We start from the raw sequence: 55,307 nt of genomic DNA, 5'->3' as shown, positions 1-55,307 counted from the left end.
TGGTGAGGTCGACGGGGGCGGCGCCTTCGGCCCGTACGTAACGGGAGAGGCGGAAGTCGTCGAACGGCGTTTCGTAGACCTCCTCGCCCGACACGGGCGACGCCTCCGGGCGCAGGATCAGGGGGTCGCCGGCCTCGAAGCGGACGACGCGGAGGAGCTCCGGGACGTCGACGTGCTTGGGGGTGAGGCCGCAGCGCAAAACGTTGTCGGAGTTGGCCATGATCTCGACGCCGAGGCCGCTGAGGTACGCGTGCGGGACGCCGGCGCCGAGGTAGAGGCCCTCGCCGGGCTGGAGCCGTACGTGGTTGAGCAGCATGGCCGCGATGACGCCGGGGTCGCCGGGGAAGTGGTGGGCGAGGGTGGCGTACGGGGCGTGGGGGCCGCCGAGGCGTTCGCAGGCGGCGGCGGCTTCGGCGACGGTGGCCGCCATCTCGGTGCGGTCGGCCGACAGCACCGCCGTGAGGACCTCGCGCAGGGCGGCGTCCGCGGGGTGGGCGTGGAGGAGGTCGACGTACGGCTTGAGGGAGTCGACGCCGAGGGCGCCGAGGAGCTCGGCGGTGTGGTCCGGGTCGCGGAAGCCGCACAGCCCCTCGAAGGAGGTGAGGGCGCAGAGCAGCTCGGGCTTGTGGTTGGCGTCCTTGTAGTTGCGGTGCGGCGCGTCGAGGGGGATTCCGGCGCGCTCTTCGGCGGCGTACCCCTCCTGGGCCTGGGGGAGGTCGGGGTGGACCTGGAGGGAGAGGGGGGCGGCGGCCGCGAGGAGCTTGAGGAGGAAGGGGAGGCGGGGGCCGAACTTGGCGACGGTGGCCTGGCCGAGCTCCCGCTCCGGGTCGGCGTCGATGAGGGCGGAGAGCGTCTGTTCGCCGGTGCTGGTGCCGGCGGTGGTACCGGTGCTCGTGCCCGTGGTGGTGCCCGTGCTGCGGGTGACGCGGGAGGGGGCGCCGGGGTGGGCGCCCATCCACACCTCGGCCTGGGGCTCGCCCGTGGGGGCGGTGCCGAGCAGTTCCGGGATGGCCGTCGTGGAGCCCCAGGCGTAGGGGCGGACGGTGTTGGAGAGGCGGTCCATGTTCTTCGCTTTTCTCGTCCGTCGCGTGGGTTGCGGTCTAGGGGGTGGGAGGGCCCGACGCCAGCGCCATGTAGACGGCCGCGAAGTCCGTCACGGCGAGCAGCTCGGCCAGGGCTTCGAGCTCGGTGCCCTCTTCCGGTTCCAGTTCGCTGACGGCCGTGTCGTGGCTGAGGGCGAGTTCGCGGGCGGCCGGGGCGGCGCTGAGGCCGCCCACGGAGTGGTCGCGCAGCAGCACGACCCGCGCGCGCAGGGCCTGTGCCTCCTCCACGCGGTCGCGGAAGAAGTCGTCGAGGTCGGCACCGGCGGCGTAGTCGCCCTCCAGGAGGACGCCGTGGGCCGGGAGCGCCTCGGGGAGCTCGGCGGCGATGGCGGGGCGACCGGCGAGCTCGGACAGTACGGAGGCGAAGCGGCGGCCGACCGGGGCGGCGGCCGGCCCCTCGGTCCAGATGAGGGGCAGCGTGTCGACGAGCTCGGTGGCGAGCGTCTTGGCGGGGTTGCTGTACGTGGCGACGGCCGGGCCGCAGCGTTCGGCGATGGTGTCGAGGCGGTCGGCGACCTTCTGGACGGCGTCCGCGGGGGCGGTGATCAGGCCGACGCGGTCGAGGAGCGCGAGGAGCGGTGTGAACAAGGCCCACAGCGCACTCGGGCTCGCCGCGTGCGTCTCCTCGGACAGCTCGTGGGGCGCGGTCGCCATCGGGACGACGAGGCCGTGCCGGCCGTCCACGGCCTCGGACAGCGGAGAGCTTCGCGGGGCGACGGCCACGACGGTGACGCCGCGGCGGTACGCCTGCTCGGCGAGGAGCGCGAGGCCGGGCTCGCTGCCGTCCGCGGTGACGATCAGGAGCAGGTCGACGGAGCCGGCCCAGCCCGGGAGCGCCCAACGCAGGGCGCCGGCGGCGGGCGCCACGCCGGTGGAGCGCAGGTGGGCGACGGGCGCGGAGGCGCCGGCGAGGGCGGCGACCAGGTCCGCGACGCCGGTGGCGGCGGTGCCGGGGCCCGCGACGAGCACGGCACGCGGGCGGCCCTCGGGCTGCAGCTCGGTGACGCCTGCCTCGGCGGCGTGGCGCGCGGCGGTACGTACCCGGGCGCCTGCTTCGGCGGCCCCGCGCAGGAAGCTGCGGCTGTCGATGCGGGCCAGAGCGTCCGGGTCGTCGAGCAGCGACTCGTCGAGCATGGGGTGGGGCCTCCGATCGCCGTGCGGTGGGTGGGGCGGGTGCCGGGCGGGATGCGGCGCCGTCAGGCGGGGCGACGCCCGGGGCGACGCCGTCAGGCGGGGCGGCGGGCCTCGTCGACCAGCAGCACCGGGATGCCGTCCCGTACGGGGTACGCCAGGCCGCAGTCCTCGCCGGTGCAGATCAGCTCGGGGGTCTCGTCCGCCGTGCGGTCGCTGAGCGGGGCGTGGCAGGCGGGGCAGGCGAGGATCTCGAGGAGGCCGGCTTCGAGCGGCATGGGGTGGGTCCCTTCGAGCGTGTCGAACGTGGTGGTCGTGGTGGTGGCCGCGGGGTGTGCGGCGGCTGTGCGGCAACGCCACGTCAGCCTACCGCCGGGGGAGCGGGGGGCGCGGGTTGGCGGGGCGGCGGGGGCGGTGTGGTGGGGCGGGGGTCTTCCCCCACCCCGCCCCTTCCCGAAACCGGGGGCAAGCCCCCGGCCCCCGGTCCGCCGCGGACGGCGGCGCTCCGCCTGCGGCCCTGCGGGCGCGGGGAGCAGGGCTTCGGCTCCGGCCCGGCCCCGGCCCCGACGCGTGCACCGGCACCACGGCGGGCGCCGCCCCGCGGCACGCAAGCTGCCGGGACCCGGCCCGGCCCGGCGGGCCTGCGGGCCTCCGGGCCGGCGGCCCTGCGGGCGTCGAGGCTCAGCGGCCCTTGCTCCGGCGTCGAGCCGAGGCCCGATCGGCGGGAAAGCCCGGGCCCGGCCCCGCCCCGCGTGCCGACGCGGCGCCGCGTCCCCGCGCGGTCCTGGTGCGGTAGGCGCACCCTGGGCCGGTACCGGCCACACTCGGAACGCCCGAGGAGGCACGGCCCGAGCCGGAGTCCCGGCCCACGGCCAGCGCGCCCCGGCGCGCCCCGGGCCGCTACCGGCCACCACGCGGAACGCCCGAGGAGGCACAGCCCAGGCCCTGGCCCCCGGCCCGCGGCCAGCGGGCCAGCGGGGCGCTACCGGCCACCACGCGGAACGCCCGAGGAGGGACAGCCCGCGCCCTGACCCCCGGCCCGGCGGCCCGCGGCCAGCGGGCCAGCGGGCCAGCGGGCCAGCGGGCCAGCGGGGCGGCGGGCAGCGGGCAGCGGGCCAGCGGGTCGGCGGGGCAGCGGGTCGGCGGGGCAGCAGCCGGAGTGTCAGACCCCCGCGCGGCGAGCCCGCGGCGCAGTCGCGGCTCCGCGGGCGGCCCCGCCGCAGTGGTCAGGCGCTGCGGATCAGGGCCAGGACCTCGTCGCGGAGCTTCGTCATCGTCGGCTCGTCCCTCGCCTCCACGTTCAGGCGGAGCAGGGGCTCCGTGTTGGAGGGGCGGAGGTTGAACCACCAGTCCGAGGAGGTCACCGTGAGGCCGTCGAGGTCGTCGAGGGTGACGTCCGGGCGGGCGGCGAAGGACTCGCGGACCGCGGCGGTGCGGGCGGCCTGGTCCGGGACCGTGGAGTTGATCTCGCCGGAGCCGGCGTAGCGGTCGTACGACGAGACCAGCGCCGACAGCGTGCCGTCCTGGCCGCCCAGGGCCGCCAGGACGTGGAGGGCGGCCAGCATGCCGGTGTCCGCGTTCCAGAAGTCGCGGAAGTAGTAGTGGGCGGAGTGCTCGCCGCCGAAGATCGCGCCGGTGCGGGCCATCTCCGCCTTGATGAAGGAGTGGCCCACCCGCGTGCGTACCGGCGTGCCGCCGTTCTCGCGGACGACCTCGGGGACGGACCACGACGTGATCAGGTTGTGGATGACCGTGCCGCCCGGGTGCTTGGCGAGCTCGCGCGCCGCCACCAGGGCCGTGATCGCCGACGGCGACACCGGCTCGCCGCGCTCGTCGACCACGAAGCACCGGTCGGCGTCGCCGTCGAAGGCGAGGCCCAGGTCGGCGCCCTCCGCGACGACGCGGGCCTGGAGGTCCACGAGGTTCGCCGGGTCGAGCGGGTTCGCCTCGTGGTTGGGGAAGGTGCCGTCCAGCTCGAAGTACATCGGTACGAGGGTGAGGGGCAGGCCCTCGAAGACCGTGGGGACCGTGTGGCCGCCCATGCCGTTGCCCGCGTCCACCACGACCTTCAGGGGGCGGATGGAGGTCAGGTCCACCAGGGACTTGAGGTGGGCGGCGTAGTCGGTGAGCGTGTCGCGCTCGGTGAGCGTGCCGGACGTCGCGGCCGCGGCCGGGGCGCCCGCCGACAGCCAGGACTCGACGAGCTCGCGGATCTCGGCGAGGCCCGTGTCCTGGCCGACCGGCGCCGCGCCCGCGCGGCACAGCTTGATGCCGTTGTACTGGGCGGGGTTGTGCGACGCCGTGAACATCGCGCCCGGCAGGTCGAGCAGCCCCGACGCGAAGTACAGCTGGTCGGTGGAGCAGAGGCCGATCAGGGTGACGTCGGCTCCCTGGGCCGCCGCGCCCCGGGCGAAGGCGCCGGACAGGCCCGGCGAGGAGGGGCGCATGTCGTGTCCGACGACGATGGCCTCGGCGGCCGTCACCCGGACGAACGCCGCGCCGAAGAGCTCGGCCAGCTCCTCGTCCCACTGATCCGGCACCACCCCGCGGACGTCGTACGCCTTCACGATCCGTGACAGATCAGCAGCAGTCACTGCCCCTACCCTCCTGCAAGCCTTCGATGAGGAGGAACAACCTACCTACGAGTCGGGGGAGCGCAGTACCCGGAGGTGGCCTCGGCGGCCGACCTCCACCGGGTCGCCCGCCCGGCCGCCCGGCTTGCCGCCGGCCTGGGCCTGGGCGGCGCGCTCCCGCTCGTGGGGGCGGGCCGCTTCCCGTACGGCGTTGGCGAGCGCTTCGAGGTCGTCACCGCTGGGGCGGGTGGGCGTGGAGCCGTCCGAGAGGCGGACGACCTCCCAGCCGCGCGGCGCGGTCAGGCGCTCGCTGTGCTCGGCGCACAGGTCGTAGCAGTGGGGCTCGGCGTAGGTGGCGAGCGGGCCGAGGACCGCGGTCGAATCGGCATAGACGTACGTCAGTGTCGCGACGGCAGGGCGGCCGCACGCGGTGCGCGAACAGCGACGTACAGGGCTCACGATGTTGGACGGTACCGCACTCTTGAGCGGGCCGCGACGACTCTCCACCACGTCACTCGCCCGTGTCGCGGTGTGACGTCCGGCACAGGGCCCTGTGCGGCGGCTCCGCTGACCTGCGCGGGAGGGGGAACGGCCCGGATCCGCGCGGCCGGGTCGGCCGACGAGAGCCGGAACGAATGTGGTCAATACCGGCCGTCATCGCGGCCGTTCCGCCGCGCCGAATCGATCTCGAGCTTGGCCGGAATGTTCAATAAGCGACAGGGGCGACGAGGGAGCTACCCTGCGTGAGTGATGGACAGTTCCGTACCACCCCGCCGCCGCGATCGACACGGCCGCGGCATGCGCGGGCCCGTCGCCCCGCCCCAGGTTCCGCTCTCCGCCACGCGCGCGGACACCTTCCGGGATCTGGTGCAGGACTCCGTCGAGCGGCTGGAGCGGCGCTGGCCCCAGCTGGCCGAGGTCGACTTCCACGTCCTGGAGGTGCCGGAGTCCCCGGAGGACTCCGTACCGCTGGGGGTCTCGCTTCCGGCCGGCCGCGACCGGCCCGCCCGGATCGTCGTCTACCGGCGGCCGGTCGAACTGCGCGCCAAGAGCCGCGACGAGCGGGCCCTGCTCGTCCACGAGGTCGTGGTCGAGCAGGTGGCCGATCTGCTCGGGCTCGCCCCGGAGTCGGTCGACCCCCGGTACGGGCAGGACTGACCGCCGCTAGTCCTCCAGGACCGACAGGTCCTGGCGGGCCGCCGGGACCTCGACCGTGCCCCGGTCGTCCGCCAGCGTCTGCACGGTGAACATCGGAACGCCGTCGTCCGGCACCGTGAGCATCCGCGCCGCGTGGACCGGGCCGCCCGACACCGTCTCGACCGTCAGGGCGTACGAGCCCTTCAGACCGGCCGGCACCGGCGGTTCGACCGGGAGCGTCGTACCGGCCTTGACCGTGTACGTCTTGGTCGTCGGCGTGCCGCCCTCGGTGCCCGCCGACGCCACCACCTTGACCTGGGCCGTCGCGGTCGGCGCGGTGAGTGAGAGGGCGGTGCCCTCGGCGCGGTTGTCGGCGACGGTCGCCCGCTGCCCGACCGGGCCGGTCGCCGGGATGAACGCGACCTCCTGCTTGTCCCCCTTGCCGCGTACGACGCGCAGCGCCGCGACCACAGGCGTCGCCCGGCCCTTCTGAGCGGGCGACAGGATCAGCGCGCCGGCCTCGCCGCGCGTGACGTCCTTGAGGTCGACGGAGGCGGTCATCCCCGACTTGACGTGCAGTTCGCGGGCGGCGGCCGGGACGATCGTGCCCGTCCCCGTCGCCAGCTGGACCTTCAGGTCGGCGTCGTCCTCGCCGGGCGCGTACGCCACCAGCCGTACGGACGTGGCGTCCGCCGGGATGCCCGGCAGCACCAGCGTGGCCGCCGGGTCGGTGGAGGCGGGCAGCCAGTCGCTGCCGGCGGTCTCGTCGGCCGAGCGCACCACCGCGCCGACCCGGCCGCTGCGGGTGGTGACGTGAACGGTGACGTCGGGGGCGGCCGGGTCCGTCGTCAGGGTGGACAGCAGCACGGGCACGCTGGACCGGGCCGGGACCGGGATGCCCTCGGCGAGCTGGGACTTCAGGGCGCCGTTCGGGCCGTACAGCTCGATGTCGGCGACGACCGCCGTGTCGTCGGGGTTGGTCAGGTGGACGTAGTCCTGGCGCTCCTTGGCGGTGGAGGCGCCGGGGAACCAGAAGTCGGTGTCCGGGGGCGTGCAGCCGACGCCGAGCAGGCCGCGCGCGCCGCCCGCCGGGACCGTGGTGGTCTGCTGGGTGGTCCAGCCGGGGGCGAGGCGGCCGGAGGCCGTACCGACCAGGGCGGGGGCGTCGCCGCCGTTCTCCTCGGCGGAGACCGGCTTGCCGGGCTGGGCGAGGGCGACCACGGGCTTGTCGGCGGCGGCGGCCGGCTTCTTCGCGCCCTTCGCGCCCTCCGCGGCCTGCTCGTCCTTCTTCTTCGGTGTCGCCGTCGTGTCGTCGGCCGCCGACGCCGTCGCCGGCTTCAGCTCCGCCCGGCCCGCCGCGTCTCCCGAAGCGGAACCCGCCGGCGTGAACGACGTGTACACCGTCTCCGCCACCTCCGAGGTGCTGGGGGCCGGGCACAGCAGGGTGGAGCGCTCCACGGGCAGCCGTGTCGGGGCCTTCGCGACCGCGGCGGGGGCTGCGCCCCCGTCGGGCTCGGTGAGCACGGCGAAGCCGGTGACGGCGGCCAGGGCGGTGACGGCCGCGAAGAGGGAGAGGGTCGTCCGGTTCACTGGTTGCCACTCCCGTCGGGACGCTGCTCGTGCTGGTGCTGGTGCTGGTGCTGGTGCTCGTTCTCGTACGCGTAGCCGTACGGCGGGTCATACGCACCGCCGTACTGGTTCTGCTGGTACGGGCCCTGCTCGTAGGTGCCCTGGCCGTACGGGTCGTACGGCTGCTGCTGCCCGTACTGCTGTTGCTGCGGGTACTGCTGCTGGTACGGGTCGTACGGCTGCTGCTGGTACGGGTCGTACTGCTGATCCGGCTGCGCGTACTGGTACGGATCCGGAGCCGGAGCCTGAACCGGATTCGTATCCGCGTCCGGTACGGGTGCGGGCACGGGCTCCGGCTCCTGAGCCGCGGCCTCCGCCGCCTCCGCTTCCGCCGCTTCCGCCGCCGCCCGCAGGCGGCGCGCCCGGCGGCCGTCGCCCGTGACGTCCTGCGCCGGGATCGCGACGGGCTCCTCGGGGAGGTCGTCGTCGACGTCACGGCGCCGCCCCGGCAGGGCCAGGATCAGGAGCACGACGGCGAGGGAGCACTGGCCCCAGATCCACGCCCGGTGGGTGAGCGGGGCCTCGTACGTCAGGTCGAGGCGGCCGCCCTCGGCGGGCAGTTCGAAGCCCTGGGCCCAACCGTCGACGGTGGTCTTCTTCAGGGCCTGGCCGTCGAGGGTGGCCTGCCAGCCGTCGTCCGCGCGGTCGGCGATCCGCAGCACGCGGCCGGAGCCGCCGGCCGGGATCTCGGTGTGCGCCTCGACCGGCCCGGAGGCGACCGGGAGCCGCTCGCCCTTGCCGGGCGGGACGATGGTGGCGCGCGCGACCTGGCGGTCGACCCGCCACAGGGCGCTGCCGTCCAGCTGGCTGAGGCGGCTCAGGCCGGGCGTGGCGTCCAGGACGCGGCTCATCTGGCGCGGTGCCCCGTCCCGTACGAGCACGTACCGGATGGCGAAGCCGCTCAGCTGGTCGGACTGGTCGGCGCCGGAGCCCGCCACGAGGTGCGCGACGACCTTGTCGAGGCGGGTGTCGCCGCCGCCGGCCTCCGTCAGCTCGGCGTCGCCGAGGCGGCCGCCGGAGCCGCGGACCAGGGTGTACGAGACCTCGCCCGGCGACGTACAGCCGAGGATCAGCGTGCGGGGCTGGTCACGCGTGTCGGATTCCTCGGCGACGAACGCCGGGACCTGCACCGGGTCGCGCCGTTCCAGGGGCCCGGCCGCGCCGCCGAGCATCCAGCCGGCCGCGGAGAGGACGGGCCCGACGGCGGCGGCGAGCGCGATCAGGACGGCGACGGGCTGGCGCCAGCCGAAGCTCTGCGCGGCGACGCGCGTGCGGCCGCCCTCGGCGCCGAGCATGCCGGCGGCGATCAGGGCGCCGCCGTACACGAGGGTCGCGGGTCCGGCCCAGCCGGAGCCGGTCGGGCCGGAGCCGTTGGACAGGACGGCAGTGACCAGGCCGACGAGTGCCGCCACCCAGGCCGTACGGACGGCGAACTGCCGCTCCGCGCGCAGCAGGGCCGCCAGCGCCGCCAGGACCAGGCCGATCAGGACGAGTCCGCCGACGGTCTTCGGGCCGCCCGGGCTGGCGCCCAGCAGGTCGAGCGCCGTCGCCGTCCCCGTACGGACGTCCATGCCGGCTTCCCGGAGGAGGGCGGTCGGGTCGGTCAGCAGCGACAGCGACCAGGGGGCCAGCGCCAGCAGCGGGGTGCCGACGGCCGCCAGGAAGCGGAGGGCGTACGCGAAGAAGTCGTCGCGTCGCAGGGCGAGCACGACGAGTCCGAGGACGACGGCGAGCGGCCACACGACGGGCGTGAAGGCCATCGTGAAGGTGAGCAGGAGGGCGTACGCCCAGGTCCCGCGCCAGCTGCCGCGCGGTGCGCCGGGGCCGCCGCCGCGCAGCCCGTGGGCGGCGACGGCGGCGCGCGCGAGCAGCGGCAGCACGACGGCGAGGACGGCGGTGCCGAGGCGTCCGGTCGCCAGGGCGCCGGTCGCGGCGGGCAGGAAGGCGTACGCGATGGCGCCCCAGGCGCGGAGCAGCCGGGACTCGACGAGCGAGCGGGAGGCGAAGTACGCGGTGATGCCGGCCAGCGGCACGGAGCAGACGAGCAGCACGGTGAGCGCGAGGCCGGTGGAGCCGAGGAACAGCCCGGAGAGCGCGGCGAGCACCGCCAGGTACGGGGGCGCGGTCTGGGTGCCGCCGGTGGAGAGCGGGTGCCAGGCGTCGGCGTACCGGCTCCACAGCTCCCCGACTCCGTCGGGGACGGGCAGCAGGGCGCCGCCCGCCAGGGAGCCGCCGCCGAACAGGCCGCGGCAGGCGACGACGGAGACGAGCAGGAGGAGTGCGAAGAGGACCGGGCCGGGCTTGCGGGCGATCTTCTTCAGGCGGGCGAACTGCTCGATCTCCAGGTAGTCGGCGTCGTCACCGCCCGGTCCGGACTCGACGACGCCGTGCCGGGAGCCGCCCGAATCGGCGTCCGCGCCGCCGAAGTTGGACATGACCTGTTCGACGGTCGCGCGGACGGTCGCGCCGGGCGGCGGGAACAGCGGCCGCAGTTCGGCCGGTTCGACGGCTCTGTTCTTCCTCCTGCGGCGGGCGGCGATGATCCGCTCGGGCCGCAGCAACGTGCCGAACAGGCCCATCACTTCGTCGACGGCCTGGCCGGGCGCCTTGCCGAGGATGTAGGCGAGGGTACGGAGGAGGGTGCCGACGACGAGCCGGAGCAGGACGTACGGGAAGGCGGCGCCGCGCGCGTTGGCGAGCAGGGTGTAGACGGCGCCCGCCTTGTCGACGCGGTGGGGGCTGGCGACGGAGCGGCCGACGCAGTCGACGGTGCGGCGCTCGCGGGCGGAGGCCTCGGCGTGGCGCAGGACGGCGTCGGGGGCGACGAGGACGCGGTGGCCGGCGGCGTGGGCGCGCCAGCACAGGTCGACGTCGTCGCGCATCAGGGGCAGGCGCCGGTCGAAGCCGCCGAGCCGCTCGAAGACGTCGCGGCGGATGAGCATGCCGGCGCTGGAGACGGACAGGACGGAGCGGACCTGGTCGTGCTGGCCCTGGTCCTGTTCGCGCCGGTCGAGGCCGGTCCAGCGACGGCCGCTGTTGGCGATGGAGACGCCCACTTCGAGCAGCTGCCTGCGGTCGTACCAGCCGCGCAGCTTGGGTCCGACGATCGCGGCGTGCTCGTCGCCGTCGGCCACGCGCAGCAGCTCGGCGAGGGCGTCGGAGTCGGGGGCGGAGTCGTCGTGGAGGAGCCACAGCCACTGGACGGGCTCGCCGTGCGGGAGCTCCGGCAGGTCGTACGCGTCGTCGCGCCAGGTCCGGCTGACCGGGTCCCAGCCGCTGGGCCGCTTCAGGTAGGGCAGGTCGTCGGGGCCGAGGACGGGGGCCGTACGGGCGGCTTCCTCCACGGCCGCGCCGAATCCAGTGCGGCGGGCGAGGTGCAGCACCCGCTCGTCGCCGATGGCCTCAGTGACCAGCCGTGCGGAGTCGTCGGCGCTGCCGGTGTCGGCGGCGATGACGTTCTGTACGGGGCGTTCCTGGCCGAGCAGCCCGGCGAGGACGTCCGGCAGCCAGCGCGCGCCGTCGTGGGAGACGAGCACGGCGGTGACGACGTGGCGCGGGAACTCCGGCCCGCCCGACGCCAAGGCGGCGGAAGCGGCGGAATCGGGGGAAAACGCGGCTGTGGTGGCGGACATCGAGGTACGGGCCCTCCGGCCGGGGGTCGCCCGCTGGGGGCGTGGGAGCGTCTCGGACGGAGGCCCACACTAATGGCTGACACGACGGCGGTCCGCCGCCTGTGGACAGAGCACGGGCGGCGGACCGTTCCTCACGTCATCGCGTCGGCCTTTTCCCCGGCCGCGCGGCATGTCGCTTCGCGTCTCGCTTGACGTCTCTCTTTGCGACTTTGCGTACGCGTGTGCGCCGCGCGGTCGTACGACGGGCCTCGCGGCCGGTCCTGCGGCGGCCGGGACCCGCGGCCGACTCGGGTGGCCGGGTCCCGCGGCCGCGCGGCCGGATCGCGGCTCGGTACGGCCCGTGCGTCGTCGCGACGTGGTCGGGATGCGGTGAGATCCGGTCGACGCCTGTCGCGTTCTGGACGCGTTCTGGTCGTGATGGTCGTGATGCGGTCGGTAGAGGCCGAGCGGCGCTCAGACAGCGGCTTTCTTCAGCCGTCGGCGCTCGCGCTCGGACAGCCCGCCCCAGATTCCGAATCTTTCGTCATTGGCGAGCGCGTACTCAAGGCATTCCGAACGGACTTCGCAGGCGAGGCACACCTTCTTCGCCTCGCGCGTGGAACCGCCCTTCTCGGGGAAGAAGGACTCCGGATCGGTCTGGGCGCACAACGCGCGCTCCTGCCAGCCGAGTTCCTCGTCCGCGTCCTCGACCAGCAGTTCCTGGAACAACTCGGTCATGTGCGCCCCTCGTCTGTCATTGCGTCCCCGCGTATGTCGCCCCGCTTTCCCGTTTTCGGGCGAACGACACGGGTGAAATTACAAGTGCGGTGCTCCGGGCCAGTCAAGCCGAGATCTGCTATTGAGCCCGGTATTCACTCGGCGGAACCAAAGCTATGCGGAAAGTGTTCAAATCAGCAAAAATGAGACACATGCCGCCTCCGCGCCCGCACCCTTGTCTTTCGGCACGTCTGCGCCCCTCATCAAGGGAGGACGTCCACGGCTTCGATCTTGTTGCGATCGAGACGATGAAGCGACCCGGATCACAGTCAGGTCACGAGACCGCGACGACGTTTGCGCGGGCGGTTGCTGCGCCATGTCTCCTGCTTCGCGGGCGCACAAACCTTTCTCCGGACGGAGTAACCGGATGAGGTGAAACATTGCACCCAAACCGGGCATTGGGTTGACAGCGGGATATCGGGCCGGTCACCTTTGACGCATGCCAGCGACCACAGCGCCTTCCGCGACCCACGCCCGTGGGTTCCGCAGCGCTGCCCCGACGCGCCCGAGCGCGCTCTGTCGCTGTCGCCGTTCCTGTTGCTGTTGATGCCGTAGCGCTCCAGCCACTGCCTTCCCCCTGTCTTCCCCCGCGTTCTCGCGCGTGCTCCGCCGTCTTTGCGTACCGCTTCTTTATGCCGAGGGACCACCCCACTCCATGAACAGCGACAGCGACCTCCAGATCGCCGGCGACATCCTCGCCGTCCAGCACCTGCTCCAGCCCGCCAAGGCCCACCCCTCCACCGTGGCCGAGTTCGCCGGGCTCGCCCGCTCCATCGCCGCCGACCGCGCGCAGTGGGAGCCGCTCGTCCGGTACGACGCCACGACCCGCTGGTACCACCGGCTCCGCACCGGGCCCGGGTACGAGGTGTGGCTCCTGTCCTGGGTGCCCGGGCAGGGCACCGGGCTCCACGACCACGGCGGCTCCTCCGGCGTACTGACCGTCCTGGCGGGCGAGCTGACGGAGCGTACGGAGCGCGCGGGACTTGCGGAGGGGGGCGCGCGGAAGCTGTCGCAGGGCGCGCAGCGGATCTTCGCGCCCGGGTACGCGCACGAGGTCGTCAACGACTCGCTCGAACCGGCCGTCAGCCTGCACGTCTACTACCCGGGCCTGACCGAGATGCCGATGCATGCGCCGCAGGCGAGCCGGTCGTGCTCCCCGGCGACACGGGGTGTCGTACCCGCCTGACAGACTGCTGTGCATGCGCATTGTGGCTCTGGCCGGTGGCATCGGCGGTGCCCGTTTCCTGCGCGGCCTCAAGCAGGCCGCGCCGGACGCGGACATCACGGTCGTCGGCAACACCGGTGACGACATCCATCTGTTCGGGCTGAAGGTCTGCCCCGACCTCGACACGGTGATGTACACCCTGGGCGGTGGCATCAACGAAGAGCAGGGCTGGGGGCGGGCGGACGAGACCTTCACGGTCAAGGGCGAGCTCGCCGCGTACGGGGTGGGGCCCGAGTGGTTCGGGCTCGGCGACCGCGACTTCGCGACCCACATCGTGCGGACGCAGATGCTGGGCGCCGGCTATCCGCTGAGCGCCGTCACCGAGGCGCTGTGCGCGCGGTGGCAGCCGGGCGTGCGGCTGCTGCCGATGTCCGACGACCGGGTCGAGACCCATGTCGCCGTCGAGGTCGACGGGCAGCGCAAGGCGGTTCACTTCCAGGAGTACTGGGTGAAGCTGCGCGCCTCCGTCGACGCGCAGGCGATCGTGCCCGTCGGCGCCGAGCAGGCCAAGCCGGCGCCCGGGGTGCTGGACGCCATCGGGGAGGCCGACGTGGTGCTCTTCCCGCCGTCCAACCCGGTCGTCTCCATCGGCACCATCCTCGCCGTGCCCGGCATCCGCGAGGCCATCGCCGACGCGGGCGTGCCCGTCGTGGGCCTCTCCCCCATCGTCGGGGGCGCGCCCGTGCGCGGCATGGCCGACAAGGTGCTGGCGGCGGTGGGGGTCGAGGCGACGGCCGCGGCGGTCGCCGAGCACTACGGCTCCGGGCTGCTCGACGGCTGGCTCGTCGACACCGTGGACGCGGGCGCGGTCGCGGAGGTCGAGGCGGCGGGGATCCGCTGCCGGGCGGTGCCGCTGATGATGACCGACGTGGACGCGGCGGCGCGGATGGCGCGTGAGGCGCTGGACCTCGCAGAGGAGGTGCGGGCGTGAGCGTGAGGCCCTCGTCGCCGCCGTCGCCGTCGCCCTCGCCGTCGCCCTCACCGTCGCCGTCGCCCTCGTCGCCGTCGTATCGGGTGTGGGCCGTGCCGGGGCTGCCGGAGGTCCGGCGGGGGGACGACCTGGCCGGGCTGATCGCGGCGGCGGAGCCGGGGCTGGCCGACGGGGACGTGGTGATCGTCACGTCGAAGATCGTCTCCAAGGCGGAGGGGCGGGTCGTCACCGCCGAGGACCGTGAGGCCGCGATCGACGCCGAGACGGTACGGGTGGTGGCGCGGCGCGGCACCCTGCGGATCGTGCAGAACCGGCAGGGGCTCGTCATGGCCGCGGCGGGTGTCGACGCGTCCAACACGCCCGCCGGGACGGTGCTGTTGCTGCCCGAGGACCCGGACGCGTCGGCGCGGGCCATCCGGGACGGGCTGCGGGACGCACTCGGCGTCGACGTGGGTGTCGTCGTCACCGACACCTTCGGCCGGCCCTGGCGCAGCGGGCTGACCGACGTCGCGATCGGCGCGGCGGGGGTGCGGGTGCTGGACGACCTGCGCGGCGGCACCGATGCGTACGGAAACCCGCTGGTGGCGACGGTCGTCGCCAGCGCCGACGAACTCGCCGCGGCGGGCGACCTGGTGAAGGGCAAGGCGGCGGGGCTGCCGGTCGCGGTGGTGCGCGGCCTGCCGCACCTGGTGGGCGACGCGGCTGACGGTGCGCGGGCGCTGGTGCGGGACGCCGAGAGCGACATGTTCCGGCTCGGCACGTCCGAGGCGGTACGGGAGGCGGTGACGCTTCGGCGCACGGTGCGGGAGTTCACGGACGCCCCCGTGGACCCGGGCGCCGTGCGGCGCGCGGTCGCCGCGGCCCTGACGGCGCCCGCGCCGCACCACACCACGCCGTGGCGCTTCGTCCTTCTGGAGTCGGCCGAGTCGCGGCTGCGGCTGCTGGACGCGATGCGGGACGCCTGGGTCGCGGACCTGCGCGCGGACGGGCTCGGCGAGGAGGCGATAGCCCGGCGGGTGCGGCGCGGCGACGTGCTGCGCCGGGCGCCGTACCTGGTGGTGCCGTGCCTCGTGACGGACGGGGCCCATACGTACGGCGACGCGCGGCGGGACGCGGCGGAGCGCGAGATGTTCGTGGTCGCGGCCGGGGCGGGGGTGCAGAACTTCCTCGTCGCGTTGGCGGGTGAGGGGCTGGGGTCGGCGTGGGTGTCGTCGACGATGTTCTGCCGTGAGGTGGTGCGGGAGGTGCTGGGGTTGCCGGGGGCGTGGGATCCGATGGGGGCGGTGGCTGTCGGGCGGGCGGCGGGGGTGCCGCGGGAGCGGGGGGAGCGGGAGGTGGGGGCGTTCGTGGAGGTGCGGTGAGGGCTCCGCTGCGCGGGCTTTTCCCCCACCCCGCCCCTTCCCGTAACCGGGGGCTTCGCCCCCGGGCCCCTGGATTTCAGGGATGTGGGGGCTGACGCCCCCACGGCCCCGTGCGCGGCGGCTTCGCGCCGCGGGGGTGGCTAGGGCCCGGCGCTGCGGCGGCTTCGCGCCGCAAGAGCGGCGAGGAGGTCCGGCAGCGGGCGCGGCCCCGCCGCGAAGCGGGCATCGCAGCGCCGCAGGTGCGGCGCGGTCAGGGCGCAGGCCCTTCGCCCCGGGGGCCGCACAGGGTGCCCAGGGCCCCAAAGGCCCCGGCTCACAGGGTCGTGATGTTCCTCGGCGTCATCCTTGGGGCGCGGCGTGGTGGGGTGTGGCCGCTCAGGAGGATGAGGCGGGTGGCGCGGTGGCGTTGGCCGGCGTAGGGGGTGAGGAGTTCCAGCATGGCCGCGTCGTCGGCGGCGCGGTTGTCCGCCAGGGCGTGGCCCACGATGCTCGGGAGGTGGTAGTCGCCCACCGTGACCGCGTCGGGGGCGCCGTTGGTGCGTTGGACGACCTCGGCGGAGGTCCAGGGGCCGATGCCCGGGATCAGTTCGAGGCGCTGCTGGGCCTGCTCGGGGGGCATGGTCGCCGCTTCCTCCAGGCGGCGGGCCACGCGGACCGCGCGCAGGATGGTGGCGGAGCGCTTGGCGTCGACGTTCGCGCGGTGCCACTCCCACGACGGGATCAGCGCCCAGGTGCGGGGCTCCGGCATGACGTACAGCCGGTCGTTCGGCCCCGGGGCCGGTTCGCCGAAGCGGCGGACCAGGACGCGCCAGGAGCCGTACGCCTCGTCCGTGGTGACCTTCTGCTCCAGGATCGACGGGATCAGCGACTCCAGGACCAGGCCGGTGCGCCCCAGCCGCAGGCCCGGGCGGCGGCGGAGCGTCGCGGCGAGGAGGCGGTGCCTGGGGGTGAAGAGCGACGGGTCGTCGTCGGCGCCGAGGAGCGACGGGAGGCCGTCGAGGAGCCAGTCCGCGCCCGGGCCCCACGCCTCCGCCTCCACGCGGCCGCCCCGTACCGCGACCCTCAGCGTGCCGGGGCCCGCCGGGGTGCGGCTGGCCCGCCAGACCGCGCCGTCCGGTGACGTGCGGAACGTCGGGTCGCCCGGGCCCCGCCGCAGCGGGGACAGCACCAGCGGCACGTCCAGCGGCCACGGCGGTGTCCAGGCACGCGTCCGGGCGACGGAGCGCGGGCCGGACGCCTGGGCGGGGATCGGGCTGCGCGGGCGGGGGGCGTATCGGCCGGCCACGGGGAGAGTCCTTCGGGGGTTGGGTGCCCTTTGAGACTAGCCCCCGGCCGCCGCTACTGGTCGGACGAGACGCTACTGGTCCGACGAGAAGCGGATCGAACCGTCCGGGATGTGTGCCGCGCACCACACCCGTACGCCGTCGCGCAGCTCGTTGTCCGCGCCCACGTGCGCGCCGTCGCCGATGACCGCGCCGTGCAGCACCGTGCGGGCCCCGATGCGCGCGCCCTCGCCGATGAGCGAGTCCGTGACGACCGCACCGTCCTCCACGACCGCGCCGTCCAGCACGGCGCTGCCGTCGATCCGGGCGCCCGCCCCGACCGTCGCGCCCGCGCCGATGACGGTGCCGCCGGTCAGCTTGGCGTCCGTGGCGACCGTCGCCGTCGGCAGCACCAGCCGGTCGCCGCAGCGGCCCGGCACGGCCGGCGACGGGGCGCGCCCCAGCACCAGGTCGGCGGAGCCGCGCACGAACGCCTGCGGGGTGCCGAGGTCCAGCCAGTACGTGCTGTCCACCATGCCCTGGAGGTGCGCGCCCTCCGCCAGCAGGTCCGGGAAGGTCTCGCGCTCGACCGAGACGGGACGCCCGGTCGGGATGGTGTCGATGACGGAGCGCCGGAAGACGTACGCGCCCGCGTTGATCTGGTCCGTGACGATTTCCTCGGGCGTCTGCGGCTTCTCCAGGAAGGCCGTGACGCGCCCGGTCGGGTCGGTCGGTACGAGCCCGAAGGCGCGCGGGTCCTCGACGCGGGTGAGGTGCAGCGAGATGTCCGCGCCCGACGACCGGTGGGTGTCCACCAGCGCCCGGATGTCCAGGCCCGTCAGGATGTCGCCGTTGAAGATGAGGACCGGCTCGTCCGGCCCCGAGTGGAGGCGCGAGGCGACGTTGCGGATGGCTCCGCCCGTGCCGAGCGGCTCCCGTTCGGTGACGTACTCGATGTGCAGGCCGAGCGACGAGCCGTCGCCGAAGTACGGCTCGAACACCTCGGCGAGGTACGAGGTCGCCAGCACGATGTGCTCGACGCCGGCCGCCCGCGCGCGGGCCAGCTGGTGCGTGAGGAACGGCACGCCGGCCGCCGGGACCATCGGCTTGGGTGTGTGGACGGTCATCGGCCGCAGCCGGGTTCCTTTGCCACCGACCAGGAGGATCGCTTCTGTCACCAGTCGTCTCTGCTTCCTGCTGGGGCCGGTCGATGGAGGGAACACCGGTCATATGACCGATACGACCGGACAGTGTATGCAGACCGTTCGGTACAGCCGTCCCCGGTTCGTCAGCGGCCCTGGTACTTGGCCGACGAGGCCCGGGCCGTGCCGAGCTTGCCGTAGAGGCGGTCACCCGGGCAGTCGGTCGAGAACCCGTCTCTGTGCCCGGAGATGACGTTCAGCTTGACTTTGGTTCCCTTCGGATAGAGGTTTCCGCCGCCGGACGTCAGTGTCGTCTTGGCCCGTGGGTCCTTGCCGTGCAGGCCGAGCTTCCACGCCGTGAGCCGGGCGACGGCCGTCACCGAGGCGGCGGGCGGTGTGCTGGAACTGTACGTGCCGATCACGGCGATGCCCATGCTGTTGCTGTTGAAGCCCAGGGTGTGCGCGCCCATCACCGGCTTGGCCACGCCTCCTGCCCGGCCTTCGTAGATGTTTCCGCACTTGTCGACGGCGAAGTTGTAGCCAATGTCACGCCATCCGCTGCTCACGACGTGGTAGCGGTAGATACTGCGGAGGACGGAGGGCGCCTCCTTGCAGGTGTAGTTGTTGCCGGTGGCGCTGTGGTGCAGGAACGCCGCCTGGACGGACTTGGTGTAGACGAAGTCGCGTTCGCGCAGCTTCTCGTCGGCGCCCCAGCCCTTGCGGGTGATGATGCGGGGGCGCGGGCCGATGAACGGCTTCGCCACGACGTCGGCGTCGGTTCCGGTGTCGAGGCTCGCCTCGGTCTCCTCCTTGGTGAGCTCGGGGATTTCGAGGGCGCCGATGGCGGCGAGGTCGGCGTTGACGGCGGAGCTGGCGGCCTCTTCGGGGGTGAGGGCGGAGCCGGAGGTCTGGTCCTGGTTGGGGTCGGCGCCGTTGGCTGTGCCGGCGCCCGTGCCGGTGTCGGTGGTGGGCGTTCCGGTGTCTGTGCCCGTGCCGGTGCCGGTGCCGGTGTCTGTGCCGGTGCCGGGGTTCGGGGTGGTGCCGGCGTCTGTGCCCGTGCCCGTACCCGTGCCCGTACTGGTGCCGGGGTTCTCCGGGCCCGGGGCCGGGGTGGCCGGGGCGGGCGGCGGGTCGTCGCCCGGGTCGACGAGCTCGATGCGCAGGCCCCTCGGCAGCGGCGCCGCCGAACCGCCGGCGCGGGGCGCCTCGGACCGTACGCGGACCTCCACGCCGTCCGAGTCGCCCACCCACAGCGGCGCGGTGGAACCGCGCACCGAGGCCGCCTCGCGCTCGGGTGTGCCGAGGTCGGCGGCGTGGGCGTGGTTGTGCGTCTCCACCGCCTGCCAGCCGGACCACTGCCCGGTGGCGGTGGCCCGGGTGCGGACCTGGACGGTGCCGTGCAGTTCGTCGTCGGGGTCGTCCCAGACCACGCCGACCAGCGAGAACGGCTTGACGGCCCGTTTCAGCAACCCTTGCTGGGGCACGCCCGGGGCCCGTTCGGCGGTGAGGGGCGCCAGGGGGAGGGACTGGGTGGAGCCGGGCAGGGACGCGTCGTCGGCGCGGGCGTCGCCCGACAGCGGGGGCAGTACGAGGGCGGCGGCGGCGCACGCGACGCCGATCGAGGATGCAAGGAAGGCACGCATGAGCCGATCGTGGACATTCCCGGCGTGATGCGCTTCTCGGGGAAACGCCCTGAAAAGTGACGGGCCGTCGGTCCGGACGGTGGACGGTGTCACCGGGACGGCCGCACACCCGGGCGCCGCGCGCGTACGCTAACGCGGGTGAACGCAAGCGACCGTACCCCCGCCGACCTGCTGCGTTCCGCGCTCGCCGCGGACCCGGCACGCCCCTTGGTCACGTACTACGACGACGCCACCGGTGAGCGCGTCGAATTGTCCGTCGCCACCTTCGCCAATTGGGTGGCCAAGACAGCCAACCTCCTCCAGGACGGCCTCTCCGCCGAGCCCGGTGAGCGCGTCGCGCTGCTGCTGCCCGCGCACTGGCAGACCGCGGTGTGGCTGCTCGCCTGCGCGTCGGTCGGCGTCGTCGCCGATCTGGACGGCGACCCCGCCGCCGCCGACCACGTGGTCGCCGGGCCCGACCGGCTCGACGACGGGCGCGCCTGCCGCGGCGAGCGGCTCGCGCTGTCCCTGGCCCCGCTCGGCCGCCGCTTCCCGACGGCGCCGGAGGGGTACGACGACTACGCCGTCGAGGTCCCGACGCAGGGCGACGTCTTCCGTCCGTACGCGCCCGTCGACGCGGACGCGCCCGCGCTGACCGTCGCCGGCGCGGAGCTGACGGGCAGCGACATCGTGGAGCGGGCGCTCGCCGACGCGCGGCAGCTCGGGCTGCGGGCGGGGTCCCGGCTGCTGTCCGGACTCGGGTACGACACCTGGGAGGGCGTGTCGGCGGGGCTGTACGCGCCGCTGGCGGCGGGCGCGTCGGTCGTGCTGTGCCGGAACCTCGACCGGTTGGCGGCGGACGCGCTGGAGAAGCGCGTCGAGAGCGAGCGCATCACGCACCGCGCCCTCTGACGGGCCTGCCGACCGAAGTCGTCCGAGTCTCCGTATCCGTCGAATCCGTCGTAAGTGCACCCGTCCGGCGCACGGTGCGCCCGCTCCCCCGGGTCCCGGGGCCGACTCCGATGGATGATCGTCACAGAGACCGCGGCCCGACGGCACGAAGGACGGACCCGACGTGACGGACAGCACTGGCACGCCCGCCGAACCGCCCCGCCGGGGCGGATCCGAGCCGCCGCGTGCCAGTGCCCCGTCGAAGAAGCGCAGGAAGAAGCGCCCGCGCTCGGCTGCCTCACCGGTCACATCCGCCGCATCCGCATCCGCATCCGCCGGGTCCACCCCACCCGCCGCGCCGCCGCCCCCCGCCGGGGGCCCGGCCCGCCGCTGGTTGCGCTGCGGCGCCTTCGGGGCCGCGCTCCTGGTGCTGGGGGCGGCCGGGGGCGGCTGGTGGCTGTACCAGAAGCTGGACGGCAACATCACCACCGACACCTCCGCCGCCGCCGAGCTGGAGCGGTACGAGCGGGAGCGGCCCTCCTCCCTCGTGCGCGGGGCGCGCAACATCCTGCTCATCGGCTCCGACACCCGCGTCGGCGACGGCAACGACGAGTACGGCAACGACAAGGACGGCCAGCGCTCCGACACCACGATCCTGCTGCACCTGGCGGCCAACGGGCGGGGGGTGACCGCCGTTTCGCTCCCGCGCGACCTCATGGTGGACATCCCCGCCTGCGGCAAGCGGAACGGTACGCGCACGCGGCCGCAGTTCGCGCAGTTCAACTGGGCGTACCAGCTCGGCGGTACGGCGTGCACGATCCGCACCGTCGAGAAGATGACCGGCATCCGCATCGACCACCACATGGTGATCGACTTCCGGGGGTTCAAGGACATGGTGGACGCCGTCGGCGGCGTACGCGTCTGCGTCACGGAGCCGATCGACGACCCGGACGCCCGCATCACGCTGAAGCCCGGCGCCCGGACGCTCCACGGCGAGCAGGCCCTCGGCTACGTACGGGCCCGCAAATCGCTCGGCAACGGCAGCGACACCGAACGCATGGACCGTCAGCAGCAGTTCCTGGGAGCGCTGGTCAACAAGGTGCAGAGCAACGGTGTCCTGCTCAATCCGGCGCGGCTCTACCCGGTGCTGGACGCCGCCACCAAGTCGGTCACGACCGACCCGGGGCTGGACTCCCTGAAGGACCTGTACGACCTGGCGCGCGCCCTGCGGAGCGTACCGACCGAGAGGGTGCAGTTCCTGACCGTGCCGCGGCAGCCGTACAGCGGCGACCCGAACCGGGACATGCTCGTCCAGCCGAAGGCCGACACCCTCTTCAAGCGGCTGCGGGACGACGCGCCGGTGACGGTGGTCCCCGCCGACCGGCGGCCGAGCCGCGGGCAGTCCGACGGGAACGAGGACGAGTCGTCGAGCGCGTCCGCGACGCCGACCTTCACGGGGACGAACGCGGCCACCGGGGCCTGTGGGCAAAGAACAGGCAAGGGAGTGGGCAAAAGTGGGGGCAACGGGGGCGGCGGTCTATGACGATTGGGCGGAATGCCCGGTTGTAAGGGCCGTGGAATTTGTCACGGGCGTCGCCCGGCGCTGAACTGAGCGGATAGTGTGACGCGATCCGGTTGGTGAGACAGACCGCGAGGTCGCGCACAACCGGTTTTTCGAGCCGAGCGTCTCCTTTCCGGGGGAGGGGCGTCTCGAGTGGCACCGACGGAGGACTCAAGCAACCGTGGATGCGCAGAGCCGTGGGCGGGTGGACGACATCGACCCCGCAGACCAGTGGGTACTCAACCCCGACACCGGCAACTACGAACTGCGACTGGGCGAATCCACAGAGCAAGCCAAGGTGGCGCAGCCCCGTGGCTCGCGTGTTTCGCGTGGCTCCGGCAGCACCCGTGGCGCTCGTGACACCCGTGGCTCCCGTGGTGGCTCCTCTTCCACTTCCCCGGCTTCGGCCACGACAACCGCCCCCGGCCGCTCGGTTCCGGGCCAGCGCGGCCGGCGCAGCGCCAACGCCGCGGACGGCGGCGGTGGCAGCGGCCGCCGCAAGCGCAAGCAGAAGCAGTCCGGCAAGAAGAAGGCGCTGCTGTGGACGGCGGGCGTCATGGGGGTCGTGGTCGTCGGAGCGTCGGTCGGCGCGTACCTCATCTACGACCGCCTCAACGGCAACCTCAACACGGTGGACGTCGGGGACGCGGCCAGCGGCGGCTCCCTGAAGGACGGGCCGATCAACATCCTGCTCATCGGGTCCGACGTACGCACCGGCGAGGGCAACGAGAGCTACGGCAACCGGGAGAACACCACCGGTCACGCCGACACGACGTTCCTCTTCCACGTCTCCGAGGACCGCACCAACGCGACCGCGATAAGCATCCCGCGCGACCTGAAGATCGACATCCCGGACTGCCCGACGAAGCAGACGGACGGCTCGACCAAGGTGATCCCGGGGTCGCCGGACACGAAGTTCAACGAGAGTTACGGCGTGAACGGCCGGGACCCGGGCTGCACGATGCGTACGGTGAAGCAGATCACCGGGGTGCCGATCGACCACTTCATGATGGCCGACTTCAACGCGGTCAAGACGCTCACCACCGCGATCGGCGGCGTGGACGTCTGTCTGACGAAGCCCATCAAGGACAAGGACTACTCCCAGCTGGACCTGCCGGCCGGGAAGCACTCCCTCCAGGGCGAGCAGGCCCTCGCGTTCCTCCGCAACCGGCACGGGCTCGGCAACGAGAGCGACCTCGACCGGATCAAGATGCAGCAGCAGTTCGTCGCGTCGATGATCCGGAAGATGAAGGAGGACACGCTCGGCAGCCCGAAGAAGATGCTGGACCTCGCGGACGCGGCGACCAAGGCGCTCACGGTGGACAGCGGCATCGGCGACATCCCGAAGCTGACCACCCTCGCCAAGGAGCTCGGCGGGATCAACCTCAAGAACATCTCGTTCATGACGGTCCCGGTGAAGGACAACCCGAGGGAGACGGTGAAGGCGACCGTGGTCCTCGACGAGACCAAGGCGCCCGAGGTCTTCCGCATGCTGCAGAACGACGTCTCCTTCACCGAGGTGAAGAAGAAGGAGAAGGAGAAGGCGGCGGAGGCCAAGAGCAAGCAGGCCGCGCTGCTCAAGGGCCCCCGGGCCGAGGCCGCCGACGTACGCGTCGACGTCTACAACGGCAGCGAGACCGTCGGTGCCGCGCAGTCGACGCTGCTCTGGCTGCAGAACGACCAGGGCGTGCTCAAGTCGACGAACAAGAGCAACGCTCCTGAGAAGATCGCCAAGACGACACTGGAGTTCGCGCCGAACCAGGCCGATCAGGCCCGTAAGCTCGCGGACTTGATGGGTCTGCCCGCCTCGGCGCTGAAGCAGGGGACGCAGGACGCGCAGGGGCTCCAGGCGATGGTGCTGACGCTCGGCGGCGACTTCAAGGGCGCAGGGGTGCCCATCGCCGCTCCGACGACGGTGCCGGACGTGGAGAAGGTAGAGGCGGACAAGCAGGTATGCGCGCAGTGACGCGTACCTGACGTGACAGGGGGACCTGGGGTGGGACAGAGCCGCGTACGCGGGGAGGGGACACGACACCGCGTACCGCACGCCCGTGACCTCGGATGGGACGACAGCCTCTACGAGGAGGACGGGACGAGGAAGAAGGACGCCCCTGGGGGCCCTGGGGCCGCCGGTGCGACCGAGGCCACCGGTGCGACCGATGCCACCGGTGCCACTGGTGCCGCCGAAGCCGCCGGTACCACCGGTGCCGCCAAGCAGGGCGGGCAGAAGGTGACGGGCAAGGGCACGGGCAAGGCCAAGGGCACGGGGAAGCGGCGCGTCGGGCGCTGGGTGGCCGCCGTGCTGGCGCTGCTGATACTCGGCACGGCCGGCGCCGGTTACGTGTACTACGAGCACCTCAACAGCAACATCAAGAAGGACAAGCTCAACCTCGGCAAGAACAAGATGGCCGAGCACAAGGTGAACGCCGCGGGCCAGACCCCGCTCAACATCCTGCTCATCGGCTCCGACGCCCGCGACTCCAAGGAGAACCAGGCGCTGGGCGGGGCGAAGGACACCTTCAACGGCGTCCCGCTCGCCGATGTCCAGATGCTCATCCACCTCTCCGCCGACCGCAGCAATGTCTCCGTGATCAGCATGCCGCGCGACACCATGCTGAAGATCCCGGAGTGCACCGACCCCGAGACCGGCAAGGTGTACCCGGCGCGGCAGTGGGCGCAGACGAACGAGTCGCTCGGCCGCGGCGGCCCCGGTTGCACGGTGGCCACCTGGTACGAGCTGACCGGCATCACCATCGACCACTTCATGATGATCGACTTCGCGGGTGTGGTGTCGATGGCGGACGCCGTCGGTGGCGTACCAGTGTGCGTGGACAAGAACATCCACTCCCGTACGCGGGACGGCAAGGGCTCCGGCCTGAAGCTCCCGAAGGGCACCCACCCCATCCAGGGCGAGCAGGCCCTGCAGTGGCTGCGTACGCGGTACGGCTTCGGCGACGGCAGCGACCTGTACCGGGCGCGCGCCCAGCACATGTACATGAACTCGATGGTCCGGGAGCTGCGCGCCAACGCCAAGCTGACCGACCCGAACAAGCTGCGCAAGCTCGCCGAGGCGGCGACCGAGGCGCTCACCGTGGACGAGGGCCTCGGCACCATCACCAAGCTGTACGACCTGGGGCAGGAGCTCAAGAGCGTCCCCACCGAGCGCATCACGATGACGACGATGCCCAACGTCTACTCGACGCGGCAGCGGGGCAAGGTCGAGCCCAAGCCGGGCGAGGCCGAGCAGATCTTCGAGATGATCCGCGAGGACATCCCGCTGGACGGCAAGGCCTCCAAGCGCAAGAAGCCGGCCGCCTCCAAGGATCCGGCGGCGCCGGTCGGCGAGACGGAGGTGATGGTGCAGAACGGCACCTACACCCCGCAGCTGGGATCGTCGAAGGGGCGCGCGACCGAGATCGCCGGGGTGCTGTCCGGCAAGGGCTACACGCAGGCGAAGGCGGACGCGGCGACCAATCCGCAGGCGAAGACGCTCGTGCGGTTCCCGAGCGCGGAGCTGGAGGGTGACGCGCAGGCGCTCGCGAAGGCGCTCGGCATTCCGGCCTCCGCGGTGAAGAAGTCCGCCGAGGTCACGCGCATCACGCTCGTCGTGGGCGCGGACTGGCGGGAGGGCGACACCTACCCGAAGTCGGCGGGCGCGGCGGAGGGCAAGACCCCGCAGTCGGCGAACCCGCTCAGCGCGGGCGACACGACGAAGTGCATGGAGGTCGACCCGAACTTCACCTGGTAGGGCGACCGGCACGGCGAAGGGCCCCGGGGCGACTGCTCCGGGGCCCTTCGCCGTACGCGTGTCAGCGCGCGAGCACCGCCGGGCGGCGGCTCGCGATGACCTTCTTCGCCAGCGAGCGCGGGCTGGTCAGGAAGCCGTACCCCCACGACATGTGCATCGTCGCCAGCGCCACCGGGATCTGGAGGCGGGCCTTCAGCGGCAGGCCGCGGCCCGCCGGGAGGGAGCCCGCGACGATCGCCGCGAGGTAGCCGCCGGGGATGACGAAGCCCAGCGGGGTGAGGGTCGCGCCGACGACGACACCCGCCGCGATGGCGCAGACGGCCGTCGGCGGGGCGAGGTAGCGGAGGTTGATGGAGCCCTGGTGGTAGCGGGCGACGACGTGGCGCCAGCGGCCGTAGTCCTTGTACTGCTTGGCGAGGGCGCGCACGCTCGGCCGCGGACGGTACGACACCTTCAGCTCCGGCGAGAACCAGATCAGGCCGCCGGCCTCGCGGATGCGGAAGTTCAGCTCCCAGTCCTGGGCGCGGATGAACTCCTCGTTGTAGCCGCCCTGCTGTTCGAGCGCCTCGCGGCGGAAGACGCCGAGGTAGACGGTCTCGGCGGGGCCCGCCTCGCCGCCGGTGTGGAAGGCGGCGTTGCCCACGCCGATCTTCGACGTCATGGCGGCGGCGACCGCGTGCTCCCAGTCGTTCTCGCCCTCGGCGTGCATGATGCCGCCGACGTTCTGCGCGCCGGTCTCCTCCAGGAGGCGGACGGCGGTCGCGATGTAGTTCGGCGAGAGCATGCCGTGCCCGTCGACCCGCACCACGATGGGGTGGCGGGACGCCTTGATCGCGGCGTTGAGGGCCGCGGGGGTGCGCCCGGTGGGGTTCGGCACGGTGTGGACGCGGGGGTCTTCCCGTACGAGCTCGGCGGCGATCTCGTCCGTGCGGTCCGTGGACGGGCCGAGGGCGATCACCACCTCCATCTCGCCGTCGTACTCCTGCTCGAGGATGTGACGGACCGAGGTGCGCAGGTGCCGCTCCTCATTGAGGACCGGCATGATCACGGAAACCGGGGGCGGAGGCGTGGCGTTCATATCGCCCGCCACGTTACCGCGAACGGGGGACACCGGTGCGCGCCGCCCGGGCGATGCGGGCGGGCGCTGATCGTATGGGCCTACTGTGCTCATGATCCCCCTGTACGCCCGCGGAGGTGTCCTTCGTGCCCACGCCGCCCCGCCGTCCTGCCGGCCCCAGGCCTCCCGTGCCCGGGCGACCGCGACGGCCGGAGCCGGCGCAGCCGCCACGGCCGGTGCCGCGGCCCCGGTGGGGCATGCGGATGGTGACGACCCTCTCGGTGCTGGTGCTGGGCGTCGGCGGGATCGGCCACGCCGTCGTGACCAGCCTCGACACCGGCATCGGCCGGGTGGACCCGTTCCGCGACATGAAGAACCGCCCCGCGCCCGGCCACGGCACGAACATCCTCGTCGTCGGCACCGACGGCCGCGACAAGATCACCCCGGCCGAGAAGCAGCGGTACCGGCTGGGCGGTGCCGGGTGCCGCTGCACCGACACGATCATGCTCGTCCACATCTCCGCCGACCGGAAGCGCGCCAGCACGGTCTCGCTGCCCCGCGACTCGTACGCCGAGATCCCCGAGCACACCGACACCCGCACCGGTGAGCGGCACCCCAAGCACCCGGTGAAGCTGAACGCGGCGTACGCGGAGGGCGGGCCCCAGCTGACCGTACGGACCGTGGAGCACATGACCGGCGTGAAGGTCGACCACTACCTGGAGGTCGACTTCACCAGCTTCATGCGGACGGTCGACGCGGTCGGCGGGGTGCGGATCTGCACGGCCAAGCCGATGAAGGACGCCTACACCGGCCTCGCCCTGCCCGCCGGCACGCACGAGCTCAACGGCGGCCAGGCGCTGCAGTACGTGCGCTCCCGCCACATCGACGGCGCCTCCGACCTGGGCCGGATGCAGCGCCAGCAGCGGTTCCTGGCGGCGCTGATCGACCGGGCGACGAGCGAGGGCGTGCTGCTGAACCCGGTGCGCTTCCAGGAGGTCGTGGGCTCGGTCCTCACCTCCGTACGGGCCGACGAGGGGTTCCGTACGGAGGAGATGCTGGCGCTGGCGAAGGCGATGCGCGGCTTCAAGGCGGCGTCGTCGGAGTTCACGTCCGTGCCGGTCGCGCAGGCGAGCTTCCCGGTGAAGGGGCTCGGCTCGACGGTGCGGTGGGACCCGGTGAAGTCGAAGAAGCTGTTCCGGGCGCTGCGCGAGGACAAGCCGCTCGCGCCGTACGCGGCCCGCAGCTCGGTGCGCAAGAAGCTCGTGGAGGTCTCGCCCCAGCAGATCCGGGTGCAGGTCTACAACGGCACCCGCGTGCACGGCCTGGGCGCGCGCGTCGACTCGGCGCTGCGGGGGACGGGTTTTCGCACGACCCGTACGCCGCTGAACTGGGCGCGGCGCGACGTCCACCGCACCATCGTCTGGTTCGACCCCCGCTGGGACCGCTCGGCCCGCTCCCTCGCCACGGCCCTCCCGGGCGCGGAACTCCGCCCGGTCCCGGGCCAGGGCGCCCTGCTGAAGGTGACGGCGGGCGGGAACTTCACGGGCGTGCTGCCGGTACGGGCGGAGAACGCGTTCCAGGGCGAGTTCGGCGTGGTGACAGGGGACCAGGTGATCTGCGGGTAGGGGGCCGGTGCGTCGGGCCGTCTACTTCCTTTTCCGGGCCTGTACGACTCCGAGGACGACGAAAGCCAGGACGGCGATTCCGCACAGCACCCAGAGGGGGATGCCGTCGAGCCCTTTGTAGGCCAACGCATCCGAGGCGGTGGGTGATCGCATGAGAACCTCTGGCCTCAACGTCGCCTCCCTTTGGCTATCACCATGGCCACCAGGCCCAGGATGAACAGCGCACCGACAACCAAACCACCTGATGCCTGCACAAGAACTCCTTCGCTTCGCTTCCGGAGATGGCCGGTCGGATCAGAGCCGTTCGGATCACCTTGCTTCACGTGTTCCGACCGTCCGGCTTCTGCTGATTCTTGAGCTTTTTGCGGCGGACAGAGGCAATGCCGAGCGCCGGACCGAGCAGAACGGCCGCAGGGGTTCCCCACGCCTGGCCGGCGGGCGCTCCGGTGACGGTCATCACCACTGCGATCGCCAGGTAGAGGGTGGCCAACGTGAGGGTGAAGATGATCCAGGAACTGTTCATAGCCTTCCTCGGGTGGAGAGCGTCAACCACGCCCCGCCAAGCACGAGAATCAGCCCGAAAGCGAGAGGAACGACCGACCTGGCATTGCCGCTCCGCGCATCCTCGATCTCCCTGCAGAGATCAGCAGCGCTCCACAAAGCATGGCAACAATTGATCCGGCCAGTACAACGAGCCGGCGCCGTCTCCTGTAGCCGGGCATCCTACTGGCGCCTCCTGCCTCTGCCCCTTATGACAAGGAGTACGCCGATCGCCAGGCCCGTGACGAGAACCGCGACAGCCAAGGCGGTGGGCAGACTCGCGAATCCGGACCGTGCGAGGTCCATGGCTTCTCCTTTCCCAGGTGGTTCCGGTCAGGTCGAGGGCCTGCCCGCGAGGCTCACCTCTTCTTGGCGTAGAGGATGATCGCGAGCGCCAGGAGGAAACCGATGACGGCGTCCGGCCCGCTCGACCTCAGGCGACCAGCCGTCCCAACGCGCCATGAAACTCCACCTTGCACCCGCTCGGCGGTATGCGGGCTACGGCTGACCACGCTTGATGTTCTTGATAAACATTGTGCCAGCGAGATACATGCAAGCGATCAGCCCGAGAAGAACCCAACCTCCACTTTCTCCTGAGGCGATGAGGAAAATCGAAAAAGCCACGCCTATAACGGCGAATACCGCCGCGAACAGCATGTAGCGCTTGACCACGGCGCGCTGTTCGACTGACCATCCGAGTCGAGGCATGTTTCCTCCTTTTGGCTGTGCGGGGGCCGGGCACTGCCCGGCCCCCACGTGATCCTTTTTTCAGCCGGCGACAGCGTTGGACGCTATCTGGCTTGCACTCCAGGAAATGGCGTAGCACCCAGCGGTCGCTCCGAGGGACCCTCCGAGGGTTGCCGGTGCTGTCGCTGCTACGGCTGCCCCGCAGAGAGCTCCCGCGACGCCACCTGCGACTACTCCTGCGACATCACCCCAAAGCGCTTTGGTATCCCCTTGGGCCAGATGCGTTGCACCGGTGATGAGATCGCCGGCCGGGCCCAAGGCATCTGCCACGCCGGACAGGCTGAGCAGCCCGCTTGGATCACTGTGGTTGATGGGGTCGCCCGCGGCGTACAGGTACGGGTTCGTCTCCTGGCCCGAGGGGTCGGGCTGGGTGAAGCGGCTGGTGTTGGGGTCGTAGTAGCGGGCGCCCATCTTGTAGAGACCCGTCGGGTCGGCGTAGGCGCCGGCGAAGCGGTAGGGCTGGGGGACGGTTTCGGTGGTGGTGCGGGCGCGGCCGGTGGGGTTGTAGGCGTAGGTGTGGGTGCGGGCACCGGTCTCGTCGACGAGGCCGAGGACGTTGCCGGTCGCGTCGGTGAGGTAGTAGTGGCTCTTTCCGCCGGTGCGCATGGAGTTGAGTGTGCCCCCGGGTTCGCGGACAAATCCGGTGTCGGCACCGGCGGTTGTGGTTCCGGTCAGGCCGAGGGCGGTGTGGTGGAACCACGTCTCGCCGAGCTTGGTGCGCTCGCTGTTGTCGGTGCCGGCGTGGGAGGCGTCGCGGGCCGTGCCGCCGGTGGTGATGGTCTTCAGCTGGTTGTGGTCGCTCCAGGTCTCGCCGGAGCGGGCGTAGCCGGAGGTGGGGTCGCCGGCGAGTTCGTTGCCGGACTTGTCGTAGGACCACCCCGTGGTCGAGCCGCCCGCGGAGACGAGCTGGGAGGCGTCGTTGTAGCCGTACGTCGGCGTGGTGGGGCAGGTGGCGGCCGTGGAGTCGTAGTGCGTGAGGTTCCCGGCCTTGTCGTAGCAGTACAGCCACGACGCCTTGCGGACACCGGCGGCGTCGGCCTCCTTGGCGTAGGACAGCCGGCCCTGGGAGTCGTAGGTGTAGCTGGTGGTCAGCTTGGCGGCGTTGTCCGTACGCGTACGGATCTTGGTGCCGTCCTTGGCCGTCGTGCCGGACGTGTAGCTGTAGGTGTAGGCCAGATCCACGAGCGTGGTGGTGCCGGACGTGGTCTTGATGGCCTTGGGGCGGCTGGACTGGTCGAGGGTGACGGTCTGGGTGGTGCCGCCGGGGTACACGGTCTTGGTGCGCTTGTCGTTGTTGTCGTAGTCGAAGTCGGTCTTCTTGCCCGCCGGGTCGATCAGGAAGTCCAGGCGTCCGGCCGCGTCCCAGGTGTAGTCGGTCTTGCCGTTGGGGTCGGTGTAGTGGTCGACCTCGCCGCCCGGGGTGTACGCGAGGACGGTCTGCGCGCCGTGCTGGAGCGTGCGGGTCGCCTCGCGGTTGAGCTTGTCGAAGGTCCAGACCGTGGTGCCGGTGGCGTCGGTGCGCGAGGTGAGGTTGCCGTCCCCGTCGTAGGTGTAGGTGACGGTCGTGTTGGTGGAGGACACCTTGGTGACGCGGTCGCGGCTGTCGTAGACGTACACGCTCTTGATGCCGCGGCCGTCGATGACGGTCTCCACCCGTCCCAGGCCGTCGTAGGTGTACGTGACGGCGCCGAGCGGGGCGGGCGGCGTCACCTTCGACAGGTTGCCCTTGGCGTCGTACGTGAAGGAGGTCACCTTGCCGTTGGCGTCCTTGGCGGTGCACCGCTGGCCCTCGAAGCCGCCGCACGTCGGCGTGGCGGGGTTGTAGGTGTAGGAGCGGGTGCCGCCCGCGGTGCCGGTGGTGGTCACCGACAGGGTGTTGCCGTTGGTGTCGTAGGCGAAGTCGTCCTTCTGCCCGTCGGCGCTGCTGAAGTCCCGGGGCAGGTCGGTGCCCGCGATGGTCTGGTACGCCGAGACGGCCGCGGTCGCGCCGGTGGGCAGCTTGGCGGAGGAGGGGTTGTTGCGGGCGTCCCACCCGTAGGTGGTGACGTTCCCGCCCGTGCCGTCCGTGCCCGTGCCCATCGCGTCGGTCGCCGTCTGGACCAGATGGCCCTTGTACGACTTCGAACGGGAGTGGCCCAGCGGGTCGGTGACCTTGGTGATCTCGTTGTCGGCGTTGTGCGTGTGCACGGTCTTGTCGCCGTCGGGGTCCGTCACCGTCGTCGTGCCCGCGTCGGACGGGGTCGCGCCGGAGTGGTCGTAGCGCCAGGTCGGCCCGGTGTGCCCGGTGGCGTCCGTACCGGTCACCCGCTTCACCGAGGTGACCCGGTTGTGCGCGTCGTACGTGAACAGCGTGACCGTGCCCTCGGGCGTGGTCACCTTCGTCACCCGCCGCGAGGAGTCGTATTCGTACGCCGTCGTCTTCCCGGCGGTGTCGGTCGAGCGGGCGACGTCGCCGGCCGGGTTGAGGTCGAAGACGGCCGTGCGGCCGGTGTGGTCCTTGGCCTGCCACTGCGAGGCGTCCGTCTTCACCAGGTCGATCCACCGGCCCGAACGGCTCTCGGTCAGCTTGAAGCCCCTGTGCTCACCGGTCTCGTCGTGCTGGTCGACGGTGATGGTGCCGTTGTTCTTGTCGGTGACCTTCGTCAGCGTGCCGTGGACGTTGTACGTGTCCTTGGAGCCGGACTTGCGGTCGGTCAGGGTGTAGGTGCCGTCCGCGTTCTTCTTCAGGTCCTTGGAGTAGCCGGTCGGCGTGGTGTACGTGCCGTCGGCGTTCTCGGCGAAGCGGACGGCGTCGCCGGTCGCGTCGTACACGACGACCTCGGTGTCGAGGATCTGCGCGTAGCGCTCGTACCCCTGCCACCACCGCTGGGAGACCTTCCCCCAGGGCGCGTCCAGGGAGTTGTACGTGCGCGTCAGCTGGAGCTTCTGCCCGACTCCGGCGATGTTGAAGTCGGTCGCGGCCAGCATCAGGTTGCCGTTGGACAGGTTCACCCGCGCCACGAGTGCGTCGCTCAGGCGCGTGTCCGAGAACTCGTGCCAGGGGACCTGGCCTTGGCCCTCGGGTACGTACGTGGTGGTCTCGGCGGCGGCCACCGCCGAGGTCGCGGTCGTGGCACTCGGCGCGGTGGCACCGGTGGCGCGCGCCTTCTGCGCCGCCCGCCACGCCGCCACGGCGGCGGAGGGCTCGGCCTCCGGCACCGACGCCGGTGCCTTGGTCACGCCGGCCGGAACGGGCGGCGCGCTCGCCGCCTTGCCCGGAGTGGTCCACGGCGTGGTGGCCTGCGGCAGCTCGGCAGCGGGTGTCGGAGCGGCGAAGGCCGGGGCTCCGGCTACGACGAGGGAGACGGCGGTGATGGCCGCGGTCAGGGTGTAGCGCGAGGTGACGGTGGATCTGCGGGCACGCCGAAGAGACGTGCGCGAAGCACGTGAACGCATCAACTTCCCCCCACAGGAAGAGTCGCCACAGTGACCCCAGTGGTCACCGGGCGCCCACAACCTGCCACGGGTTGTTGAAGAAGAGCGGCCCGCTGCCCCCAAAATTCGAACGTATGTGGGGCGGAATGAGTCCTACCGCTACCCCTTCCATAGGACCCTCTGCAGGACAAAGCGCCCTCGCGGGTCGCGGTCCTGGCAGTTCACCGCCGGGCGCTCGCCGCCGAAGATGGCTTGAAACGTTCGGTGGTCAACTGTCGCGTACGCCGAGCGAGACGTAGTCGTAGGCACCGTAGGCGTCGGTCGTATAGACGTTGGTCAGCCGGGGATCGCGCCAGAGCAGGCGCCTCCCGTGGACGAGCGGCAGATAGTGGGCGCCCTCGGCCACCGCGCGGTTGATCTCGGCGTAGGTCTGCGCCGCCTTGTCGGGGTCGGTCTCGGCCACGGCCCGGTCGAGGAGCCGGTGGATGGCAGGGTCGTCGATCTCGGCGAAGTTGTACGAACCCGCCACCCTGTCGTCGACCAGGGGCAGCAGGAAACCCTGCCCGGTCGGGAAGTCGGCGCCCCAGCCCCGGATGACGAGGCCGTAGCCCTTCTCCTTGATCACCTTCCGGTAATCGGACGGGTCCAGCGTGGTTTCCGTGTTGAGCCTCTCGATGCGCGTCGTGATCCCGACCTTCTTCAGTGACTGCTGGAGGACCTCGGCCGTCGCGTCGTCGGACGGATGGCTGTTCCGGACGGCGATGGTGGTGGTGAAGCCGTTCGGCCGTCCGCAGGCCGCCAGGGCCTTCTTGGCGGCGGCCTGGTCCCCCTGGGCGTTGCGCAGGACACCGTACGGGTCGTACGCGGGATCGCTGCCTTTGATCGAGGGCGGCAGAATGTGCGGCGCGATGTCGCCGCCGGTCTCGGGGCCGCCGCGGGCTTTTCGCACCAAGGCACGATCGGCGGCGTAGAGGACCGCCTTGCGGCACTGGACGTTGTCGAACGGCGCGACGGTTCGCGGAAGGGCCACGTAGGAGAGGACGCCGCTCCGCGGGTTGTCCAGGTTCCGCTTCAGGTCAGGGTCCTGGAGCATCTGGGCGGCGCTCTGGGCACTCATCCCGGTGGCGTTCAGGTCGAGGTCGTAACCCCCATTGCGAAGCTCGTGCTCCGCCTGCTGGCTCGTGCCGACAAATCTGACTGTGATCCTGTCCGGCAGGGCGGCACGCACCGGGTCGGACGCCTTCTGCCACTTGTCGTTGCGTACGAGTTCCAGCGACTTCTTCGGCTGGTAGTTGTGGAACTTGTACGGGCCGCTGGAGAACGGGCGCGAGCCGTACTTGGCGCCCTTGTCCTCCTCCTCCTTCACCGGGGACCCGGCGGGCATCGCGAGCATGTGCTCGAAGTCGCCGTTCGGCTTGGGCAGCTTGAACACGATGGTCTCGGAGTCGGGCGTCTCGATGGCCTTCAGACCGCGCTTGTCCTTATAGGGGCCCATGTAGGTCCTGTCGGCTTCGAGCGCGAAGCGAAGGTGGAGCGGGCCGCCGGGGAGGACGTCCTGGTCCCAAAGGCGCTCGATGCCGTACTTGATGTCCTGGGAAGTGATGGGTGAACCGTCCTCCCAGGTGATCCCGGAGCGAAGCCTGTAGGTGTACGTCTTCCCGCCGTCGGAGATCTCCGCCGGGCCGGCGGCCAGGTCGGGCACCAGCTTGGTGCCGTTGACGCCCGGCTCGGGGGCGTACGTGACCAGTTGGCGGGTGTAGAAGCGGGCGAAGTTCCACGCGAAGGTGTAGTACATCCGCTGGGGGTCCCAGGAGTCGGCGTCGTTGGCGGCAACGAACCTCAACTCGCCGCTCGTGACGCTGGACTTGTTGACCACCTTGTCGTTCGCGGCGCCATACCCCGCGCCCGCCGCCTTGTCGGCGCCTTCCGGTGCGTCGCCCCGCCAGGCGATGAGGGCCGGGATGCCGACGGCGAGGAGGACAACGGCCACGGCCCCGGCCACGCCAATGGCGAGCCGGCGCTGCCGCCTCTGACGTTGTGGTGCCCGCACCGCAGCCGGACGCGGCGGCTGCGGTGGCTGCGGTGGCTCCGGCTCCGGCTCCACAGGCGGCTCCGGTTCCCGCTCCACAGGCGGCTCCGGCTCCCGCTCCGGGAGCAGCAGCGCGCGATTGCGCGCCAGCGCGATCTGCCCTCCCGCGTTGCGGTTGCGCTGCTGCGGCAGCGGCCGCGCCTTGGCCAGCAGCCTGCCGTACAGGTGCCGGTACACGGTGTCCATGTCCAGCAGTTCCGGGCCTTCGGGGATGCCCTCCGTGAGCGCGGTGATCAGCTCGCCGGTGAAGGCCGTGTACCTCTCCCCCGGCGGCGACAGCGCCTTGCGCGTCTCCGCCGAGGCCGCCAGCAGCGAGGTGCCGTCGATGCCCGCGTGGTCGGCCACCTGGTCCGTGGCGCTCATCCCGCCGACCAGCGCCCGCCCGCTGTAGCAGCAGTCCAGGATCACCACCTTGCGCCGGGCCCGTACGCGCGGGTCCAGCAGCGCCCGGCGCACCCAGTCGTACGGCAGCGCGGTGTACGACCGCTCCGGATCGGTGTCGGGCAGGGCGAGGTACAGCTCGTCGCTGTACGGGTCGGTGAGGCCGTGGCCGCCGTAATAGACGACCAGGGTGTCGTCGGCGCTCCGGGCCACGCGGTTGAGGGTGTCGAGCACCGCCTGGGCGTTCGGCGGCTGCGCCAGCGTGACGCAGTTCGACCGGGGCAGCCCCCACAGGTCCGGGGCGGCGAACGCCTGCGCCAGCCCCGTCAGGTTCCGCTCCACGGCGGGCAGGTCCGGCAGCGTCCGGTACGCGTGTACGCCGATGAGGAGGGCCCGCGAGGTGGCCGGATCGGGCAGGGCCGCCATGGCTACGGTCGGCCCGTCCCGTCGTCCGCACTCGGCTCGGTGCCAGGACCCGGCGCGCCCAGCGCGTCGACGATGCCGCTCACCTCGTCCGGTGAGCCGTTCTCGACGGTGACGGTGACTTCGCCTCGCGTGATCCGCACCACTGGGGCCGTACGCCGGGAGCCTCGCCACGTGGCACACGCCACCGCCAGGCTCCCGAGCGCGATGCTGTTGGCGACGACGGCGTTGATGATCTCGAAGGCGCCGGCCCCCATGTCCCCGTCCTGGTCGGCGCCGGGTACGAGGGAGAGGGTCGCGTGCCGGACCACGTCCGGGTCCTGAGCGAGCCAGCGGTACAGGGAGGCCAATAAGCGGTCGTCGTCCCCCGCTTCCACGACGATGTCGACCTGCATGCGCCTGCGCCCTCCGTCCCCCACTCGGGCGGCCCGCCACCCGAACAGCACCAGGAGCACCGATCCTATCGGCAGCGACCTCCATCACGGGCGGGTAATCACAGGCCTCCCGAGACGTCGCTTGTCGCGCTCCGATAGACCCGAGCACGCCGGAGGAAGCATGGCCACGGAATGGCCCGTAGGGGCCCTCGTCACACCGACGGTCGCCTTCGATCACCCCGAAGATCCCGTCGGGGAGGTCGTCATGGTCACCACCGACGGCGAGGTGCTCGTCAGGTTCCCCGCATCCGGCACGGAGGTCTACGCCCCCGGCGACCTCACCGACGCCCGCGCTCACGCGCCAGGCGAGCGCCCCAGCGAATGAAAAGGCCCGCTGCCTCAGGGGCAGCAGGCCTCGGGTCCTCGGAAAGTCAGTCCTCGATGCCCTCCGCCGCGCGCTTCTCGCGCAGCTCCTTGATCGCGCGGCGGCGCGCCAGGCGGTGCGTACGGCGGATCTGGGCCTCCTGGTAGCGGCGCTTGTCACGCTCCGTCTCCGGTATGACCGGCGGTACGGGGCGGGGCTTGCCGTCCGCGTCGACGGCCGCGAAGACGAGGTACGCCGAGCCGACCTGGGTCGCCGGGGTGGACTCGTTCCAGCGCTCGGCCAGGACGCGGACGCCGACCTCCATCGAGGACCGTCCGGTCCAGTTGACCTGGGCCTTCACGTGAACAAGGTCACCTACGCGGACCGGCTCCAGGAACACCATCTCGTCCATGGATGCGGTCACGGCCGGGCCGCCGGAGTGCCGTCCGGCGACGGCACCCGCCGCGTCGTCCACCAACTTCATGATCACGCCGCCGTGCACCGTCCCGAGGAGGTTGGTGTCACTGCCGGTCATGATGTGGCTGAGGGTCGTACGGGAGGCCGACGTGGGCTTTCCCTCCAGCTGGACGCCCTGCGGCGGGGCCTGATCTGTCATGCCCTCCACCCTATGCCCGAGTCCGTTACGGCTTCATTGCATCAGCTTCGCTACAGCCCCGCTGCGGAATCCCACCCACCCTGTCGGCCTGACCTGGGCGGCCTGCACACTGGTCCGCATGAATGACTGGCCTGAAGGATGGTCCGACGACCGCAACGCCCGTTACGGCCGTGGCAGCGCCGATGCCCAGCCCGAGGGCGTACGGTCCATGCCGCACGTGCGGCGCCGCCCGGCGGTGCCGCCGCAGCCGGCGGGGGCCCCGCATGGCGCCGCCGTACCGCCCCAGCCGGCGGCGTACGACAGCGGTTACAACACAGGCCAGGTCTACGGCACCCCCCAGGGCCCCCGCCCCGGCGGCCCCCGCGGGGGCGGGCCCCGCATCCCCGACCGTGGCTCCGTGCGCGCCCCGGGCCCGGCGCCCGACTGGCGCCGCCGGATCAAGATCGGTTCCGTCGTCGCCCTGGTGGCGGTCCTCGGCACCACCATCGGTACGTACTTCTGGGCCGACGGCAAGATGCGCCGCGAGGTCGACCTCGCCAAGGTCATCGACCGCCCGGCGGAGGGCGACTGCACCACGTACCTGATCGTCGGCTCCGACAGCCGCGAGGGCATGACCGCCGACGACAAGAAGCGGCTGCACACCGGCTCCGCCGACGGCAAGCGCACCGACTCGATGATGATCCTGGCGGCCTGCTCCAGCGGCAACACCATGATCTCGCTGCCGCGCGACTCGGACGTGGAGATCCCGTCCTTCGTCGGCTCCCAGTCCGGCAAGACCTTCCCCGCGCAGGGCCGCCGCGTGAAGCTGAACGCCGCGTACGCCGAGGACGGCCCCGAGCTGCTCGTCCGCACCGTCGAGCACAACACCGGGCTGCGCATCGACCACTACGCGGAGATCGGCTTCGCCGGGTTCGCCAACATCGTCGACTCGCTCGGCGGCGTCGAGATGAACATCGAGAAGGGCTTCAAGGACAAGAAGTCCGGCGCCGACTTCCAGGCCGGCAAGCAGACCCTCAACGGCGAGCAGGCCCTCGCCTTCGTCCGCACCCGGTACGCCTTCGCCGAGTCGGACCTCGCCCGTACGAAGAACCAGCAGAAGTTCCTGTCAGCCCTCGCCAGCCAGGCCGCCACCCCGGGCACCATCCTCAACCCGTTCAAGCTCTACCCGACGCTGGGCGCGGGACTGGACACCCTCATCGTCGATAAGGACATGTCGCTCTTCGACCTCGGCGAGATGTTCTTCGCGATGAAGGGCATCAGCGGCGGCGAGGGCACGTCGATGAACATGCCCATCAACGGCGCCCGTGGCGGCAACCTCGTCTGGGACAAGGCGAAGGTGCAGCAGCTGGTGAAGCAGATCCAGAACGACGAGAAGGTGACCGTCACCGAGAAGTAGAGCCTCGCGCCCCGGCCCGGCCCGGGGCGCGGTTCAGCTCGCGTCGCTCGCGTGCGTCACGAAGTCCGCCCAGGCGGCGGGCGTGAAGCGGAGCTTCGGCCCGGGGACGTTCTTGGAGTCCCTGACGTGGACGGCGTGCGGCGTGGCTGCGACCTCGACGCACTCGGGACCGTCGGCCGTGCTGTAGCTGCTCTTGACCCAGGTCGGGTCAGTCATGTCAGCCTCCAGTGGCGTACGTGACGAAGTCCGCCCAAGCGGTGGGCGTGAAGCCGAGCTTCGGCCCGGAGATGTTCTTCGAGTCCCGGACGTGAATCGTGCGGGGCGCGGCCGCCACCTCAACGCACGCAGGGCCGTCGTTGCTGCTGTAGCTGCTCTTGATCCACTCCAGCTCGGAGTGGGAGCCGCCTGAGGTGTTGCGGGTCATGTCTCTCCCAGCGCTTTCTCGATGAAGGCCAGCGACTCCCGTGGGGTGAGAGCCTGGGCCCGGATGATTCCGTACCGTAGCTCGATGATCCGGACCTCCTTGGGGTCGGAGATCAGGCGGCTGGACAGCTGGCCCTCCCAGTGTGCCACCGCCGTGCCGTCGTCGAACTTCAGCAGTTGGAAGTGCCCACCCATCCCGGCATGGTCCTCCCGGTCTGTCGGCATCAGCTGGATCTCAACGTTTCGCAACTGGCCAATTTCCAGCAGGCGTTCGAGCTGACGGCGTGCCACCATCTTGCCCCCGAGAGGCCGCTTGATCGTCGCCTCTTCCAGGACAAACGTCAGCATGGTGAGCGGCTGCCGTTCAAAGACCTCCTGGCGTGACATCCGCGCCGCAACGTACCGATCAACCTCGTCTCGACTGAACGACGGCCGCCGCATCTCGTACAGCGCTCGGGCATACTCCTCCGTCTGGAGCAGGCCGTTCAGGTTGTGGTTGTCATAGGCCCCGAGTTCAACTGCTTCCCGCTCCAACTTCGCGAGGTCCCGGACCTTTTTCGGGTACCTCGCCTCCGCCACGTCCTTCTTCATCGCGGCGATTTTGCCGCCCGCGTTCAGGACCTCGTCCACCTTGTCCAGGAACTCCGGCTGGGGGATGCGCTTGCCCCCCTCCACCTTGTAGACCAGGTTCTCGCTGTAGCCGATCGCCCTGCCGAGGTCCGCCGCGCTCATGCCCGCAGCCTCGCGCCAAAGTCGGATCTGGCGGCCGACTGCCGCGATCACCGCGCCCGAGTCGTCGTCCTCCAGGTCGACGTCCTGGTCCGGTTCATCCGTCATACGACACCACCTTCACCCGTGTCCGTGCCGTGCCTCCGCGCGACGCCGTACAGGCTGGACATGGTCGTACCTCACCTGGACAGTCACTCTCCGTACAGGCGTCGCTTCTTTCAGCGTAAGCGCCAACCCGCCACTCTGAGTCACGTGAATCTGGAAATCACCCGAACTGAACGTTCCGCTACCGCACGGCAGTTCACCGTGCTGCTCTCCCCCACCCGCCGGGGCGCCCGGCTCGCCCGGCTGCTGACATCGGCGCAACTGAGCGACTGGGGCGTGGAGTCGGAGGCGGCCGCGCAGATCGTCGCGGAGCTTGCCACCAACGCCACCGTCCACGGCCGCGTGCCCGGCCGGGACTTCCGGTTGGACCTGGCGGTCGAGGGCGAGGGCAAGCGCCTGCGCATCGAGGTGACCGACACCCGGAGTGACCGCCTGCCGCCCGGGCCCGGAGCCGTCGCCGTACCGGCCAGCGACTCGGAGGCGGGGAGGGGGCTTCTGATCGTGGAGGCGCTGGCGGACCGGTGGGGTGTGGCGCTCGGGCCCGTGCCGCGCAAGACCGTCTGGGCCGAACTCGACCTCGTACCGTGACCGGGCGCACCGGGTCGCGGTTTTCCACGACCCGGTGGAGCGCGACGCGGTGGCCCACGATGCAAAAGCTTTTAAGGCTCTCGAAAGGACCGGGAAAAGCCCTCCCCTCCCCACCCTGCCCTGGCTCACTCACACGGGTGAGGTTTCCCGATTGAGCTGGATTTCGGGCGGGTTGGCGGGCATATGCTCGCGGCGACAACACCAGACATGCGACGGCCCCCGCCGGGACTGGCATCCCGGACGAGGGCCTGACCACCGAGGAAGAGACACCTTCCCGATGGACATTCAGCAGGTTAGCGCGCCGTCGCGCGCCTCGTCCCGAGCTTCCGGACGCGTCACCGTCTCCGGGGTGACCCACGTCAAGACCGCGCACCGCAGCCGCTTCACCGTCGTGGGCAACCACCTCGCCCAGCACCGCGAGATGTCGATGGCCGCGATCGGGCTGGCAGTTCACATCCAGTCGCTCCCCGAGGGCGCGAAGGTCGGCATCAAGGCGCTGGCGGAACGCTTCCCGGACAGCGAAGCCCGGATCGCGGAGACGCTGCGGGAGCTGGAGGAGTTCGGCTACCTGGAGCGCACGCGGGTGCGGCTGCCCAGCGGCAAGCTGGTCACCCGGACGGTCTCGTACAACCAGCCGCGTGCGGTGTCGGCACCCCAGGAGCCCGAGCCGGTGCCGCCTGTACCGGAACCCGAACCGGAGCCCGAGCCCGCGCCCGCGCCCGCGCCCGTAAAAGCTCCTCCGCCGCCGCTTCCTCAGCCCAAGGCCCACGACCTGGAGCGCCACCGCCTGGCCGGGGACCTCCTCGCCGGACTGCGGCGCCACGAGCCCCGGCTGCTGCTCGCCGAGCACGACGTACGGCGCCTGGCGCCCGCCGTGGCCGCCTGGCTGGAGCGGGACGCCGACCCCGAAGCCGTACGGCAGGCGCTGACGGCCAACCTGCCCACGCAGCTGAAACAGCCCGCCGGGCTCCTCGCCCACCGGCTCACGGCACTGATGCCGCCACCCCTGCCCGCCGCCCCGCCGGAACCGACGGGGCCCAACCGCCCCGACCCGCTCCAGAACTGCGACACGTGCGACCGCGCCTTCCGCTCCCCTGAGCCGGGCGACTGCCCCGGGTGCAGAACGCGCTTGGCCGATGCGGCCTAGCAGGATGGGGATTGTCCGCCAGTACCAGGTCATGCGGGACGTCGTTCGGTCGATGGACGACACCCTTCCCGGCACGTTCGAGATCACCAGGGAAGGGATCGTCCACGACATGAGGGCGCCCGCGAGACCGCACGAACTCACCGTGCTGCGGCTACGCAAGCTCCTTGAGGGAGCCCTTCCCGACGATCTGGTGGCCCATACCGGCACACCGGACGTGGAGTGCGCGCCCAAGGGCATCATGCGGCACCCCGACGTCATGGTGATCGCCGAGGCAGACGTGGAAGGCGAGGGGTCCTTCGACCCGCGCACCGTCCTCGCCGCCATCGAGGTCGTCTCGCGGTCCAACCCGGACAACGACTGGGTGGGCAAGATGCGGGACTACCCCCTGCTGGGCATCCCGGTCTACGCCGTCTTCGACCCGCGCACCGGCTCGGGGGCCGTGCTCGGCGACATCCACGCCACCCCGTCGGGGCCTCGTTACGCCACGCGCAAGGAGTTCGTGTACGGCGAGGACGTCACGATCCGTGGGTGGACCATCCCGACCGGGGGCCTCCCCCGGTATCCCTCGGCATAGAGCGACGCGGCCTGCCCGATACCGCCGCCTGATCATTTTCAGGCGGGTCGGCTGACGTCCAGTCGTTTGGGCAACGGCTCGTATCCAGCTGCCCTGTAGGCGGCGACGGCGGCAACGTTCGAGCTGGGGGTGCTGACGAGCGCGCTTGACGCACCCAGTTCACGCAGCGCCGCCGCAGCGGCGATGCTGATCGCCGTCCCGTAGCCGCGACCGCGGTGGTCGGCGTGCACGCCCAGCGGCTCCAGCAGGCCGGGCTTGCCGGGTCCGGCCGACCAGACCGTCGCCGCGGCCACCGCGTTGTCCCGGTCGTCGTAGCCCATCAGGCAGCGGGCGTCGGCGTAGACCGGCCCGGCCGCGAGGACGTGCCAGATCTCCTCCGTGAACCTCGGGCTGCCGAACGCCGAGCGGTGCACCGCGGTCCGCACCCCCGCCGTCTCCGGACCGGCTACCTCGACCCGCAGGTCGGCGTCCTGCACCGGCTCGGCGAGGTCGTGGCGCAGGAGCGTCCACGGCTCGTCCAGATTCCAGCCCGCCTCCAAGAGGACCTCGCGGAGCAGGGCACCGTTGGGGATTTCGAGGCCGACCTTCCCGGGCGGCAGGACCCCGCGCTCCGGGTCATCGAGGTCCGCCAGCAGTCGGCGCGCCAGATCACCGTCCTGTCGTAGGTCCGGCGCGGTCGTCAGGCGCAGCACATCAGGGGCGTCCAGGTATCCGACGGCAATGATCCGTCCGTCCACGCTCCAGGTGCGGACGGCCGCGGCCAGCCTCTCCGCGCCCAGCGCCCAGGCCCAGCCGAGGTCCCCCGGATGGAGTTGCAGCGGCGTGCGGTCGTCCTGCCATGCGCGGAGGGCGTCCACGGCCCCGATCAGCCCGTCGACGCCGGGCTCGTTCAGAACGATCCTCATGTCCCGCATCGCACACCATCGCGGCGACCGGCCGCACCTGGTTTTACTCAGCCGGTCTCAGCCGGTCAGACCGACAGGACACGCACGCCCTAGCCGGAGCGCCGTCAGGGGGCGGAAAATGGCCGCGCGCCTCAGAACACCGCGCGAGCAGCCACCGCGGTGAGGCCGACACCGACCGTCGCGCCCAGCAGCATGGCCGCGATCGCCGCCGTCCGGCCGACTCCTTGGTCGAGCGGGACGCCCGGTACGACCTTGCTCAGGACCGGCGCCAGCGCGATGAGACCGAAGCCGATGCCGCCGCGCCAGTACGTCTCGCCGGAACACGACTGGTTGAAGCGACCGCCACACCCACTCGGTTCGATGGCGAAGCTCGTCACGATGAGGAACAACGCACTGGCGTACACCGCGCTGAACAGCACCCCCGTGCCGAAGTCGACACGCCGGGTTCTGACGGAGCCGCCAGAGCTGCCGGAGCTCTCAGGAAGCCGCCCCCTAGAGGCGCTCATACACCGTCACCCGCCGTCCCCGAACCTGCTCGTCCGCCACCGCTCTGAAGTGCTCCTTCAGCACGGCCGTCTTGACCTTGTCCCGCTCCGCCGAGACCGGCCGGGCCACCTTGGCCGCATCCGTGACCAGCAGTATCCGGTGCTGGGCCAGCATCGCGGTACGTATCCGGGCCGGGTCGGCCTCCTCGCCCTTCAGGGTGCCGGAGGCGACCGGGGTCACCGCAAGCGCTATGTCGCTCAGGCCGGCGAAGTCGTCCGGGGAGACGAGCGCGGTGTCGCGGCGGGCCGCCGGTACGAAGAGCACCGCGTCTCCGGGGTGCTTGAGCCGCCGCACGTCGGCCGACACCGCCAGGACGTCGTCCACGCGGCTGGCCGGGGACCGCTTGCTCAGCGACTGCGGCAGCAGCGCCACCACCGCCACCGTCACCGCGACCGGGACGAGCCACGACGACGCGCGCGGGAACCGGGGCGTGAGCGCGCGGACGGCCGAGCCCAGCGCCGTACCGATCAGCAGCGCCAGCCCCAGCAGGCTGAAGAGCACGTACCGGTCGAGGAAGAGCGGCTGGAACAGGGACAGCCCGATCAGGCCGAGTTGCGGCACCGCGAGCAACGGCAGCCCGACGGCCGCCACCGACAGGCGGCCGCCCGGGTGGGAGGGCCGGTCCGCGAGGGCGCCGAGGGCGCCGATCGCGAGCAGGACCGCCGGGCCGATCAGCATGTGCCAGGTCAGCGGCGGGATCCAGGACACCTGGCCCGACTGGGTTCGGCTGAACAGGATCAGCGGCAGCGCGCCCACCATGGCGACCGACGAGGCCACCGTCCAGCGCGCCCAGGTGCCGCGCCCGGCCCGGGTCCAGGCGAGGGTCGCCGCGTGGGCGGGCAGGATCAGCAGGGAGAGCCAGTTCAGCAGCGCGCACAGCAGGACGGCGCCGCCGTACGCCGTCCAGTGCGCCGCCGAGGCCCGCCCTTGGAGGGCCGTCACCAGCAGCAGCGTCGCGATCCCGGCGCCGGCGGCGACGAGTGCGTACGGGCGCCCCTCCTGGAGGTAGAACTGCACGGCCGGCAGCAGTCCGAGCGCCAGCCCCGCCCCGAGGCCCGCCCAGGTCCCGGCCAGTCGGCGGCCGATGACCGTCACACAGCCCGCCGCCACCGCCATGGCCAGCACGGAGGGAAGCCGGAGGGTCGTGGTGCCGGCGCCGAAGGTGGCGAAGAGGCCGTGCATCAGCAGGTAGTACAGGCCGTGGACGACGTCGACCTGGCCCAGCATGTGCCAGATCTCGCCGGTGGACCGCTGGGCCACCTGCCAGGTCGCGGCCTCGTCCCGCCACACGCTGTGCTGCCGGGACAGCCCCCAGACGCCGAGGGCGAGGGTCCACAGGACGGGGATGGCCCAGAGGGGCGGGCGGCGGCGGCTGCTGTCGGCAGGGGCTATGTGGGAGGTCATGAAGGTATTCGGGTGGTGGTGGCTGCGGTGATCGGGGTGTCCTCACCGACGGTGAGGACCGCGTCGCAGCGGTCGCGGACGTACTCGTCATGGGTGGCGATGACGACGGCGCATCCGCCCTCGCTCATCTCGCGGAGGATGTCCATGACCGCTGTGGTGTGGGCGTGGTCGAGGGCGCCGGTGGGCTCGTCGGCCAGGACGAGCGCCGGTTGCTTGACGATCAGCCGGGCGAGCGCCACACGCTGCTGCTCTCCGCCGCTGAGGTGGTGGATCCTCTCCCCCTCCCGCCCCGCCAGCCCGACACGGTCGAGGGCGTCGGCGATGACGGCACGGGTATCGCCCCGGGTGGTCCGCTGTGGCGTGATGGCGATCTCCAGGTTGGCGGCGACGGTCGACTCCTCGATCAAGGCGTAGTTCTGGAAGAGGTAACCGAGAACGTCGCGACGGTACAGGCGCGTCTCGCGCCCGCCGAACCGGGTGATGTCCTTGCCGTCGTGATGGATCGCCCCCGAGGTCGGCTTGTCGAGGAGGCCGAGGCAGTTGAGGAGGGTGGACTTCCCCGATCCGCTGGGACCGACGAGCGCGAGCATGTCGCCGCGGCTGACGGTGGCGGTGACGTCGGACCACAGGGTCCGGGTGCCGAAGGACTTCGAGAGCTTCACGATATCGATCACGACAGTGCTCCTGCGGGGTGGAGAAGATACGGCGACAGCGGTGCGGGCTCGGGGCTCACGTCCCGGCCACCCCCTCCTTGACGACGCGCCGGTGGAACACCGCGAGCGCGAGGAGCACGGCGCAGACCTCGGCGGTGACCAGTCCGGCGATGACACCGGTGTCCAAGGCGGTGATCCGGACGGGCGGGAAGGGTGCGGGGATGCCCTGGGAGGTGAACTCCGCGAGGTCCTGGTTCTGCTGCCACACCTGGAGGGGCACCCACGCGGCGAGGAAGACCGCGAGGAGCGCCTCGACGGCCAGGACCTGGCGGTGGATCCTGGTGAACCTCCAGCCGCTGATGTGCTGCGCGAAGATGGCCTGGGCGTGCTTGCGGGCGTGGATGACGCAGACTCCGACGCCGGTGATGAGGAGGACGGCCACGGCCGCGACGAGGTTGAAGAGGCGAAGCCGGAAGTCGTTGACGGCCTCCCTCAGCGCCAGGGCGGCGCTGTGCCGGACCGGGCGCACGGCCGTCACGTACGTGTGCAGGTCGTCCTTGTCGGCCGCGAGGGCGTTCAGGGCGTCGTCGGGGTCGGGGAAGACGATGCCGTCCTGGGTGGCGAACGCGGTGTAGGTGTCGTCGGTGAGGATCTTGGAGCCGTTGGGGACCACCACGAGCACCGGGTCGCGCACCAGGGACCGGTCGTCGTCCGGGGTGTGGGCGGTGTTGGGGCTCAGGCTGCCGGAGTTGTAGCCGAAGAGGCGCTGGCCGCTCTTGGCCGGGAGCGTCTCGACCGTGAGGCGTCGGCGGAGGTCCGGATCCAGGCGGCCGAAGACGCCGGGGACCGCCGCGCTGAGGGCGGGGGCGTGGGCGGAGAGGGACTCGGGGACGATGAGCCGGACCGCACAGGCTGCGGCACAGGGTTTCGCGCCTTGCGCATGCGCGCCTTGCGCTGTGGGGCGGGGTGCCGCCGGTGCGTACCGGTGTCCCTTCGGGTCGAGAACCGGCTGTGCCGCGAGGAAGGCGTCGTTGACGACGAGTATCTCGCCCGGCGGCAGGGGCGCGTCGGAGGAGACGCTCTGGAGGTCCCGGCGCCCGGCGACGATGACCTGGCCCGCCGCGTCGGCGCGGCGCAGCCACCCGCCCACCTGGGTGATCATCCGCTTCTCCTCGCCCACCAGGCTGCCGTTGAGGCGGAGGGTCACGGCGTCTCCCGCCCGGGCGTAGGTGTCCTGGCTTTCCTGGCGCGCCAGCACGTGCTGTCCCGCCAGGGCCACGTCCATGGCGACGCCGAGGGCGAGCAGCAACGCCGGGACACGCACCAGGTACGTCCCGACGAACGCGGCCCGCGCGGGCAGCCGGCCCTTGAGCGCGCGCAGCACGTCGACCCTGAAGGTCAGGGCGAGCGCGGCCGCGTGGGCGGCGAGGACGAACAGGACGAGCAGGCCGGCGAGGCACGCGGTCACCGAGGCGAACAGTCCCAGCCAGGCGAGGCCGTTGTAGAGGTGGAGGAAGGCGAGCGCCGCCGCCGCCACGGCACCGGCCGCGACCGACCAGAACAGCGCCACCTGTCGGAGGTCTCGGAGGAGGAGGTCCATGAAGGACTTTCCCTGGAGGCGCAGGACCCCGTAGGCCCTCGCGCCGAGCAGCACGCTCGCGCCCGTCATCGTCACCGCGGCGAGAGCGACCACCCAGAACGAGCCGAAGAGGTCTCCGCCCGAGAAGAGGAGGGGCAGGTTCGCGGGTGCGAGAGGGTGCTGCACGCTCACGCGGAGGCCGAGTTCGGAGAGCTCGTCCGCCAGTGCGCCCGCCGCCTCGGGCGGGCCGAAGACGTAGTAGTAGCCGCGCGGGTCGCGCTGTCCGACCTCGGCGATCGGGTGCACGTCCGTCTCGACCTGCCGGCCGAACCGGGGATACCCCTCGTCCAGCCAGGACGCGGCCTCGGACCCGGGGCCGCCGGGTGCCAGGTACAGGTGCCGCAGGCGGTCGGGGTTCTTCAGGTCGGGCAGCTCGCGGGCGACCGTGACCCCGTGGTCGTCCGAGAAGGAGGCGATCGCGCGGGCGATGTCGGCGCCGCCCACCGCGTCATCGGAGTCGAAGACCCAGACCTGGGCCGAATTGCCCAGCACCAGTTCCTCGTCCAGGCCGCGTACGAAGAGGAAGGCCATGACCGCGGAGACGGCCAACACGGCGGCGTGGACGAACTTGATACCTCGGTGGAGCATCGGCTACCTGGTTCCGGGCGCTCGGGGAGCGCGTGTCTCGTCGGACGTTGGCGGGGAATGCACGGCACCGGCCGCGGGAGAGGAGTTCTCCCGCGACCGGGGCGAGGGTGACCGATGCCTCGTCAGCAGGAGGCGTCGTAGTGCGCGGTGTTGGGGTGGATGCTCGACTTCTCCACCGAGGCCTTGGACCACTTCTTGTTCTCGGTGCAGCCGCTGTAGGCCCAGCTCCTGCCGTGGACGGAGGAGGAGTGCCAGTTGACCTTGTGGTAGAAGTTCGAGTAGGCGTAGTTGGCGCCGACGTCGTAGCTCCACCGACCGCCGCTGACGTCGACCGACTTGGCCAGCGCCGGAGCGGTGGCGGCCATGACGATGACACCGGCGGCGGCGACGGCCTTGAGTCCGTTTCGTATGGTCATGGTTGACTCACTTTCCTGTGTGGGATGACGGAGCTGGCGACGCACCGGTTTCAGGGCGCGGCGCAGCGACAGCCGGTGGTCCGTTCGTCTTCGTGGGACGTGGCCAGGCTGTTGGTGTGTTGGTGGGGCGGTGCGTGGTGTGCCGGTCGCTGAATGTGCGAACGGAACGGTTCAGGCAGCGATCCACGGGACACGGCACACGTGGGGCGCCGTGCCTTCAGGGCACATGTTCCTGATCACCGTCTTGCGGATCGCCCGCCACGTCCGCAGGGAGCACACCACGTGGACGCGCAGCTCGACCGGTTCCCGTGCGCCGCCGCTCTGGCCGGGGTGCTCCCAGGCCCACTGCTCCGCCAGCATGTCGTACACGTCAGCGGTCGACAGCTCGCTCCCGGGGAGCGTGTGCGCGACGGTCTCCCGGACGATCCGGGCGCTGCGGGAGGCCGCGGCCTCCTGGACGAGTCGCCTGACCCATGCCAGCCCCTGCTCGTCCGCGTACAGACCGAACGTCAGTGTGCGCGTCCTCATCGACTCACGCCCTCTTGATCGACTTCTTCGTGCAGTGCTTCGCACGGTAGCCGGTGGGCATCTGGTCGTTGGCGTTCTTGATGGCGGCCTTCCACGCGTTCGGCTTCGTCTCGGAGATGCCGTGGCCCTGTACGAAGCCATGGGCGGTGTCGTCCGAGATGCGCATCTTGGTGCACTGCACGTGCGCATGCCATCCGCGCCCCGCCGCCTCCGCGGGAGCGGCGATGCCGGCGGAGAGGAGCGCCGCCGCGACAGCGGTGGTGAGGAGAGGGCCGACAGCCCGCAACTTGCGCATTGAGTGGTTCCCCCAGGGATCGATACGTCCTCTGTCCGGGGGTGGGCGGGTCGGGTGATGCCGTCTTCGCATTCACCCGCCACCGCCGCGGAACACCGGATGACGCCCTGGCCGTATGGCCGAGGCGATCCGCGTGCCGCTCACCTTCCCCCGTGAGCCACCCGCTTCGGAGGTCAGCCGACCGGGTGGACATGGCGAATTTACGCCACTCCGACGATCTTCCGCCAGGCGGAAAGACGTGAACACGATCACCGCGCGCGGATGGAACCTTGAACCGACAACATGGGCGTTTTGTCGTTCTGTCGCTGTCGTTCTGTCGCTGTCACCCTGTCGCCCTGTCGCCCTGTCCTGGATGGGCGGGATCACCTTCTGAGGCCGTCAGGGCGGCTAAGGCGCCTTCTCCGTACCCTCCGAGGCCGCCGGGGGCTTCGCGTAGAGGACGTCACGGGCCTGGTCGGCGGCGCGGAGGATGCTCTCGGAGACGAAGTCCAGGAAGCGGGCGACGTTCTCCAGGCGGACGGCCGCCGGGGTGCCGGGCCCGAGGACGCCGACGCCCTCCCGGGCCGTCGCGGCGAGCTGCACGTTGGACTGGGCGGCCGAGATCATCGACTGGTACCAGACCCCGTCGTCGACGAAGTAGCGCTCGCGGCGGCGTTCGTCGCGCTCCCGGCGGATGAGGCCCTGCGACTCGAGGAACGCGACCGACTTGGAGATGGACGCCGGGCTGACCTGGAGGCGCTGGACCAGTTCGGACGCGGTGAGGCTTCCGGCGTCGGTGGTGAACAGGCAGGTCAGCACCCGGGCCATCATCTTCGGCACGCCCTGCTGCATGAGGAGCGTGGTGAACCCCTCCTCGTACTCGCGCACGGCGTCGATGTCCCGCCCGGGGCTCTGCTCGGGTGCCCCCGCCCCTCGGGGTGCGGCCTGCCTGCGGCGGTGCGCGCGGCGTTCGGTGGCGCGGTGGGCGAGGTCGGCGCGGTAGGCGGTGGGGCCGCCGTTACGCATGACCTCACGCGTGATGGTCGACGTCGGGCGGTCGAGGCGCCTGGCGATCTCCGCGTACGCGAGGCCGTCGGCCAGCCCCAGCGCGATCTGCTGGCGTTCCTGCTCGGTGAGCCTGCCTCCCGGCATCGCGGCCTCCTTGCTGTGTGGTCCTTGAGGTCTCCAGCATAGCGTTCACTTCCAGCCCATTGCAACGCACAGTGGGCATGACGTTGCGTTATCTTCTCAACCATTGCAACGATTTTGCTGCGTTGACCTGCGGTTTCTTTGTTTTCTTCGCAACGTCGTCGTTGCCTGTTCTTCGAACGCAACGTAGCGTTTCTCTCGTCGGAAACAACGCAGCGACACCAAGGAGCGCATGATGCAGACGTTCACCACCCCCGCCCCGGTCTCCGCCGTCCTGGACATCCCGGCCGGGCACATCCGGTTCATCGCGGCCGACCGGGCCGACACCACCGTCGAGGTCCTGCCCGCCGACGCCTCCAGGAGCCGCGACGTGAAGGCGGCGGAGCAGACCCGGGTCGCGTACGGCGACGGCGTCCTGCGGATCGAGGCCCCGGAGGCGAAGAGCCAGCTGTTCGGCTCCTCCGGGTCCGTCGAGGTGACGGTCCAACTGCCCGCCGGCTCCCGCGTCGAGGTGCAGGCGGCCAGCGCCGAACTCCGCGGCGTCGGTCGGCTGGGGGACGTCACCTTCGAGGCCGCGCACGGCACGGTCAAGCTCGACGAGACCGCGGGCGCCCGCCTCGTCCTCCAGGCCGGTGACATCACGGTCGGCCGCCTGGGCGACGCCGCGGAGATCCGCACCCAGAAGGGCGACCTCCGCATCGCCGAGGCCGTACGCGGCGAGGTCACGCTCCGCACCGAGCACGGCGACATCGCGGTCGGCGCCGCCCGGGGAGTCTCCGCCGTCCTGGACGCCGGCACCGGGTACGGCCGCATCCACAACGCGCTGAAGAACACCGACGGCGGCGACGCCGCGCCGCTGAGCATCCACGCGACCACCGCGTACGGCGACATCGCCGCCCGCAGCATCTGAGCCACGGCCCGCAGAGCTCGCGGAGCTCGCAGAGACAGCAGAGACAGCAGAGCTCGCAGAGAGGAAGTACCCCACCATGACCAACCTGGCCATCGCGGCACACGGGCTGCGCAAGTCCTACGGCGACAAGGTCGTCCTCGACGGTGTCGACCTGTCCGTACCCGAAGGAACGATCTTCTCCCTGCTCGGTCCGAACGGCGCCGGCAAGACCACCGCCGTGAAGATCCTCTCCACGCTCATCACGGCGGACGCCGGCTCCGGCGCGGTCCGCGTCGGCGGCCACGACCTCGCGGCCGACCCGCAGGCCGTACGCGCGGCGATCGGCGTCACCGGGCAGTTCTCCGCCGTCGACGGCCTGATCACCGGTGAGGAGAACATGCTCCTCATGGCGGACCTGCACCACCTCTCCCGGCGGGAGGGCCGCCGGGTCGCCGCCGAGCTGCTGGAGCGCTTCGACCTCACCGCGGCGGCGAAGAAGCCCGCCTCCACCTACTCCGGCGGCATGAAGCGCCGCCTCGACATCGCCATGACCTTGGTCGGCGACCCGCGGATCATCTTCCTCGACGAGCCGACCACCGGACTCGACCCCCGCTCCCGGCACAACATGTGGCAGATCATCCGCGAGCTGGTCACGGGTGGCGTCACCGTCTTCCTCACCACCCAGTACCTGGAGGAGGCCGACGAACTCGCCGACCGGATCGCCGTGCTCAACGACGGCGGGATCGCCGCCGAGGGCACCGCCGAGGAGCTGAAGCGGCTCGTCCCCGGCGGACACGTACGGCTCCGCTTCACCGACCCGGCCGCGTACCGGAGCGCCGCCTCCGCACTCCGCGAGGCGGCCCCGGACGACGAGGCCCTCGCCCTGCAGATCCCGAGCGACGGCAGCCAGCGCGCGCTGCGCTCCCTCCTCGACCGGCTGGACTCGGCCGCCGTCGAGGCGGACGAACTGACGGTGCACACCCCCGACCTCGACGACGTCTTCTTCGCCCTGACGTGCGGCGGCGTCTTCCCCGACCAGCCCAAGGAGGCTGTCCGATGAGCTCCTTCGCCCTCGCCGTACGCGACTCCTCCACGATGCTGCGCCGCAACCTCCTGCACGCCCGGCGCTACCCGTCCCTCACGCTGAACCTGCTGCTCACGCCGATCATGCTGCTGCTGCTCTTCGTCTACGTCTTCGGTGACACGATGAGCGCGGGCATAGGCGGTGGCGTTCCGGACCGCTCCCGGTACGTGGCGTACATCGTCCCGGGGCTGCTGCTGATGACCATCGGCAGCACGGTGGTCGGCACCGCGGTCTCCGTCTCCAACGACATGACCGAGGGCATCATCGCCCGCTTCCGCACGATGGCGATCCACCGCGCTTCGGTGCTCGTCGGGCACGTCATCGGCAGCGTGCTGCAGGCGGTCATCAGCGTGGTCCTCGTCGGCGCCGTCGGCGTGGCCATCGGCTTCCGCTCCACCGACGCCACCGCCCTGGAGTGGCTGGCGGCCTTCGGACTGCTCGTGCTCTTCGCCCTGGCGCTCACCTGGATCGCGGTCGGCATGGGCCTCATCAGCCCCAACGCCGAGGCGGCCAGCAACAACGCGCTGCCCCTGATCCTGCTGCCGCTGCTCTCCAGCGCCTTCGTCCCGCTCGACGCGATGCCCGGCTGGTTCCAGCCGATCGCCGCGTACCAGCCCTTCACGCCCGCCATCGAGACCCTGCGCGGCCTGCTGCTCGGCACCGAGATCGGCCACAACGGATGGCTCGCGGTGGGATGGTGCCTGGGCCTCGCGGTACTCGGCTACGTCTGGTCGACCTCGAAGTTCCAGCAGGACCCGAGGTAACCCCGATGCCCCCGCGGGCCCCTGGCCGGAGGCGGCGGGCTACATGCAGAAGTACTTGGCCACGGCCCGGCCCCGCCGCGCCGCCCGGGCATAGAAGGCGCGCAGCTCCTCGTGGTCCCCGGCCAGGTCCTCGCGCAGTTGCTCGTCCGGCCGGGACGAGGGCAGTCGGGCCCACTGCTGCCACCGGTCGGCGAACGAGACGCCCTCCACGTACGCCGCCGCACGTGCCACCTCCGGCGGGTCGAGCGTCAGGTGGCCGGGGCCGCCGCCGGGGTCGGGTATGTGGCGGCCGGCGAAGACGGGGAGCTCCCGGTCACCGCCCGGCTCGGACGGGAGCGCGTACACCTCGTGCAGCTGGAAGAAGCCGCTCTCCAGCCACACCGCGTCACCGGCCCGGACCCGGCGGCGCAGCTCGTCGTACTCGACGTCGAACAGGGCGTCGAAAGCCGCCAGGTCACCGGGCAGCTCGGCGGGGTCGAGCGCCTGGAAGTAGGTCCACATGCTCACGCGTACGACGCTACTCGGTGCCGCTGACAGCAGGCCCGGGCCCGGGCCCGGCTTCGGCGCCGAGTACGCGGGCGAGGGCGTCGCGCGTGTACTCCTCGTCGTAGGTGCCGCCCATCAGCAGCACGTGCAGGCAGATGCCGTCGAGCAGCGCGATCACGGCGCGTGCCGTGCGCGGGTCGGTGCGTCGGGTGAGGAGCTCGGTGACCTGTTCGGCCCACTCGGCGGCGACGGCGCGCAGGGCGGGGCGGCGCAGGGCGGCGAGGTAGAGCTCGTACTCCAGCTCCACGCCGGTGCGGTCGCCGCCCAGCCACTGGCCGGTCAGCCGGGCCAGCTCGGCGGCGAGGTCGCGGGCGGGGTCGGTGAGGGCGTCGCCGTGTGCGCGTACGACCTTGGCGAAGCCCTCGTTGGCCTGGCGGAGGGCCGCCACGAGCAGGTCGTCGAGGGTCTTGAAGTGGTACGTCGTCGAGCCGAGCGGTACGTCCGCCTCGGCGGCGACGGTGCGGTGGCTCAGCCCGGCGATGCCGGCGCGGCCCACCACCCGGATCGCGGCGTCGATGATCCGCTGGCGCCGCTCGGGGTCGTACCGCCGTGTCGCCGCCGCCATCAGTGCGCCCCGCCGAGGTTGAGCAGGACGACGCCGATGATCACGAAGGCGATCCCGGCGAGCTTGGCCAGGCCGGTGGACTCCCCGAGGAAGAGCATGCCGATCGCGGCGACGGCCGCAGTGCCCGCTCCGGCCCAGATCGCGTACGCCGTGCCGACCTGGATCACCTTGAGGGTCTGCGCGAGCAGCGCGAAGGCGACCAGGTACCCAGCAACCGCGCCCAGCGACGGCCACAGCTTGCTGAACCCCTCGCTGTACTTCATGGCGGTCGTCCCGGCGACCTCCGCGGCGATGGCCGCGGCCAGCAGTCCGTATCCCATGTGTACGAGTGTACGCATCGTTGCGTACGGGCGTACACAACACTGGAGGGCCTGCTACTCCAGGGCGAGGACGACCCGCACCGGCAGGTCCGTGTCCTCCTGCACGACGCCGGCCACCAGCTTGCGACCGCCCAGGGACCACCTCTTGTGGGCGACGAACTCGTCCGCGTCCTCCTCCGTACTCCCGGCAGGCCGCAGGTGCCGCGCCAGCACCGACGACTCCAGCCGGGGCAGGAAGGCGGCCAGGGCCCGCTCGCCCGCCGCGTAGGCGGCTTCCACGTCGTCGAAGTAGCCGGTGTCCTCGTCGGGCTCCCGGATCCAGAGGGTGAACTCGACACGCACGCCGCCGTTGTAGGGGTGGACCCAGCCTCCGGTGCCGTCCTTGTCCCAGGAGGCCCCGGAGCCGTCCCAGCCCTGCGCGGCGAACAAGGCCGCCACGCCCTCGCGGGTCGGTGGGGTGAGCTGCCGGATGGCTTCCAGCATGTGTACTGCGGCAGAGATCGCTCTCGTCTCGCTCATCGTCCTAACGCCCCGCGAACTCCCCGGCGAGCAGGCCCATCAACACCAGGTCGTGGTGCCGGCCGTCGAGGAAGACGTGGTCACGGAGGCGGCCCTCCTCCACGAAGCCGAGGCGGCGGTGCAGCGCGAGGGAGCCCTCGTTGTGCGCGAAGATCCGCGCCTCGCACTTGTGGTAGCGCCGCTCGGCGAACATGAACCGCAGCAGCAGGGCCACCGCCTCCG

At 71.7% G+C, this 55,307-nt stretch carries 52 protein-coding genes (2 of these 52 cut by a window edge); 17 read left to right on the top strand and 35 right to left on the bottom strand.

What is annotated here, in order from left to right; genetic code table 11:
* From manA to AC07FJ_RS18665, 5 genes are all read right to left on the bottom strand, one after another.
* Positions 1–1,063: the 5' portion of a mannose-6-phosphate isomerase, class I gene (gene manA, locus AC07FJ_RS18685; protein WP_479050170.1), read on the bottom strand. The gene continues 152 nt to the left of window position 1, outside the view; only the first 1,063 of its 1,215 coding nucleotides appear in the window; its start codon is at positions 1,061–1,063; its stop codon lies beyond the left edge, outside the window.
* A 37-nt stretch (positions 1,064–1,100) separates the two neighbouring features.
* A complete protein-coding gene (locus AC07FJ_RS18680) occupies positions 1,101–2,237 on the bottom strand; it encodes an SIS domain-containing protein (RefSeq protein ID WP_479050169.1) in 1,137 nt (378 codons plus the stop codon).
* Positions 2,238–2,329: 92 nt separating this feature from the next.
* Entirely contained in the window at positions 2,330–2,512 is a 183-nt protein-coding gene (locus AC07FJ_RS18675) for a Trm112 family protein (protein ID WP_361428662.1), read from the bottom strand.
* 948 nt (positions 2,513–3,460) lie between these two features.
* Complete coding sequence (locus AC07FJ_RS18670; protein ID WP_479050167.1) at positions 3,461–4,828, bottom strand: phosphomannomutase/phosphoglucomutase; 1,368 nt, start codon at positions 4,826–4,828, stop codon at positions 3,461–3,463.
* A 45-nt stretch (positions 4,829–4,873) separates the two neighbouring features.
* On the bottom strand, positions 4,874–5,314 hold the full coding sequence (locus tag AC07FJ_RS18665; protein ID WP_361428779.1) for a DUF3499 domain-containing protein: 441 nt from the start codon (positions 5,312–5,314) through the stop codon (positions 4,874–4,876).
* Between the two features lie 243 nt (positions 5,315–5,557).
* Between AC07FJ_RS18665 and AC07FJ_RS18660 the strand changes: the two genes are divergently transcribed.
* Positions 5,558–5,965, top strand: a complete 408-nt coding sequence (locus AC07FJ_RS18660; protein ID WP_361428781.1) for a metallopeptidase family protein — start codon at positions 5,558–5,560, stop codon at positions 5,963–5,965.
* 6 nt (positions 5,966–5,971) lie between these two features.
* Here AC07FJ_RS18660 and AC07FJ_RS18655 read toward each other — a convergent pair whose 3' ends face one another.
* From AC07FJ_RS18655 to AC07FJ_RS18645, 3 genes are all read right to left on the bottom strand, one after another.
* A complete protein-coding gene (locus tag AC07FJ_RS18655) occupies positions 5,972–7,534 on the bottom strand; it encodes a DUF5719 family protein (protein ID WP_479050165.1) in 1,563 nt (520 codons plus the stop codon).
* Positions 7,531–11,205 (bottom strand): glycosyltransferase family 2 protein, encoded by a 3,675-nt coding sequence (locus AC07FJ_RS18650; RefSeq protein WP_479050163.1) that lies wholly within the window; start codon positions 11,203–11,205, stop codon positions 7,531–7,533. The genes AC07FJ_RS18655 and AC07FJ_RS18650 overlap by 4 nt, the downstream gene beginning before the upstream one ends.
* A gap of 453 nt (positions 11,206–11,658) precedes the next feature.
* Positions 11,659–11,922, bottom strand: a complete 264-nt coding sequence (locus AC07FJ_RS18645; protein WP_023588371.1) for a WhiB family transcriptional regulator — start codon at positions 11,920–11,922, stop codon at positions 11,659–11,661.
* Positions 11,923–12,616: 694 nt separating this feature from the next.
* Here AC07FJ_RS18645 and AC07FJ_RS18640 point away from each other — a divergent pair.
* The 3 genes from AC07FJ_RS18640 to AC07FJ_RS18630 are packed head-to-tail and all read left to right on the top strand — an operon-like array spanning position 12,617 to position 15,478.
* The gene (locus tag AC07FJ_RS18640; protein WP_361428670.1) at positions 12,617–13,147 is read left to right on the top strand and encodes a cysteine dioxygenase; all 531 of its coding nucleotides are present in this window, start codon (positions 12,617–12,619) and stop codon (positions 13,145–13,147) included.
* Between the two features lie 13 nt (positions 13,148–13,160).
* A complete protein-coding gene (gene cofD / locus AC07FJ_RS18635) occupies positions 13,161–14,117 on the top strand; it encodes a 2-phospho-L-lactate transferase (RefSeq protein ID WP_361428672.1) in 957 nt (318 codons plus the stop codon).
* Between the two features lie 2 nt (positions 14,118–14,119).
* On the top strand, positions 14,120–15,478 hold the full coding sequence (locus tag AC07FJ_RS18630; RefSeq protein WP_479050214.1) for a coenzyme F420-0:L-glutamate ligase: 1,359 nt from the start codon (positions 14,120–14,122) through the stop codon (positions 15,476–15,478).
* 313 nt (positions 15,479–15,791) lie between these two features.
* Here AC07FJ_RS18630 and AC07FJ_RS18625 read toward each other — a convergent pair whose 3' ends face one another.
* From AC07FJ_RS18625 to AC07FJ_RS18615, 3 genes are all read right to left on the bottom strand, one after another.
* Positions 15,792–16,763 (bottom strand): DNA-3-methyladenine glycosylase family protein, encoded by a 972-nt coding sequence (locus AC07FJ_RS18625; protein ID WP_479050161.1) that lies wholly within the window; start codon positions 16,761–16,763, stop codon positions 15,792–15,794.
* A 72-nt stretch (positions 16,764–16,835) separates the two neighbouring features.
* Entirely contained in the window at positions 16,836–17,918 is a 1,083-nt protein-coding gene (manB, locus tag AC07FJ_RS18620; RefSeq protein ID WP_468288861.1) for a mannose-1-phosphate guanylyltransferase, read from the bottom strand.
* Between the two features lie 110 nt (positions 17,919–18,028).
* Positions 18,029–19,525, bottom strand: a complete 1,497-nt coding sequence (locus tag AC07FJ_RS18615; protein ID WP_479050160.1) for a peptidoglycan recognition protein family protein — start codon at positions 19,523–19,525, stop codon at positions 18,029–18,031.
* A gap of 138 nt (positions 19,526–19,663) precedes the next feature.
* Between AC07FJ_RS18615 and AC07FJ_RS18610 the strand changes: the two genes are divergently transcribed.
* The 4 genes from AC07FJ_RS18610 (at position 19,664) to AC07FJ_RS18595 (ending at position 25,704) form a co-directional block, all read left to right on the top strand.
* Positions 19,664–20,416 carry a TIGR03089 family protein gene (locus tag AC07FJ_RS18610; RefSeq protein WP_479050158.1) on the top strand — a complete coding sequence of 251 codons (753 nt, stop codon included), beginning with the start codon at positions 19,664–19,666 and terminating at the stop codon, positions 20,414–20,416.
* Between the two features lie 163 nt (positions 20,417–20,579).
* Complete coding sequence (locus AC07FJ_RS18605; protein ID WP_479050157.1) at positions 20,580–21,938, top strand: LCP family protein; 1,359 nt, start codon at positions 20,580–20,582, stop codon at positions 21,936–21,938.
* Between the two features lie 199 nt (positions 21,939–22,137).
* Positions 22,138–23,922, top strand: a complete 1,785-nt coding sequence (locus AC07FJ_RS18600; protein WP_479050155.1) for an LCP family protein — start codon at positions 22,138–22,140, stop codon at positions 23,920–23,922.
* A 30-nt stretch (positions 23,923–23,952) separates the two neighbouring features.
* A complete protein-coding gene (locus tag AC07FJ_RS18595) occupies positions 23,953–25,704 on the top strand; it encodes an LCP family protein (protein ID WP_479050154.1) in 1,752 nt (583 codons plus the stop codon).
* 61 nt (positions 25,705–25,765) lie between these two features.
* On the opposite strand, the gene AC07FJ_RS18590 is transcribed toward AC07FJ_RS18595, so the two are convergent.
* Positions 25,766–26,782, bottom strand: coding sequence for a glycosyltransferase family 2 protein (locus tag AC07FJ_RS18590; RefSeq protein ID WP_361428688.1), 1,017 nt, complete (start codon positions 26,780–26,782; stop codon positions 25,766–25,768).
* Between the two features lie 125 nt (positions 26,783–26,907).
* On the opposite strand from AC07FJ_RS18590, the gene AC07FJ_RS18585 reads away from it, so the two are divergent.
* Complete coding sequence (locus AC07FJ_RS18585; protein WP_479050152.1) at positions 26,908–28,386, top strand: LCP family protein; 1,479 nt, start codon at positions 26,908–26,910, stop codon at positions 28,384–28,386.
* Positions 28,387–28,705: 319 nt separating this feature from the next.
* Here the strand turns inward: AC07FJ_RS18585 and AC07FJ_RS18580 are convergent, their stop codons facing one another.
* The 5 genes from AC07FJ_RS18580 to AC07FJ_RS18560 form a co-directional block, all read right to left on the bottom strand.
* On the bottom strand, positions 28,706–28,909 hold the full coding sequence (locus AC07FJ_RS18580; RefSeq protein WP_479050150.1) for a hypothetical protein: 204 nt from the start codon (positions 28,907–28,909) through the stop codon (positions 28,706–28,708).
* A 515-nt stretch (positions 28,910–29,424) separates the two neighbouring features.
* Positions 29,425–29,634 (bottom strand): hypothetical protein, encoded by a 210-nt coding sequence (locus AC07FJ_RS18575; RefSeq protein WP_479050148.1) that lies wholly within the window; start codon positions 29,632–29,634, stop codon positions 29,425–29,427.
* A gap of 60 nt (positions 29,635–29,694) precedes the next feature.
* The gene (locus AC07FJ_RS18570) at positions 29,695–33,108 is read right to left on the bottom strand and encodes an RHS repeat-associated core domain-containing protein (RefSeq protein ID WP_479050146.1); all 3,414 of its coding nucleotides are present in this window, start codon (positions 33,106–33,108) and stop codon (positions 29,695–29,697) included.
* Positions 33,109–33,355: 247 nt separating this feature from the next.
* Complete coding sequence (locus tag AC07FJ_RS18565; protein ID WP_479050144.1) at positions 33,356–35,983, bottom strand: caspase, EACC1-associated type; 2,628 nt, start codon at positions 35,981–35,983, stop codon at positions 33,356–33,358.
* Positions 35,984–35,985: 2 nt separating this feature from the next.
* Positions 35,986–36,375 (bottom strand): effector-associated constant component EACC1, encoded by a 390-nt coding sequence (locus AC07FJ_RS18560; RefSeq protein ID WP_479050142.1) that lies wholly within the window; start codon positions 36,373–36,375, stop codon positions 35,986–35,988.
* A 160-nt stretch (positions 36,376–36,535) separates the two neighbouring features.
* Between AC07FJ_RS18560 and AC07FJ_RS18555 the strand changes: the two genes are divergently transcribed.
* Positions 36,536–36,739: a hypothetical protein gene (locus AC07FJ_RS18555; RefSeq protein WP_479050140.1), complete on the top strand. Its 204-nt coding sequence runs from the start codon at positions 36,536–36,538 to the stop codon at positions 36,737–36,739.
* Between the two features lie 46 nt (positions 36,740–36,785).
* On the opposite strand, the gene AC07FJ_RS18550 is transcribed toward AC07FJ_RS18555, so the two are convergent.
* Positions 36,786–37,334, bottom strand: coding sequence for an acyl-CoA thioesterase (locus AC07FJ_RS18550; protein ID WP_355362269.1), 549 nt, complete (start codon positions 37,332–37,334; stop codon positions 36,786–36,788).
* Positions 37,335–37,452: 118 nt separating this feature from the next.
* Between AC07FJ_RS18550 and AC07FJ_RS18545 the strand changes: the two genes are divergently transcribed.
* Positions 37,453–38,730, top strand: a complete 1,278-nt coding sequence (locus AC07FJ_RS18545; protein ID WP_479050139.1) for an LCP family protein — start codon at positions 37,453–37,455, stop codon at positions 38,728–38,730.
* 33 nt (positions 38,731–38,763) lie between these two features.
* Here the strand turns inward: AC07FJ_RS18545 and AC07FJ_RS18540 are convergent, their stop codons facing one another.
* Genes AC07FJ_RS18540 through AC07FJ_RS18530 form a run of 3 tightly spaced genes read right to left on the bottom strand, consistent with a single transcriptional unit; the run spans position 38,764 to position 39,990 of the window.
* Positions 38,764–38,946, bottom strand: coding sequence for a DUF397 domain-containing protein (locus tag AC07FJ_RS18540; protein ID WP_479050137.1), 183 nt, complete (start codon positions 38,944–38,946; stop codon positions 38,764–38,766).
* A gap of 1 nt (position 38,947) precedes the next feature.
* Positions 38,948–39,154, bottom strand: a complete 207-nt coding sequence (locus AC07FJ_RS18535) for a DUF397 domain-containing protein (protein ID WP_479050135.1) — start codon at positions 39,152–39,154, stop codon at positions 38,948–38,950.
* A complete protein-coding gene (locus AC07FJ_RS18530) occupies positions 39,151–39,990 on the bottom strand; it encodes a helix-turn-helix domain-containing protein (RefSeq protein ID WP_479050133.1) in 840 nt (279 codons plus the stop codon). Before AC07FJ_RS18530 ends, AC07FJ_RS18535 begins: the two co-directional genes overlap by 4 nt.
* A gap of 144 nt (positions 39,991–40,134) precedes the next feature.
* On the opposite strand from AC07FJ_RS18530, the gene AC07FJ_RS18525 reads away from it, so the two are divergent.
* The 3 genes from AC07FJ_RS18525 to AC07FJ_RS18515 all read left to right on the top strand — a co-directional run bounded on the left by AC07FJ_RS18525 (position 40,135) and on the right by AC07FJ_RS18515 (position 42,296).
* Complete coding sequence (locus AC07FJ_RS18525; protein WP_479050131.1) at positions 40,135–40,575, top strand: ATP-binding protein; 441 nt, start codon at positions 40,135–40,137, stop codon at positions 40,573–40,575.
* Positions 40,576–40,852: 277 nt separating this feature from the next.
* A complete protein-coding gene (locus AC07FJ_RS18520; protein WP_479050130.1) occupies positions 40,853–41,722 on the top strand; it encodes a helix-turn-helix domain-containing protein in 870 nt (289 codons plus the stop codon).
* Positions 41,723–41,774: 52 nt separating this feature from the next.
* On the top strand, positions 41,775–42,296 hold the full coding sequence (locus tag AC07FJ_RS18515) for a Uma2 family endonuclease (RefSeq protein ID WP_479050129.1): 522 nt from the start codon (positions 41,775–41,777) through the stop codon (positions 42,294–42,296).
* Positions 42,297–42,334: 38 nt separating this feature from the next.
* Here AC07FJ_RS18515 and AC07FJ_RS18510 read toward each other — a convergent pair whose 3' ends face one another.
* The 9 genes from AC07FJ_RS18510 to AC07FJ_RS18470 all read right to left on the bottom strand — a co-directional run bounded on the left by AC07FJ_RS18510 (position 42,335) and on the right by AC07FJ_RS18470 (position 50,401).
* Positions 42,335–43,201 (bottom strand): GNAT family N-acetyltransferase, encoded by an 867-nt coding sequence (locus tag AC07FJ_RS18510; RefSeq protein ID WP_479050127.1) that lies wholly within the window; start codon positions 43,199–43,201, stop codon positions 42,335–42,337.
* Between the two features lie 131 nt (positions 43,202–43,332).
* Positions 43,333–43,590 (bottom strand): hypothetical protein, encoded by a 258-nt coding sequence (locus AC07FJ_RS18505; RefSeq protein ID WP_479050125.1) that lies wholly within the window; start codon positions 43,588–43,590, stop codon positions 43,333–43,335.
* A gap of 103 nt (positions 43,591–43,693) precedes the next feature.
* A complete protein-coding gene (locus AC07FJ_RS18500) occupies positions 43,694–45,151 on the bottom strand; it encodes a glycosyltransferase family 39 protein (RefSeq protein ID WP_479050123.1) in 1,458 nt (485 codons plus the stop codon).
* A complete protein-coding gene (locus AC07FJ_RS18495; RefSeq protein ID WP_479050121.1) occupies positions 45,148–45,825 on the bottom strand; it encodes an ABC transporter ATP-binding protein in 678 nt (225 codons plus the stop codon). Before AC07FJ_RS18495 ends, AC07FJ_RS18500 begins: the two co-directional genes overlap by 4 nt.
* Positions 45,826–45,880: 55 nt before the next feature.
* A complete protein-coding gene (locus AC07FJ_RS18490; protein WP_479050119.1) occupies positions 45,881–48,031 on the bottom strand; it encodes a hypothetical protein in 2,151 nt (716 codons plus the stop codon).
* A 122-nt stretch (positions 48,032–48,153) separates the two neighbouring features.
* A complete protein-coding gene (locus AC07FJ_RS18485; RefSeq protein WP_355362249.1) occupies positions 48,154–48,447 on the bottom strand; it encodes a lactococcin 972 family bacteriocin in 294 nt (97 codons plus the stop codon).
* A 171-nt stretch (positions 48,448–48,618) separates the two neighbouring features.
* Positions 48,619–48,975 carry a hypothetical protein gene (locus tag AC07FJ_RS18480; protein WP_479050117.1) on the bottom strand — a complete coding sequence of 119 codons (357 nt, stop codon included), beginning with the start codon at positions 48,973–48,975 and terminating at the stop codon, positions 48,619–48,621.
* Positions 48,976–48,979: 4 nt separating this feature from the next.
* Positions 48,980–49,270: a hypothetical protein gene (locus AC07FJ_RS18475; protein ID WP_355362245.1), complete on the bottom strand. Its 291-nt coding sequence runs from the start codon at positions 49,268–49,270 to the stop codon at positions 48,980–48,982.
* Between the two features lie 387 nt (positions 49,271–49,657).
* Complete coding sequence (locus AC07FJ_RS18470; RefSeq protein WP_479050115.1) at positions 49,658–50,401, bottom strand: helix-turn-helix domain-containing protein; 744 nt, start codon at positions 50,399–50,401, stop codon at positions 49,658–49,660.
* A gap of 232 nt (positions 50,402–50,633) precedes the next feature.
* Between AC07FJ_RS18470 and AC07FJ_RS18465 the strand changes: the two genes are divergently transcribed.
* The 3 genes from AC07FJ_RS18465 (at position 50,634) to AC07FJ_RS18455 (ending at position 53,135) form a co-directional block, all read left to right on the top strand.
* Positions 50,634–51,308 (top strand): DUF4097 family beta strand repeat-containing protein, encoded by a 675-nt coding sequence (locus AC07FJ_RS18465; protein ID WP_479050212.1) that lies wholly within the window; start codon positions 50,634–50,636, stop codon positions 51,306–51,308.
* A gap of 76 nt (positions 51,309–51,384) precedes the next feature.
* Positions 51,385–52,347, top strand: a complete 963-nt coding sequence (locus tag AC07FJ_RS18460; protein ID WP_479050113.1) for an ATP-binding cassette domain-containing protein — start codon at positions 51,385–51,387, stop codon at positions 52,345–52,347.
* Complete coding sequence (locus tag AC07FJ_RS18455; protein ID WP_479050111.1) at positions 52,344–53,135, top strand: ABC transporter permease; 792 nt, start codon at positions 52,344–52,346, stop codon at positions 53,133–53,135. Before AC07FJ_RS18460 ends, AC07FJ_RS18455 begins: the two co-directional genes overlap by 4 nt.
* Before the next feature lie 39 nt (positions 53,136–53,174).
* On the opposite strand, the gene AC07FJ_RS18450 is transcribed toward AC07FJ_RS18455, so the two are convergent.
* The 5 genes in view from AC07FJ_RS18450 to AC07FJ_RS18430 are tightly spaced (at most 54 nt apart) and all read right to left on the bottom strand, a layout consistent with a single transcriptional unit that may run on beyond the window.
* Complete coding sequence (locus AC07FJ_RS18450; RefSeq protein WP_479050109.1) at positions 53,175–53,642, bottom strand: hypothetical protein; 468 nt, start codon at positions 53,640–53,642, stop codon at positions 53,175–53,177.
* A gap of 10 nt (positions 53,643–53,652) precedes the next feature.
* Positions 53,653–54,246 carry a TetR/AcrR family transcriptional regulator gene (locus AC07FJ_RS18445; RefSeq protein WP_479050107.1) on the bottom strand — a complete coding sequence of 198 codons (594 nt, stop codon included), beginning with the start codon at positions 54,244–54,246 and terminating at the stop codon, positions 53,653–53,655.
* Complete coding sequence (locus tag AC07FJ_RS18440) at positions 54,246–54,566, bottom strand: DMT family transporter (protein WP_479050105.1); 321 nt, start codon at positions 54,564–54,566, stop codon at positions 54,246–54,248. Before AC07FJ_RS18440 ends, AC07FJ_RS18445 begins: the two co-directional genes overlap by 1 nt.
* 54 nt (positions 54,567–54,620) lie before the next feature.
* Complete coding sequence (locus tag AC07FJ_RS18435) at positions 54,621–55,049, bottom strand: hypothetical protein (RefSeq protein ID WP_479050103.1); 429 nt, start codon at positions 55,047–55,049, stop codon at positions 54,621–54,623.
* A gap of 40 nt (positions 55,050–55,089) precedes the next feature.
* On the bottom strand, positions 55,090–55,307 hold the final stretch of the coding sequence (locus tag AC07FJ_RS18430; RefSeq protein ID WP_479050101.1) for a GNAT family N-acetyltransferase. 334 nt of this gene lie beyond the right edge of the window; only the last 218 of its 552 coding nucleotides appear in the window; its start codon lies off the right edge, out of view — the gene reads right to left on this strand; its stop codon occupies positions 55,090–55,092.

This window comes from Streptomyces sp. NPDC045998 (assembly GCF_056430285.1).
The sequence above is the reverse complement of the archived record's forward strand: the minus strand, read 5'-3'. Positions and strand labels throughout refer to the sequence as shown.

What these genes read in the sequence shown, in the direction of transcription:
- AC07FJ_RS18490 (WP_479050119.1), bottom strand. Translation starts at nt 48,031, where the DNA reads ATGCTCCACCGAGGTATCAAGTTCGTCCACGCCGCCGTGTTGGCCGTC.
- AC07FJ_RS18460 (WP_479050113.1), top strand. Translation starts at nt 51,385, where the DNA reads ATGACCAACCTGGCCATCGCGGCACACGGGCTGCGCAAGTCCTACGGC.
- AC07FJ_RS18535 (WP_479050135.1), bottom strand. Translation starts at nt 39,154, where the DNA reads ATGACCCGCAACACCTCAGGCGGCTCCCACTCCGAGCTGGAGTGGATC.
- AC07FJ_RS18680 (WP_479050169.1), bottom strand. Translation starts at nt 2,237, where the DNA reads ATGCTCGACGAGTCGCTGCTCGACGACCCGGACGCTCTGGCCCGCATC.
- AC07FJ_RS18570 (WP_479050146.1), bottom strand. Translation starts at nt 33,108, where the DNA reads ATGCGTTCACGTGCTTCGCGCACGTCTCTTCGGCGTGCCCGCAGATCC.
- AC07FJ_RS18480 (WP_479050117.1), bottom strand. Translation starts at nt 48,975, where the DNA reads ATGAGGACGCGCACACTGACGTTCGGTCTGTACGCGGACGAGCAGGGG.
- AC07FJ_RS18645 (WP_023588371.1), bottom strand. Translation starts at nt 11,922, where the DNA reads ATGACCGAGTTGTTCCAGGAACTGCTGGTCGAGGACGCGGACGAGGAA.
- AC07FJ_RS18455 (WP_479050111.1), top strand. Translation starts at nt 52,344, where the DNA reads ATGAGCTCCTTCGCCCTCGCCGTACGCGACTCCTCCACGATGCTGCGC.
- AC07FJ_RS18500 (WP_479050123.1), bottom strand. Translation starts at nt 45,151, where the DNA reads ATGACCTCCCACATAGCCCCTGCCGACAGCAGCCGCCGCCGCCCGCCC.
- AC07FJ_RS18565 (WP_479050144.1), bottom strand. Translation starts at nt 35,983, where the DNA reads ATGGCGGCCCTGCCCGATCCGGCCACCTCGCGGGCCCTCCTCATCGGC.
- AC07FJ_RS18485 (WP_355362249.1), bottom strand. Translation starts at nt 48,447, where the DNA reads ATGACCATACGAAACGGACTCAAGGCCGTCGCCGCCGCCGGTGTCATC.
- AC07FJ_RS18475 (WP_355362245.1), bottom strand. Translation starts at nt 49,270, where the DNA reads ATGCGCAAGTTGCGGGCTGTCGGCCCTCTCCTCACCACCGCTGTCGCG.
- AC07FJ_RS18470 (WP_479050115.1), bottom strand. Translation starts at nt 50,401, where the DNA reads ATGCCGGGAGGCAGGCTCACCGAGCAGGAACGCCAGCAGATCGCGCTG.
- AC07FJ_RS18445 (WP_479050107.1), bottom strand. Translation starts at nt 54,246, where the DNA reads ATGGCGGCGGCGACACGGCGGTACGACCCCGAGCGGCGCCAGCGGATC.
- AC07FJ_RS18530 (WP_479050133.1), bottom strand. Translation starts at nt 39,990, where the DNA reads ATGACGGATGAACCGGACCAGGACGTCGACCTGGAGGACGACGACTCG.
- AC07FJ_RS18465 (WP_479050212.1), top strand. Translation starts at nt 50,634, where the DNA reads ATGCAGACGTTCACCACCCCCGCCCCGGTCTCCGCCGTCCTGGACATC.
- AC07FJ_RS18555 (WP_479050140.1), top strand. Translation starts at nt 36,536, where the DNA reads ATGGCCACGGAATGGCCCGTAGGGGCCCTCGTCACACCGACGGTCGCC.
- AC07FJ_RS18515 (WP_479050129.1), top strand. Translation starts at nt 41,775, where the DNA reads ATGGACGACACCCTTCCCGGCACGTTCGAGATCACCAGGGAAGGGATC.
- AC07FJ_RS18545 (WP_479050139.1), top strand. Translation starts at nt 37,453, where the DNA reads ATGAATGACTGGCCTGAAGGATGGTCCGACGACCGCAACGCCCGTTAC.
- AC07FJ_RS18550 (WP_355362269.1), bottom strand. Translation starts at nt 37,334, where the DNA reads ATGACAGATCAGGCCCCGCCGCAGGGCGTCCAGCTGGAGGGAAAGCCC.
- AC07FJ_RS18650 (WP_479050163.1), bottom strand. Translation starts at nt 11,205, where the DNA reads ATGTCCGCCACCACAGCCGCGTTTTCCCCCGATTCCGCCGCTTCCGCC.
- AC07FJ_RS18540 (WP_479050137.1), bottom strand. Translation starts at nt 38,946, where the DNA reads ATGACTGACCCGACCTGGGTCAAGAGCAGCTACAGCACGGCCGACGGT.
- AC07FJ_RS18440 (WP_479050105.1), bottom strand. Translation starts at nt 54,566, where the DNA reads ATGGGATACGGACTGCTGGCCGCGGCCATCGCCGCGGAGGTCGCCGGG.
- AC07FJ_RS18560 (WP_479050142.1), bottom strand. Translation starts at nt 36,375, where the DNA reads ATGCAGGTCGACATCGTCGTGGAAGCGGGGGACGACGACCGCTTATTG.
- AC07FJ_RS18580 (WP_479050150.1), bottom strand. Translation starts at nt 28,909, where the DNA reads ATGAACAGTTCCTGGATCATCTTCACCCTCACGTTGGCCACCCTCTAC.
- AC07FJ_RS18660 (WP_361428781.1), top strand. Translation starts at nt 5,558, where the DNA reads ATGGACAGTTCCGTACCACCCCGCCGCCGCGATCGACACGGCCGCGGC.
- cofD (WP_361428672.1), top strand. Translation starts at nt 13,161, where the DNA reads ATGCGCATTGTGGCTCTGGCCGGTGGCATCGGCGGTGCCCGTTTCCTG.
- AC07FJ_RS18520 (WP_479050130.1), top strand. Translation starts at nt 40,853, where the DNA reads ATGGACATTCAGCAGGTTAGCGCGCCGTCGCGCGCCTCGTCCCGAGCT.
- AC07FJ_RS18590 (WP_361428688.1), bottom strand. Translation starts at nt 26,782, where the DNA reads ATGAACGCCACGCCTCCGCCCCCGGTTTCCGTGATCATGCCGGTCCTC.
- AC07FJ_RS18615 (WP_479050160.1), bottom strand. Translation starts at nt 19,525, where the DNA reads ATGCGTGCCTTCCTTGCATCCTCGATCGGCGTCGCGTGCGCCGCCGCC.
- AC07FJ_RS18640 (WP_361428670.1), top strand. Translation starts at nt 12,617, where the DNA reads ATGAACAGCGACAGCGACCTCCAGATCGCCGGCGACATCCTCGCCGTC.
- AC07FJ_RS18510 (WP_479050127.1), bottom strand. Translation starts at nt 43,201, where the DNA reads ATGAGGATCGTTCTGAACGAGCCCGGCGTCGACGGGCTGATCGGGGCC.
- AC07FJ_RS18575 (WP_479050148.1), bottom strand. Translation starts at nt 29,634, where the DNA reads ATGCCTCGACTCGGATGGTCAGTCGAACAGCGCGCCGTGGTCAAGCGC.
- AC07FJ_RS18675 (WP_361428662.1), bottom strand. Translation starts at nt 2,512, where the DNA reads ATGCCGCTCGAAGCCGGCCTCCTCGAGATCCTCGCCTGCCCCGCCTGC.
- AC07FJ_RS18435 (WP_479050103.1), bottom strand. Translation starts at nt 55,049, where the DNA reads ATGCTGGAAGCCATCCGGCAGCTCACCCCACCGACCCGCGAGGGCGTG.